The organism is Mesorhizobium sp. M1307 (assembly GCF_040318155.1).
GTDB lineage: Bacteria > Pseudomonadota > Alphaproteobacteria > Rhizobiales > Rhizobiaceae > Mesorhizobium.
The window spans coordinates 1-47,973 of record NZ_JAMYLR010000045.1 but is presented as its reverse complement, the minus strand read 5'-3'; the positions used below and the strand labels follow the sequence as shown (position 1 = coordinate 47,973).

The window sequence follows — 47,973 nt, the reverse complement described above, 5'->3', positions numbered from 1 at the left end:
ATGTCCTCGCACACCTGTTCGCGATGTCTCCGGTCCAAACACCCCCTTGAGGGGGAGATGGCCGGCAGGCCAGAGGGGGGCGCTGCCCCGTCGGCTTCGCCTACTTCGTCTCGCCCAGCCTCTCCGCCTTGTCGAGATTGTCCTTGCCGATGACGATCGGTGTCAAAAGCACCAGCTTTTCCTTCGGCTCGGTCTTGTCCCTGGCGTAGGCGACCGCGATCTGCACCGCAGTGCGCGATTGTTCGCCGGGGAATTGCTCGACCGTTCCGGCCAGCTTGCCGTCGCGCACGGCGACCAGCGCTTCGGGAAGCGCGTCGAAGCCGTAGATCTTGACGTCGGTGAAGTTGCGCGCCGCGCAGGCTTCAACCGCGCCAAGCGCCATATCGTCATTGGCGCAGATGATCGCGTCGGGCTTGCCGTTGGCGGCAAGGCCGGCCTCGGTGACGGACAGCGCCTCGGCGCGGGCGAAGTTGGCGGTCTGCTCGAAGATGATCTGATACTTGTCCTTCATCGGATCGAGGACGTTGTGCACACCCTTGTTGCGGTCGATCGCCGGGCCGGCACCGGGCTGGCCCTGCAGATGGAAGATCTTGGCGCCGTTCGGGAACGCCGCCACCATGGCCTTCGCTTCGGCCTCGCCGCCCTTGACGTTGTCGGCGCCGACATGGGCAAGGATGCCCTCGACGCCTTCCACACGGCGGTCGATGGTGACGACGGGAACGCCGGCCTTGACCGCTTCCTCGATGGCTGGGGCCAGCGCGTTGACGTCGAGCGGCGAGATGACGATGGCGTTGACCTTCTGCACGAGCGCCGCTTCGATATCGGCGGTCTGCTTGGGCGCCGAGTTCTGGCCGTCGCTTTCGACCAGGTTGACGCCCTGCGCCTGGGCTTCCGCCTTGATCTGGTTCAGCATGTGCACGAAGAACGGAAAGCCGAGGCTCGGCACCGAACCCAGGATGGTCAGCTTGTCCTGGGCAAAAGCCAGTTGCGGAGCGGCCAGCGCCAAAGCGGCCATCGCCGCCGACGACAGCAGGAATTCACGTCTGTTGATCAATTTAGTCTCCTCCCAGATGAGCGCACGACCCCGAAACCGGAATGGGTTTTCCGGAAGGTTCCTTGCGTCGATTCAAAAATGGAGTGTCCTTCGAGCGCCCAACTCGTGTTTGAAGGGACGCAACGGCGCTCCAGCCGGTCCACCGCGACGTTCTCCTCCGCTCGGTGCCTGCAGGCGGATGCTAGCCAAGGCCGGAGCTTTGCGCAAGAACGGGATCAGGCAAGACCTACCGATCGATCATCACCATGGTGCGCTGGCCGTAGCGCGGCCCGGCGACCTTTCCCGGCGCCAGCGCGTCGTCCAGCACTCGCATCTCGGCTGGGTCCAGCCTGATCGAAGCCGCGGCGACGTTCTCCTCGAGGTACTTGCGCCGCTTGGTGCCGGGGATCGGCACGATGTCGATGCCGAAGTCGCTCCCCTTGTGGAGCAGCCAGGCCAGCGCGATCTGACCTGGCTTGACGGGCTTCGCCGCGGCGATGTCGAGTACCGTGGCCGCCGCCTGCATATTGGCGTCATAGTTGGCGCCCTGGTAGCGCGGGTCGCCGCGCCGGTAATCGCCCTCCGGATAATCTTCGGCGCGCCTGACGTCGCCGGTGAGAAAGCCGCGGCCGAGCGGCGAGAACGGCACCAGGCCGATGCCGAGCTCCTTCAGCAGCGGAATGATTTCCGGTTCCAGATTGCGCTCCCACAGCGAATATTCGCTCTGCACGGCCGACACCGGATGCACGGCATGCGCCCGGCGGATATTGGCGGCGCCGGCTTCAGAGAGGCCGAAGAAGCGGACCTTGCCCTGAGCGATCAGCTCGCCGACAGCGCCCGCCACATCCTCGATCGGCACCGCCGGATCGACGCGGTGCTGATAGAGGAGGTCGACGTGGTCGGTGGCGAGCCTCCTCAGCGAACCTTCCAAAGCCTCGCGGATATGTTCGGGCCGGCTGTCGCGCTCGGTGCCGACTTGCTTGCCGTTTTCGATGCGGAAGCCGAATTTCGTCGCGATCGTCACCTCATCGCGCCGGCCCTTCAGCGCGCGGCCGAGCAGTTCCTCGTTGGTGAACGGCCCATACACTTCCGCGGTGTCGAGGAAGGTGCAGCCGAGTTCGATGGCGCGGTGCAGCGTGGCGGTCGATTCCGCCTCGTCGGCCGGGCCATAGGACTGGCTCATGCCCATGCAGCCGAGACCGATTGCCGAGACTTGCAGCCCCTGGCTGCCGAGTTTGTGCATCGTCAATGTCATGTGAAGCTCTCCGGATCAGCATCGCGTTCCAAGCCGCCCGGGCAATATAGCGCACCGGCTCGGTTTCCACAGAGCGGGAGGCGCCACCGCGCGCGGCTCGCAGCGACCGCCAAATTGACAGCCGAGCCGCTCTCGGCCATCCTTAAGTCACGCCGCCTTGCGGCTTGTGCGTGAGTAACCAGCATGGCCAGTTCCGTCGCCAGTCAGAAATCCAAGCGCGCCGCGGTGCGGAACGCGCTCGACCGCCACAAGGTGTACATCACTGCGCAGCGTTTTTCGGCCGGCAGCTACAGCGCGCGGGTGCTGGTCGACGGCGAGGCCTATTGGGTCGACGAATTCCGGCTCAGCCAGCTGCAGCAGGGCCTGTCGCCGGCCGAGCTCGAATTGACGCCGGCCACCGACGATTGAGCGGCGTGACGCCGACCTGCCCGATGCTGACAAAATGATTCAAGACATGCGCATCAAGCCGTTGTTTTTGCGCAAGAGCATGTGGCCGTGACCGCCCCGCCAAAGCTCAAGGCCTATCGCGCCAAGCGCGAGTTCACGAGGACGCCGGAACCAGCCGGCGGTCTGGTTGCCGGTGAGGGCAATCGTTTCGTCGTTCACAAGCATCACGCCACCGCCGATCACTACGATCTGCGCCTGCAGGTTGGCGACGTGCTGAAGAGCTGGGCGGTGCCGCGCGGCCCGTCGCTCAACCCCGCCGACAAACGGCTGGCGGTCGAGACCGAGGACCATCCGCTTGAGTATATCGACTTCGAAGGTGTCATTCCCGAAGGCGAATATGGCGGCGGGCCGATGATCGTCTGGGACACCGGCGTCTGGGCGCCGATGGACGATGTCGAGAAGAGCCTGCGCAGCGGTTCCTTCAAGTTCCGGCTGGCCGGCGAAAAGCTCAATGGCGGCTGGATGCTGACGCGGCTGAAACCGAAGCCCGGCGAGGATGAGGGCAAGAAGAACTGGCTGCTGTTCAAGGAGCGCGATCTCGCCGCCGACGCCAAGCTCGACATACTGGAAGCCCGGCCGGAAAGCGTCAAATCCGGACGCCGCATCGAGGAGCTGGTGGCAACGCCGAAGCCGGCCGCCAAACCTGCCAGGCCGGTGGTGCTGAAACCCGGCGCTTTGCCGGGCGTCGTCAAGGCGCCGCCGCCTTCCCGGATCGAGCCGCAGCTGACTACGCAGGTTCCGAAGCCGCCGGGCGGCGATGACCCAGCGGCCCGAACGGGCGAAGTCTGGCTGCACGAGATCAAATTCGATGGCTACCGCACCATGGCGCATCTCGCTAACGGCGCAGTCAGGCTGATCACCCGCGCCGGCCTCGACTGGACGAAGCGCTATGGCGACCTGCCGCTTGCATTCGCCAGGCTGCCGTGCCGCGAGGCGATCATCGACGGCGAGGTCGTCGCGCTGGACGCCAAGGGCATCAGCCGCTTTGCCCTTTTGCAAGACGCGCTGGCCGAAGGCGCCGGCAACAAGCTCCACTTCTACGCTTTCGATCTTCTGTATCTCGACGGCTGGGACCTGAGACAAGCGCCGCTCCGCCGGCGCAAGGCGCTGCTTTCGCAATTGCTGTCCGGTCTCGGCGCCAATTCGGCCATCCAGCTCAGCGATCATGTCGAAGGAGACGGCCAAGCACTTTATGACCAGGCATCCGAGATGGGGCTCGAGGGTGTCGTCTCCAAGCGCGCCACGGCAATCTACCAGAGCGGCCGTACCAAGACCTGGACCAAGACCAAGGCGCTTCAGACCGGCGACTTCGTCATCGCCGGCTACACAGTCTCCGATGCGGCAGAGGGGTTGGCTGCACTTGGCCTCGGCGAATTCGAAGACGGCGAGCTGCACTATCGCGGCAAGGTCGGCACCGGCTTCGATGCGGGGACCGCCGGCGAATTGCTGGCCAGGCTGGAGCCGCTAAAGGCGGGTGCGTCCGCGCCGGAAGGCGTTCCGCGCGAGATCATGCGCGAGATGAAGTGGGTGCGGCCGCTGCTTTCGGCGCACATCCACTACGCCAACCGGACCACCGACAATGCGCTGCGCCATGCGGTGTTCCGCGGCCTGCGCGACGTCGGCCTGTCGACGCCGGTTTCGGCCAAGCGCAAGCGGCTGATCGCCGAGGCCGACCTCGCCACCATCTGGGTGACCAACCCGACGCGACGGCTGTTCGGCAAGACCGGCCCGACCAAGCTCGACATTGCCGTCTATTATGCGCTGGTCGGCGATTTCATGCTGCCGCACATTCTCGGCCGGCCGGTGTCGCTGGTGCGCTGCCCGACCGGCAGGCCGCAGGACTGTTTCTTCCAGCGCCACGCCTTCACCGGCATGCCGTCCTCTGTGGCGACTTTCGAAGCGACCAATTCGGAGGGCGAGACCAAATCCTATCTCTCGGTGGAAGACGCCAAGGGCTATCTGGCGCTGGCGCAGTTCGGTGTCGTCGAGTTCCACACCTGGGGCACCCATCGCACGCGGCTCGACAAGCCGGACCTGGTCGTTTTCGACCTCGACCCGGGCGAGGGGATCGCCTGGCGCGAGGTTGTTGAGGCGGCGGTGCACATTAAGGGCGAGCTGGAAGCGCTAGGGCTGGTGCCGTTCGCCAAGACGTCCGGCGGCCACGGCATCCACATATCAGTGCCGGTGACGCAAAAGCAGAACTGGAAGAAATTGCACCAGGCGACCAGCGCCATCTCGACGCATCTTGCCGCCACCGCGCCCGACACTTTCACCACCACCATGGGCAAGGATAACCGCAAGCGGCGTATCTTCATCGATTATCACCGCAATGCGCGCGGCCACACTTCTGCGGCTCCCTATTCGCTGCGCGCCCGCACCAATTTGCCGGCCTCGACGCCGGTGAGCTGGAGCGATCTGGAATCCATCGACGCTCCGCAGGATCTGAATTATTCGTCGCTGCCGGGCCTGCTGGCGACGTCAGGCGATCCCTGGGCCAACATGGAAGATTTCGCCAGGGATTTGCCGGTGGTTGGACCTGAGGCTGGCTGACTGTTGATTCATGTTTCGGGAAACAGCCTCGGGAACAGCGTGTCCAAGGCCTTGGCGGGAAAGCGCAGGGATACCGGCCCTTTGGGCGTTTCGGATTCCAGCAGCCCAAGCGAAATGACATCATTGAAAACCCGCCGCGCGGTCCGCTCGGGCAGTCCGGTAATGCGCGAGATTTCGCCTCGCTCGAATTCGCCGCGTATCAGCGCCTCTTCCAGCAGACGGCTGGCTTCCGGCTTCAACTCGCTGCTTGTAGCGTAGGCGCGAAGACGCTTTGCCAACGTGGCGAGATCAAAAAGGCCGGACATGAAGGTCACTTGGTCAACACAGACGCGCAGGAACCACAGGGTGAAATCTGCTAGCGCGCGCTGTGAGAGATTGCCTCTGCCGTCGAGATCGCCCTGGCGCGGCATGTCGGCATGATCCATCATGGTCTTGTAGTCTTTGCGACTCTTCAGCCCTCGCGCCAGTCCACGTGAAATCGACCACAATCCATGAGCGGCGATACCTGCCTCATGTGCCATCGCATGGCTCATCAAGCGGCTGACGCGCCCGTTGCCGTCGGGAAATGGATGGATGAAATTGAAGCGATGATGCGCAGCAGGAATGGCGAGTATCCGGCCTGCCTTGCCGAGCTTTGCGAAGCGGTAGCGCGTTTCGAAATAGCACATGAAATCGTCGACGCGGACGCTGGATGGCGGTTGATGCCTGCCGACCGCAACATCGTGCTCAAGTTTCGATCGCCATTCCCCGGGCACCATGAGAAATTCGCGCCCTGCACCCTTGACACGCAGCATGAGTTCCTCGGCATCCCGATAGAATTCCTGATGCAGCCACAGGATGAAGTCGCGGGAAGCCGGATCAGGTAATCGGCCCCGCGCAGCCATCCGGTCGATCTCGGCCTGGAGCCTGACGTGAGTGGCGGCTTCAAGTTGCAGGTTCCGCCGTTCCTCATCCTTGTCGAAATTTCCTGCCAGCGCGCGCTCGATGTCGCGCGGACGCGTGTCATGGCCCTCTATGAGGTTGCTGTAATAGGTATTCATAATGCGCACGAGATCGGCGAGGTTGGCAGCAGTACGGGGATGAAGGCTGCCGCCCAACGTAGCGGACGCCGCCGACAATTCCGCCAGGGCATCCGAGATTTCCTCGGATACCTCCTCCAGACGGGCCGGTTCGATCCGCTGTACGCTTTCTTCCATGGTACGGCTGCCTCCAATTTTTGGCCGATCTTCATAATTAATAAGTACATAATCATAAATGGTTTTTTCTAGATTAATAGAAAAATTGGCCGATCTTTTGGCCGATTGTCTGCCAGCCGGCCGGCGATCGGTCATGGCCGATCGCAAACGGCGTTATCAGATTGAAACTCCAGCATCAAAGCGGGTCGAGGCACAGGTTTGGCCGATCTTTTGGCCGCTGCACAGAGCCGTCCGGTAGAATGGTGACGGCGGTGCGCCGGTCCGATCTGGAATCCATCGACGCTCCGGAAAATTTGAATTATTCTTCCCGTCAGGTCCCACCGCCGATCCTTCAGCCAAGATGGAAGATTTCGCTAGGGATTTGCCGGTATTGTAAGGGGTCGATGTAGGATTTCGGCAGCCCCGTTCGTCCTCCGGACGAATGAACGCTGCGAACAGTTCGACAGCACAAGGCCGCGTAGGAGTATTTCATGGCGCCCAGGGCAAGTTGGAAAGGTTACCTCAAGCTCAGTCTGGTCAGCTGTCCGGTCCGGCTCTATCCGGCGACGAGCGCCAGCGAGCGCATCAGCTTCAACCAGCTGCACAAGAAGACGCACAACCGCATCAACATGAAGCCGGTCGACCCCGAGCTCGGGCTGGTCGAGCGTTCGGACCTGGTCAAGGGCTACGAATACGAGGACAAGCAGTACATCATCATCGAGGACTCCGATCTCGATGCGGTGCGCATCGAATCCAACCATACGATGAACATCGAGGCTTTTGTCGACGAGCATTCGGTCGACGTCATCTATCAGGACGCGCCCTATTACCTGGCGCCGGACGGCGCAATGGCCGAGGAGACCTTCGCCGTGCTGCGCGAAGCCATGCGCAAATCCGGCAAGCTGGCGATCGCCCGCCTGGTGCTGTCCAGCCGCGAGCGCGTGGTGACGATCGGCGCGCGCGAGAACGGCATGTTCGTCTGCACCTTGAGGAATCCGAACGAAGTGCGTGGCACGGCTGAGTATTTCGGCAATATCCCGGCCGGAAACCCCGATCCCGAAATGCTGCAATTGGCCGAGGCGCTGATCAAGCAGAAGGAAACCACCTTCGATCCGAAGAATTACGAGGACCGCTACGAGATCGCGCTGATGACAATGATCCGCGAGAAGCTCAAGGGCCACAAGCCGATCATCGCGGCGGCCCCCGAGCGCGGCAATGTCATCAATTTGATGGATGCGCTGAAGGCCAGCCTGTCCCAATCGGCCAAGCCGCCAGCCAAGTCGAAGAGCAAGGCCGATGAAACGGCCAAGCCCGCGGCGAAATCCGCCAAGGCCAGCGCCGCCGCGGCCAAGGAAAACCCGCTCAAGGCGAACCTTCTCAAAGCCGTCGGCAAGAGCAAGGCGTGACGGCTCTCGCCGGCACGGTCTTCGGCATCGTCGGCGCGCTGGCCGCCTTTCCGCTCAGGTTGGCGGCGCGCGAGGTCGAGCGCCAGCACGGCGAGTTGCGGCGCGGCGTCACTCGGCGCACCACACATGTCGTGTTGGGCCGCATGTTGCTCGCCAGGGCCGGCGATACCGAGATTGAGCGCCGCGTCGTCACCGAGCGCGCGGCCGGGCGCAAGCTGGTCAGCGAGAACGGCTTCCTGCGCCTGCTCAGGCTGATGAAGGCGCCGGAGGCTTCGGCGCTGTCGCGGCAGTCGCTGATCGACCAGTCGCGGCTGACCGGCGCGGATCTCGACCTTTTGTCGCTGTTCGATGCCTTCGAGCATGATTGCGAACCGTATTCCTTTCGCGACCTAATCCTCGCCCGCAAATATGCCGGGCTGGTTGCCGGCGGCGCCTCATGGGGGGCGATTGCGCGCTCGGTGCACCGGTCGGGCCCGGTCGCCTCGCTCACCGCCAAGTCGCTTGCCGTCGGCTCACAGCATGGGCGGGCCGATGCGATCTATCTCGAGGGCGGCCAGAGCGAACTCGACGGCCAGTTGCTGTTCGATCTGGGAACGCAGGATGACGACACGCTGGAAGAGCTGTTCGCCGATGCCGAGGCGGCGGAAGGGGCTGAAGACCACGAGCAGGCGGCGGCCCTCTACCAGCGCTGCCTGGCCATCGACCCGAGCGATGCCATCGCCGCCTTCAACCGCGCCAACTGCCTGCGCGCCGCCGGCCAAGCGGCCGAGGCGGCGCACGACTATGCCCGCGCCATCAAGTGCGACCCCGGCTTCGTCGAGGCCTGGTTCAATCTTGCCGGGCTGATGAGCGAAGAGCGGCGGGTAGCCTCGGCGCGCCGCCATTTGTTGAAGGCGATCGCATTGGACGCTGATTATGCCGATGCGGTATTCAACCTTGCGAGGCTGGAGTTCGACGCCGGCAATCTCGCCGAGGCGCGGCGTCGCTGGGTGCGCTATCTCGAGCTCGACGCCAATTCCGAATGGGCGCGCATGGCGGCCAAGGGGATACAGTTCGTTGATTTGCAGCTGGCGCAAAAGTCGGCGTCCTACTGACATGCTTGATTCAAAAACCATTCGAAAAACAGTTTCAGAAGAACTTCATGCGCGCCTGGGGGCGAAATGGTTCAAGCCGGACACCGCCAAGCTTCTGGTAGCATCCGCAGACAATTTGACCGACTTCAGCATCGAGTTCGACTGCTATGCTGACCGCCGGTACGGAGACTATGACTGCTCACTCTCGGCCGTCTTCAAATGGAAGAAATTCGCCAAGTCATACAGGGACTTTAGCGCTTGGTATGCGATTAAGGATCCAAGTTCGGCACAATTCAAAACTAAAAGCTCCGAGCAATTGAACGCACAATTCCTCGGAGTTGCTTTCGATGGGATTGACAGCGACTTTGTTAGAAGCCGAGGGCCGTTTTGGGTCGCGAATGAACAGAACCTGGACGGGTTCATAGCCCAGTGCGTCGATGATTTGGATGGCAAGGTCGGCGAGTGGATCAAGAGGTGGTTCACTTGGTCTTCGGCGCAGGATGTCATGAACGGTAACGAGCAGTTGTGCGGAACGTGGCGAGATCATGCTTACTTTTGCCTGCTGGAACAGGTTCATGGGCGTGAAGCAGCTTGCTCCTGGGTTGGCGGTCTCGATCGGGCAAACTGGCCCGAATATCAGACAGCCCAGATCGAGTATCTGCGGTCACAAGTTTGTAACGCGAGTGCAGCGCGGCCATAGTCGTTGCGGGCCTACCTGGAGTTCGAAGCCCGATGCCAACCGCCTTCCTATTCGACGGCCCCGAAACCGCCGCCATCACCATCCTACTCGCCCACGGCGCCGGGGCGCCGATGGACTCGGCCTCGATGACCGCCACGGCAAAAGCGCTAGCCGCAGCCGGCTTCCGCGTCGCGCGCTTCGAATTCCACTACATGGCGGCTCGCCGCTACGGCCACCGCAAGCCGCCGCCGCGCGCCGAGACGGTTAACCCGGAATACGTCAAGGCGATCGCCGACCTCCGGGCGAAGGGCGTGAAGGGTCCGCTGATCGTCGGCGGCAAGTCGATGGGCGGACGCGTCGCTTCGATGATCGCCGACGAGATGTTTTCGAAGGGCGAGATTTCAGGGCTGCTGTGTCTCGGCTATCCCTTCCATCCGCCTGACAAACCGACGCAGCTTCGGACAAAACACCTGGCCGATCTCAAGACGCCGACAGTGATCTTCCAGGGCACGCGCGACGAGTTCGGGACCAAAGACGAGGTCGCGACCTATGCTCTGTCCGACGCAATCGAGATCTTCTGGCTGGAAGACGGCGACCATGATCTGAAGCCGCGCAAAAACATCTCCGGCTTCTCCACCGCCGATCATCTGAAGACGCTCGCTGATGCGGTGAAGGCGTGGACCGAACGCATCGTGCGCTGAAGCAGGCCGATGAAGATCGCCACCTTCAACGTCAACAACATCAACAGCCGGCTGCCGAACCTGCTCGCATGGCTGGCTGCCGCCAAACCCGACATCGCCTGCCTGCAGGAGCTCAAGGCGAGACAGACGCAGTTTCCGCGCACTGCGCTGGCGGCCGCCGGCTACGGCGCGGTTTGCGTCGGGCAGCCGACCTGGAACGGCGTCGCCATCCTTTCGCGTGGCGCAGAACCCGTTCTGACCCGTAAGGCGCTGCCCGGCGACGACAGCGACCAGCAGGCGCGCTACATCGAAGCGGCGGTCAACGGCATCGTCGTCGCCTGCCTCTACGCGCCGAACGGCAATCCGCAGCCCGGGCCGAAATTCCAGTACAAGCTCAACTGGCACGAGAGGCTGGAGGCGCATGCGGCACAGTTGCTCGACACCGGCCTGCCGGTGGTGCTGGCCGGCGACTACAACATCGTGCCCGAGCCGCGCGACATCTACCCGACCCGCTCCTATGACGACAACGCGCTGGTGCAGCCGGAAAGCCGCGCATCGTTCCAGCGGCTGCTCGACCAGGGCTGGCTTGACGCGCTGCGCAAGAAGCACCCGAACGAGACGCTCTACACATTCTGGGACTATCGCCGCAACCGCTGGCCGCGCGATGCCGGCCTGCGCCTCGACCATATCTTGCTCAGCAAGAAGCTGTCGCGCCGGCTGGTAGCGGCGGGCATCGACCGCGACATGCGCGGCGAGACCGGCGCCAGCGATCACGCGCCGGTCTGGGTGGAGTTGAAGTGAGGCACGGAGGCTGGCGCCGCCTTTCCGGGCGGCAACCAGTCAGGTTGGCCGCGCCGCTTCGCGGGCGAACGCCTCGGCATGCCGGCAACCCTCGACGATCTCGAAGGCCATCTGATGGTCGGCTTCCGCTCGTCGCGGACCGGCGAGGTCATGCCGCTCGAATTCACCGTCGGCGGCGCGTTGCGCTATGTCAGCCTGCCCAACCAGGTGACGGTCAACGGCTCCGACACGATGGCGGAGCTGGCGCGTCTCGGCTTCGGCCTGGTGCAGGCGCCGCACTACCGCTTCGCCGGGGATTTCGCACGCGGCACGCTTGTCGAAGTGCTGCCGGATTACCCGCTGTCGCCGACACCGCTGTCGGCGCTCTACCCACAGAACCGCCAGCTCGCGCCACGGGTACGCGTGTTCATCGACTGGGTGACCGGGATTTTTGGCGAGGATGGGACATCGGGCCGGGTGTGATCGTCCGGGCCGCCGGCTACTTTGCGAAGGGCGATCGGACGAGATAAACATCGCACTTGGGTTTAGTGACAAGCGCACCGCCGGCGCCTATGCCGTGACGGGCGGATTGGGTGAGGACAAAAGCTGCGCTCTCGCTGCGTTCGCGTCGTAGGGCCGGCAAACTGTAAGAGATCTGCGACATTGTTGCGCTGATCGAAGCGAGGGAAACCGAAAAGCCGATGGTTGCGGAAGGTACAAAAACGGACCGCTTCACCTTCACGATGGAAAATTCGGACAGTTAGCCGACAACTCGGCCCATGCTCGATCCAATTCGAGTTTCGATTGGGTCTTTTCAATGCTTTTCGCGGTAGAGTTGTCGATGAAGTTGCTTTCGACCCGCATGACTCGAAAATTTCCACCTGATGGCCGCTGATAGAGGACAATATAGCCGCAGTAACGATCGATGTTTTCAAACTTCGCCGCTATGTCGACTGCGGCATAGACGCCAGGAAAGGCAGCGTTCTCTGGGTCCTTCAACCACGTGAATTTGAGTAGCCGGCGCTCGCGCACAGCGCCGGCCTGAGAATGAAAATGTTTACTTTGCTCCATGAAGGCGTTCGATGGGATCGAAGCTTTGGCGGTATCAGTTTTCATTTCGTATGCCCGCCCATACTCTTGGTTATCGAGCGAAAGGAAATAGCGACCAACCGTTTCCGTTGCATCTCGAACCGCGTCCTCCGAGGGCGTCCACTCTTGCGATTGTGCGGGTAGGATCGCGACCAACACCGAAGTCACGATCGCTAGGAAAGCTACGGCTGCATGTGTCATGGTAATTTCTTCGCAGGAGCTTGCCACGAATGCAATCCGGTCACGGCCGATAGCCAGAATTTCGAACTGACCCACATCCCAATGGCGCGCTATGTTAGCGCTGCTGCAAGCGGATTGTCACATATCTCGAACTCCAGCCACTTGCGGTTGCCCGTGCGCGCCATCGCGGCCCTGATCCTTGATCAGCTCCGCCCTCGTGCTATAAAAAACCATGTCAGGGACCAGCCCCGCGGCCACTGCGCCGCTCATCGTGATTGACCTTCAGACCGGCATGTTCGACGGCGTCGCCGAGCCGCCGATCCATGATGCCGACGGCATGGTCGCCCGCAGCCGCGCGCTGATCGAGTGGGCGCGGCGCAGCGGGCGCAAGGTCGCCTTCGTCCGGCATGACGGGCCGCAGGGCGATCCTCTGGCGCCGGGTGAGCCGGGCTGGCCGGTGTGGCCGGCGCTCGGCCAGGCCGAGGACGAGCCGACTTTCGCCAAGCGTGTCGGCGATGCGTTCAGCAATGCCGCCCTTGCAGCATGGGTGGCCGGGCAGGGCGCCGGCGAGGTCGTTCTGATCGGCGCGCAGACCGATTTTTGCGTGGCGGCCACGGTGAAGGGCGCCTTTGCGGCGAGCCTGGGCGTCACCGTGGTTTCCGACGCCCACAGCACGCTCGACACCACCAGCGAGACCGCCGCGGAGATCATCGCCCGGCACAATGCGGCATTTGCCGCCGCCGGGGTCAAAATGGCGACGACGAAGGCGCTTACCGATAGCTGATCCGCCGGCTCATCCCTACGCCGTCAAAGCCTGATCCAGCCGGGAAGCAACTGGCGGGTTCAGACAATTTGGCGCGGGGCGCCTCGCCACTGCGGGCTTCCTCTGACGCGGCCTATCGCGTATTGGCGCGGGAACGCTCCTTTGGCCTTCCCCGGAAACCCATGATACGTCTCGAAAGCATCAGCAAGCAGAACGGCCGTCAGATCGTCTTCATCGAAGCCTCCGCCGCCTTGCAGAAGGGCGAGAAGGTCGGGCTGGTCGGGCCTAATGGCGCCGGCAAGACGACGCTGTTTCGCATGATCAACGGCGAGGAGCAGCCCGACGAAGGCCAGGTCTCCGTCGATCGCGGCGTCACCATCGGCTATTTCAGTCAGGATGTCGGGGACATGTCCGGCCGCAGCGCCGTTGCCGAAGTGATGGACGGCGCCGGCCGGTGAGCGAAGTGGCGGCCGAGATGCGCGAGCTCGAGCACGCCATGGGCGACCCCGATCGCGCCGGTGAAATGGATGAGATCATCGCCCGTTACGGCGAGGCACAGCACCGCTTCGAGGAGCTCGACGGTTACGCGCTGGATGGGCGTGCTCGCGAGGTGCTGGACGGCCTTGGCTTCAGCCAGGAGATGATGGACGGCGACGTCGGCAAGCTGTCCGGCGGCTGGAAAATGCGCGTAGCACTTGCCAGGATCCTTTTGATGCGGCCCGACGCCATGCTGCTCGACGAACCGAGCAACCATCTCGACCTCGAAAGCCTGATCTGGCTGGAGCAGTTCCTGAAGAACTATGACGGCGCGCTGCTGATGACTTCGCACGACCGCGAGTTCATGAACCGCATCGTCAACAAGGTGGTCGAGATCGACGGCGGTTCGCTGACCGCCTACTCCGGCAACTACGAATTCTACCAGCAGCAGCGGGCGATTGCCGACCGGCAGCAGCAGGCGCAGTTCGAGCGCCAGCAGGCGATGCTGGCCAAGGAGATCGCCTTCATCGAGCGCTTCAAGGCACGTGCCTCGCATGCCGCCCAGGTGCAGAGCCGGGTGAAGAAGCTGGACAAGATCGACCGGGTCGAGCCGCCCAAGCGCCGCCAGAAGGTATCGTTCGACTTCCAGCCGGCGCCGCGCTGCGGCGAGGACGTGGTGACGCTGAAGAACGTGCACAAGGGCTATGGCAGCCGCTCGATCTACGAGGGATTGGATTTTCAGGTGCGCCGCCGCGAGCGCTGGTGCATCATGGGCGTCAACGGCGCCGGCAAGTCGACGCTGCTGAAGCTGGTCGCTGGCGCTTCCGAGCCGGACAATGGCACGGTGGCGCGCGGGCCCAGCGTCAAGATGGGCTATTTCGCCCAGCACGCCATGGAAGTGCTGGAGGGCGAGCGCACCGTGTTCCAGACGCTGGAAGATGCATTTCCGCAGGCCGGCCAGGCGCCGCTCAGGGCGCTGGCCGGCTGCTTCGGCTTTTCCGGCGACGAGATCGAGAAGAAATGCCGCGTGCTGTCGGGCGGCGAGAAGGCGCGGCTGGTGATGGCGCTGATGCTGTTCGATCCGCCCAATTTGCTGGTGCTGGACGAGCCGACCAACCACCTCGACATCGCCACCAAGGAGATGCTGATCACGGCACTGTCGCAGTACGAGGGAACCATGCTGTTCGTCTCGCATGACCGCCATTTCCTGGCGGCGCTGTCGAACCGGGTGCTGGAACTGACGCCCGAGGGCATCCACACCTATGGCGGCGGCTATACCGAATATGTCGAGCGCACCGGGCAGGAGGCGCCGGGGTTGCGGAGCTGAGGCCGGCTCTGCCGCTCACGGTCACGTAGACGCTCGATTCCGGAGGCCAAGCACGAGGTGCTCAGCCATGTATCGCAATTTCGCGCAGCGGATCGCCGCCGTCGATGAACAGCCGGCCTTGCGCGGTCAACGCCGCCTTGAGCCGTCGCAGGGCAATTTTTCCTGCTTCGGGATGACGCCCGTCCAGCGCGCCGACGCGCACCGCAACGGCAATGTCGAAGTGCTTCTCATCGGCCTCCAACTCGAAATCCTCGATGGCGACCTGGCGAAGGCTCAGCCGGCCTGCCGCAATCTCGGCGCGCGAGGCGGCCCCGGCCTGCGCGATGGCCTTGGCCGAGCGGTCGATCGCCAGCACGTGCCCACCGCCGATCCGGCGCGCGATCTCGCGCGCTGCAGCACCCGGTCCGCAGCCGATCTCCAGCACTCGCATGCCCTGCCGCAAGGGCAGCGCATTGACGATCTCCAAAAGCCTTGGCGACAAGTCGTTCGCCATACGCTCTTCTCCAGCTTTTTCGCAATCCGAGATTAGCGACCGCGGCCGGCGACGGGAAGGCCGAGAGACGCGGGCATCGCCGATGTGTTCAGCTGGTATGTTCAGTTGGGTGCTGCTTGAGCAGGGGGCATGATCGACATCGAAGAGGTCGACGATCCGGTCTCGACCGCGGGCGACCGTGCGGACCCCGAGCGGCCCGGCGTCGTTGACCTGAGGGGTAGGGAGGGAACTGGCGCCGAGCCTAACCGGTTGGGGGGTAGATCACCGGCCGTTTATGTGTATACGCTCAAGCTAATATAAGAGCAAGCTAATGTTGTGCGTCAGCGATATTGGACGATTGTTCTGATCAGTGGCCGGTTGTGGCTTCCTGCCGCGCCCTCCAACCCGGCCAAACACCGCTTATTGCCTTCAAGTCCTGGCTCCAATGCTGTACCCCGGCCCGAAATTCAAGGAGCCTGCGATGACCTCACATCCCGACATCCCCGACGCCAGCATGGCGCTCGATGCGGCCGGCGTGGCAGCCGATGACCGGCGCGCTCGCGAGGCGGATGCCGCATGGCGGGACGATGTTCGCGAGGGCGTGCGGTATGTAGGCGATCTGGATTCGCTGCCGCTGTCGCCAGCCGAGCGGGCGGCGGCCGAAGCCGCGGCCACGCGCCACAAGGTTCGCATTCCCAAGGCCTATCTAGACCTGATCGACTGGAACGACCCCGCCGATCCGATACGGCTTCAGGTCATCCCGTCGCCCGACGAACTGGCAGAGCAGGAGGGCGAACTCGACGATCCGATCGCCGACCACGCCTTCAGTCCCGTGCCTAGATTGACGCATCGACATGCCGACCGGGTTCTGTTGTTCCCGACCTATCAATGCGCGGTCTATTGCCGGTTCTGCTTTCGCAAGGAGCAGCTGACGTCGATCGGCCGCGGCTATACGCGCGAAGCTCTCGACGAAGCCTTCGCCTATATCGCGGTCCATCCGGAAATCCGCGAGGTGATCCTGACCGGCGGCGACCCGCTGTCGCTGCCGGATAGGGCGCTGGCGGAAATCCACGCCCGTGTCGAGGCGATCCAGCATGTGCGGCTGTTGCGCATCCACACTCGCGTACCCGTCGCGCTGCCGTCGCGCGTCACTGGCGGGTTGATTCAAGCCTTGCAGGGCCGGCTGATGGTCACTGTCGTCACCCATTTCAACCATCCACGCGAAATCACGGAGGCGACCGAGCGGGCCTGCCGCGCGTTGCGGCAGGGCGGCTTCGTGCTGCTGAACCAGAGCGTTCTGCTGAAAGGCGTGAACGATACGGTCGAGGTGCTGGAAGAGCTGTGCCGCGAGCTGATGTATCGCCTTGGCGTCAAACCCTATTATCTGCACCACGGCGATCTCGTGCGCGGCATGGCGCACCGGCGCACCACGATCGCCGAGGGCCAGGCGCTGGTCAGCGCCTTGCGTGCGCGCCTGTCGGGCATCTGCAATCCCGTCTACGTGCTGGACCTGCCGGACGGCGGAGGGAAAGTCCCGCTCGGCCCGTCCTATCTCGAGGCGCGCGAAGCGGAGACGTGGCGAATACGTGCGCTTGATGGGGCGGTGAGGGCGTATAGGGAGGTTGCTGGGGAGTAGGGGACGCGCAGCCGCTGTCCAAGCCAGCCCACCTTGGTGACCTGACATGCAGCCCTTGATCACGGAAGCATGCGTTAACTGCTGTTCTATTTGGTGCTTGCGCAATTGCTAAAATGGTGGAAATGTTGGTGCGGGGTAATGGGTTAGGGGAGTTCGTCCCGTCTGTAGCGAGTTCCGGGGCGGCGCAGAAAAATCATGAACTTTCCACAGTTCCTGGTGGGGCTGACCACCACATCGTCCATCGTGGCGATCTCGACTTACTTTGCGACGGGTTCAATCTGGAAGACGCTGGCCTGGACGATCTTGACCTTGATCGTCATGCAGGTTGGATATTTCCTGTTCGTCGTCCGGTTGATCTACGGATCCGGGGCGAAAAGCGCGGAGGCAAAGCCGCGGCGTCTGAGGGCTGTGCCGCCGAACCGTCGAGGTCGCGTTCAGCTTATGTAGTAATGTCCCATATAGATATCATGGTCTAGACAGGACATGTTCGGTTCTGGGAATGTGCATTGGACGTTCCGCTAGTTTAGTCAACTAATATATATCGCCCAACTCATATCGTCGTTTTTGGGCTAGCGGGAAAACCTGCCTGCTGTTTGTACGACGGTGCCTAAGGCCACATTTTACAACCGGCTGGCAAGCTCCCTTTTGTTGATGCCAGCTTAAATCCGGCTGGTGTTTTCGATGGGCCGTTGAGGCTATAAAGCCGTTCAACCGGGCGGCATCGAGATGCATTTCGGCCGGTCGAGAGGGTTGTGGTGATCGACGGAACGCCGAACGTGATCTTGCTGATCGGTAGCGCCCCCGATGTCGTGCGCTGCGCCGCCTGGCCCAAGCAGGCCTTCGGCAAGATCGTCGCCATCAACAACGCCTGGCGCGTGCGCCCCGACTGGGATTTCCTCGTCCATGCCGGCGATTTCCCGGCGGAGCGGATGCCGCAAGGCGGTCCCCTGCAGCAGGCGCAGATCTTCAGCGCCTCGCATTACGTGCCGGCGCAAAACAGCTTTGGTGGCTTCGTCTATGCCGGCGGCACCATGTCGATGACGGCGGCCTACTGGACGATCCACAGTCAGAAGCCGGACGTGCTGGCATTCCTTGGCTGCGACATGATCTACGACCAGCCCGGCAACACGCATTTTTACGGCGTCGGCCGCGCCGATCCGCTGCGCAACGACGTCACCCTGCGCAACCTCGAGGCGAAGTCGGCCCGCCTGCTCATCCATGCGCTTCGGCGCGGCTGCCTGTGCGTCAACCTATCCGACCTGCCGCGCAGCCGGCTGGTCTTCCCGCGGCTGACGCTCAATGAACTCGGCGCGCTTTCTTCCTCGCAGCTTTCGGAAATGAAGGCCGAGATGCTTGCCGGCCTGCGGCTCGATCAGGCGGAGGAGGCCGACAGGATCGAGAAGGAACTCGGCTATTTCTTCGAAGACGGCATGTACTGGAAGCACCTCGACAAACTCGACGAGAAATTCCTGGCCAACATCGACCGGCTGTGGATGGCGGCGGTGAAGGCGAGCTTGAGCAGTCGGCCGAAGCTGCCAATCTCCCCTACAAGGCGGGAGATCGGCGCGTCGTCCGCTTAGCTTTTGGCCGCCGCGAGCTTGTCTTGCGTCTTGGTCTCGAAATCGCTGGCGTCATGGCGCTCGTGCAGCTGCATCGAAGGCTCGCCGAAGGTGCGGTTGACCATGCGGCCGCGCTTGACCGCCGGCCGCGCGTCGATGGCGTCGGCCCAGCACTGCACGTTCTTGTACTGCTCCACCTGCAGGAACTCGCCGGAATCGTCATACATACGGCCCTTGGCCAGCCCGCCATACCAGGGCCACACCGCAATGTCGGCAATCGTATAGTCGCTGCCGCCTAAATACTCGCTTTCGGCGAGGCGTCGGTCGAGCACGTCCATCTGCCGCTTGGTTTCCATGGCGAAGCGGTCGATAGCATATTCGATCTTCGTCGGCGCATAGGTGTAGAAATGGCCGAAGCCGCCACCGAGATAGGGCGCCGAGCCCATCTGCCAGAACAGCCATGACAGGGTCTCGGCGCGAGCCGGCCGCTCCGTCGGCAGGAATTCGCCGAATTTTTCGGCAAGGTAGAGCAGGATCGAGCCGGATTCGAAGATGCGGACCGGCTTTTTCCCACTGCGATCCATCATGGCCGGGATCTTCGAGTTGGGGTTGACCTCGACGAAGCCGCTGCCGAACTGGTCGCCGTCGTTGATCCTGATAAGCCAGGCGTCGTATTCGGCGCCGCTGTGGCCGAGCGCCAGAAGTTCCTCCAGCATGATCGTCACCTTGACGCCGTTCGGTGTCGCCAGCGAATAAAGCTGCAGCGGATGCTTGCCGACCGGCAGTTTCTTGTCATGCGTCGGGCCGGCGGTCGGCCGGTTGATGCTGGCGAAAGCGCCGCCATTTGCCTTGTTCCAGGTCCAGACTTTTGGCGGCGTGTATTGGTCCGTTGCGTAGTCGTTCATTTGGGAGGCCTTTGGAAGGGTTGGGTTGGGAGGATATCAGATATCAACGTGGGTAATGGCGGAGGAACTTTGCATAGGGCAGCTTGGGATAGCCGTAGGTACAGATAGGGCTGCCGGCGCTGTTGCAAAACCCCGGCGCGAACGGCGCGGCGCCGGTCCACGCCAAAGCCGGCGCCACCTCTTGCGCCTGATCACCTGCGCCATACCTATAGCCCATATCAGCCTGCGAACATTGCCAGGAACCAAAGCATGAATATCGAACCCCTTTTGCGATCCATCGTGGCCGTCCGCGCCACCGTGCCAGAGGACGCCTTCACGGCAAATACACTTGGCACCCGCCGCGAGGGCAGTGGCGTGGTCATCCGCGGCGACGGGCTGGTACTCACCATCGGCTATCTCATCACCGAGGCCGAGGAGGTCTGGCTGGCCGACCAGGACGGGCGCGTGGTTCCCGCCCATGCGCTCGCCTACGACCAGGAGTCGGGCTTCGGCCTGGTGCAGGCGCTTGCGCCGCTCGGGCTGCCCGCCATTGCGCTCGGCGATGCGTCCAGGGCCAAGATCGGCGATCCCGTCGTGCTCGCCGACGGCGTCGGCCGCTCCGTGCGGGCGCGGATCGTCACCAAGCAGGAATTCGCCGGCTATTGGGAATATCTGCTCGACGAGGCGATCTTCACGGCGCCGGCTCACCCCTCATGGGGTGGCGCCGGCCTCATCGGCGCGGATGGCAGGCTGCTCGGCATCGGTTCGCTGCGCCTGCAGATGAGCCGCAACGGCGAGGTCGCCGACATCAACATGGTGGTGCCGATCGATCTTCTGCCGCCCATCCTCGACGATCTCCTGACGCGCGGGCAGGTCGCCAGGCCGCCGCGGCCGTGGCTCGGCGCCTTCTCGGCCGAGAGCGACGGCAAGGTCGTGGTGATGAGCGTCGCCGAGGGCGGTCCAGCCGCCCAGGCGGGCCTTCGCCAAGGCGATGTCATCTCGGATGTTCGCGACACGGCGGTCGATGGGCTTGCCGATTTTTATCGCAAGCTTTGGAAGAGCGGCCCGGCGGGTGCCGAGATCCCGCTCCGGGTGCTGCGCGATGGCCGCGAAACCTGGCTGCGCGTCAAGTCCGCCGATCGCAACAGCCTGCTGTGGAAGCCGCCGCTGCAGTGAGGCAACCGAAACCTCTCACTCTCCGCAAGCGCTGAAGCCAGTGCCCGGGGTCCATTCCGCGAACGGGATGACCTTGCCTTCGACCGATACGGTCGCTTGCCTGGTGGTGCCGTCCGCCAGCTTCTTGCTGCTTTTGCCCTTGCCGGTCAGCACATTATAGTCGCAGTCGCCGGCAACATTGTCGTCCATGTAGTCCCAATACTCGTAGGCGAAACCGGCGACGACGAACGTGCCGTTGCGCCAGGCGAGCGTCAGCGTCTTGTTGGTCCGCTCGCTGCCGATCTCCATCGCCGGAATATAGAGCTTGATCGAACCGTTGGGGAGCGTAGTGAGTTCGGGCTCGGTGTCGGATGTGGCGGGGCCCGGCCGGTCGTAATCCTTCCATTCCCCGTCAATCTGATCATGCACGATCCCGGCAGGTTTTAGAAAATCGCCATCGCGATCTTTGAGGAAAAAATACAGGTCCATGGGATGGCCGGGCTCGGTCTCGACGATCATCGCCAGATCGGCGGCGCCGTCGCCGTTCCAGTCGCCGGTCGCCGCCGTGATGATCTTCTGCGTCTCGATCGGTTCTGCCAGTGCGGCGGCCGGCAGCAGCAGGACCAGACCGAATATTGTCGATCGCATGTAAAATCCTCTTAGCCTGGGCAGGCCTGAGACGCACGCGCTTCTCAGGAGGCCCGGCTCTGCCGCGTCTCGGAACGGCTCGTCTCGTTGAGCAGCCGGCAGAGCGAAACCGCTTCACGACGGCTCAGGCCGATCAGCGCGATTTCCGAAAATTGCGCCGGCAGATCGTGAACGATGTCCCACACCATCCAACGGCCGTTCGGCTCCATGACACATTCGTAGCGCAATAATTGTTCCTGCATCCGACCCCCGGCTTTGCTCACCGGACTGGTACAGCGTCGAGGTAAATGAGTTGTTGCGCTGCGCGAGTATTCCGCGGCCGTCAAAACCAGGCGTTGAATCCCCACAGGGGCGAACCCGACAGGTCACGGCTGACGGTGCCGATACTCTCGACAAGGCGGCAGGGCAGGGACGCTTCCGGCGTGAACGGCGGCCGCCGCCAGAATTGGATCAGGCGTTGCGGCTCGCCATATGCGCGTCGAGCTTCCTCCTCGAGGGGCCGTAACGCTTGATGATGGTCGCGGCCTCGCTTTGGGGTATGCCGTATTTGCGGGCAAAGGCAGCGACCTCGTAAGGCTCTTCGCCTGAGACCAGTTTGCGATCCTGCTTGGTCTTGGATTTGTCGTCGGCCATGGCGTCCTCCATCACATCTGGTCGTTATAGGGCTCCTTGGTCCGGCCGACCATCCTGGCCAGTTCGGCAAAGGACGGCACGCCGGTTTCACCCTGGGCATTGTTGGCCGCCTGCAGCAGCCTGAGCGGAAAGCAGACGGCGTCGCGGTTGGATGGCGACATGTCTTCATAGAGACGCTCGTCGCTGGTCATCGCCGCCTCGGCCCGGCGCAACGCCATGTCGACCTCGTCGACCGACAGTAGGCCCTTGTGGACCAGCGCGTTGTTGACGGCCGCGATCGCCATCATCAATCCTTCGAGCTGGAGATTGGCGACGTTCATCGTCTTGCGTCCTTGCCAGGCTTCTTGGCGGTGGCCTTGCCGTCTGGCCGGATCGCTGCGCGCGGCGGGTTCTGGCCCTCCGAATGCAGGGTCCTGTCGTCGAAATCGTCAGCCGGCCTGGTCAATCCCATGCCGCCGGGAGGTGGCTTGTTGCCGGCCGCATCCTGCGAAAATTCGTCGGCCGCGTCGGGGCTCGTCTTTGCCGGATATTTCCTCGCTCCGGTCTCGTAGCGGTTCGGGTCGTCGGCCATGTCCTGTGCTCCCGTTGCAATGAGCAGATAACTTTCATGCGGCGGCAGCGGTTCCGTGGCGAAATCGACCTTCGCAATCTGTCGGGTTTCGTGCATTCTTGTGCATGCCAACGATGCTTCGCTCCGACGCGCCAGCAAAATGCTGCTCCTACTGCGGCGGGCGCGACCACGACTACGAGGATTGCCCGAAGCGCAAAACCGATGCCGAACGGCAGAAGGAGACGCCAGGCAACGCGTCCCAGCCCGCTGCCGCGGCTGGAGGGGAAATCCGCCAGCCGGCCTGAACCACCCCGCCGGTCCGGCCGGCTGGCGCGAAGGTCCTTCCATATCCAGAGGATTGCAATGCCGCCACTATTGTGGGCAAAGCAGCACGGGCAATCAGGTTGGGGTGGGGTGATGACCGAAACGCAAGGCAATTCAAGCCGTCCGCAGGGCAAGCCGGGGATGGCATCGGGGTCGATCGGTTCCGGCCTGATCGCACTCGTCATCGTGGCGCTCGGCGTCTTTGCGCTGTTTGGATCCTGGTACACGATCGATCAGGGCGACCGCGGCGTGCTCTTGACCAACGGAGCGCTGAGTTCGGTCGTTGATCCCGGACTGCATTTCAAGCTGCCGTGGCTGCAGCGCGTCGAGAAGATCAGCCTGCGCCAGCAGGTGCTCAAATGGGGCTGCGAGAACCAGAACGATTGCAGCGGCCTGCCGGCCATGCAGGCCTATTCGCGCGACCAGCAGCCGGCCGACATGCGCGTCACCGTCAATTTCCACGTGCCGGCCGCCGAGGTCAGCAACGTCTACACCAATTACGGGTCGATCGAAGCGCTGGCCGACCGTGTCATTGCCAGGAAAGCACCGCAGGAGATCAAGACGGTGTTCGGCCAGTACGACGCGGTGTCGGTTATCCAGAACCGGGCGAAGTTCAACAAGGACGTCGCCGAGGCCATCGCGGCGGTAACCGACGGGCCGGTGATGATCGACAGCGTGCAGGTCGAGAACATCGACTTCTCCGATGCCTACGAGCAGGCGGTCGAAGCCAGGATGACGGCGCAGGTCGAGGTGCAGAAGCAGGAACAGAACCTGCAGCAGGAAAAGATCAAGGCCGATATCGCCGTCACCCAGGCCAAGGGCCGCGCTGACAGCGTCAAGGCCGAAGCCGAGGCCAGCGCCTACAAGACCAGGGTCGAAGGCGATGCGACCGCGGGCGCCATCAAGGCTCGCGCCGCCGCAATCGCCAACAATCCGCTGCTGGTCGAACTGACCAAGGCGGAGAGATGGAACGGCGAATTGCCGAAGTCGATGATCCCGGGCTCGACGGTACCGTTCCTCGAACTCAGCACGCCTGCCGCGACATCGAACTGAGGCGCGGCGCAAACCAGATCAGGGCGGCGGCGCGATAACCGTCCTGGTGCGGTTACGGCTGAAGCACGGCGCCTCGGGCGATTGCCTGCGTTTGACTTAGAAAAGCTGTCAGCAGCTCCATTCCCGCCGGCCAGTCGCCGAGCCCGCTGTCGCCATTGATGTGGCCAAGCGGTCCGGCGATATGGAGATCGCTGCCCCATCGCTCGGATTTCGCCCTGGCATAGTCCAGCGAGCCGTAGGGATCGTTGGTGCTCGCGACAATCAGCGACGGAAAGCGAAGCCGTTGTTGCGGTGCGTCGGCGAAGGCCCGGGCGGAGGAGGGGAAGGCCGGCGACGCAGGGTCCGGAACCGCGACCAGCAACGCGCCGGCGATAGAGCGGGGGGAGATCCGCTGCCAGTGTACGACGAGCAGACAGCCGAGGCTATGGGCGACGAGCACCGGCGGTGTCCTTGCCTGGCATACAGCGGTTTCCAGCGCAGCCACCCAGTCGTCGAGGTCCGGCGCGTCCCAACTCGCCGGGTTGAACCGCCGCATCGCCGGGTTTGCCTGCTGCCAACGTGTCTGCCAGTGGGCTTTGCCCGATCCGCCGATGCCCGGCACAATGATGAAGTCGGTCATGCGAAGCCCTTCTTTCCTGATGCAGCGCGTGCAATTCTAGGTCTTCTCCCAGGTGGCGGAATGAGAGATCATCGGAAAGCAGCGACGAAATCCGATGGATTAAAGGGCGATCATGCGGAACGGCGATTATCGGCCAAGGCTCGACCCCACCGATCTGGCGATCATTGAGATCATGCAGGAGGATGGTCGCATCGGCATCTCCGAGCTTGGCCGCCGCGTCGGACTGTCCCAGCCCGCCACCTCGGAACGGGTGAAGCGGCTGGAGGAGCGCGGCGTCATCACCGGTTACAAGGCGGTGATCAATTCGGCAGCGCTCGGGCTCGGCACCATGGCGGTCATCCGCCTGCGCACCACGCATGAGCATATCCAGGCCTGCCTGAAGAAGTTCGCCCAATTGCCGGAGGTGGTCGAGGTGCTGCGGGTGACCGGCGAGGATTGTTTTCTGGTCAAGGTCGTGGTCCCGTCACCGCCCGATCTTGAAAGCATCGTCGACAGCATCGGCCACTACGGCACGGTGACGACAAATGTGGTTCTGCGCGCCGAGCAACCGAAGCGGCTGGGACGCGAATTGATGACCAGGGCCTGACCGGTCTATCGCTTGGTCGGCGTATGCCCGACGGCATTGGCGAACGAGATGCCGCCCTTGATCTCGCGCATCGCCATCGAGGTGATCGTGCGCCGCACGCCGGGCAGCCGGCTGAGCTCCTCGCGCAGCATCCTGTCGAGCGCCATCATGTCGACGGTGACGATCTGCAGGAGATAGTCGGCCTCGCCAGTCGTGGCGTGGCAGCGGCGGATCAGCGGATGCTTTTTGACCGCCGCCTCGAAGGCGTCCGACAGTTCGAAATCGATCGACACCTGGATGAAGGCTTCGATGCCGAAGCCGAGCTTGGCCGGGTCGATCCGGGTCGAGTAGCCGCGGATGACGCCGGCGTCCTCAAGCGCCTTGACCCGCTTCCAGCACGGTGTCTTGCTCAAGCCGACCTCATCGGCGAGCGCGGCAAAGGAGATGCGGGCCTCGCGTTCGAGCGCAGCTATGATCTTCCGGTCGACCGCATCCAGCATCATTCGTTCTTCCAATCTGCTTCAGCGGCAATTTTCGTCCTTCGTTTCCCGCCACTCGAATAACAGAAAGGGACAATGTTCGGCAAGAAAGCGATTAGACTCGGGCTGGGATCCAACAAACGCCTGCGGCCCAACGGCCGCGGCAAGGAGCATGGCCATGGACAAGCAGGACTATTATGCCCGCATCGAAACGCCTGAGATGCGCGACTATGGCGTCTACCTCAAATGCGACAGGCTGCTTGCCTGCCAGAAGCCGCTGGCCGAGATGGTGAATGCCGACGAGCTGCAGTTCCAGATCGTTCATCAGGTCGAGGAGCTGTGGATGAAGCTCATCGCCTATACGCTGGTCGATGTCGTTGATTTCCTGGAAAAGCAGGACACGCATCGCATCGTCACGCTGATGGGGCGCGTGCACCGGCTGATGCGGCTGATGACGGCGCAGCTCGACCTGCTCGAAACCATGTCGCCCAAGGAGTACCAGCAGATCCGGCTGCAGCTCGGCAATGGCAGCGGCCAGGAATCGCCGGGTTTCAAGCAGCTGCTGCGCCTGCCGCCCGATCTGTGGCGGGCCTTCAAGGCGTCGTACCTCGACGACCGCGGCCTTTCGGTCGAGGATGTCTACGATACCGGCTACGATCACGGCGACAGCTATGTCGTTGCCGAAGCGCTGATCGAGTTCGACGAGCTGTTCCAGAAATTCCGTGCCAACCACCTCTATCTCATCCACCGCACGATCGGCCTCGGCGCGAAATCGCTGAAGGGCCGGCCGGTCGAATTGCTGGAAGCCGGCGCCCGCCACCGCTTCTTCCCGGAGCTCTGGGACATACGCTGGGCGATGACCGACCGCTGGGGCAGCCAGTATGGAACGGTACGGGAGCCGATCAGCCGGGCGAAGGCTGCGGAATAGAGCCAGGCTTGGGTTCCTCGCCCCGCGCGAAGCTGGGGGAGAGGTGGCCGCCCACGGGTCTTGCCTTCGGCAAGCCCGGGGACAGGCTCCGCGGCCGGAGAGGGGCCTTTTCTTTGCCGGCGCCTCTCCGTCGCGGCTTCGCCGCCCCACCTCTCCCCCATGAATGGGGGCGAGGAACCCTGGTCTTGCGAGGCCTTCTCGCTACGCGCTTGTATCTCTCAGGTTTTTCGGGGGATGATGTCGGGCTTGCGGCTGGTGGTGCGTCCTTGGGGCACAACCATCGTAACTCTTGGGAGGACGTCATGACCTTGGAAACCGCTCAATCAACCGTTCAATCGCCGTGGCAGACCGCGGCAATCCTCGTCGCCCGCCTGATCTTCGCCGCCGTCTTCCTGATGGCCGTGATCTTCAAATTCGTCGATATCGGCGCCACCGCCGGCTATATCGCGGCGGCCGGGCTTCCATTCCCGCTCTTCCTGGCCTGGTGCGCAGCCCTGCTCGAGGTCGTCCTCGTTCTATGCTTCCTGACCGGCGCCTTCTTCTCATGGGCAGCACTCGTCGCCGGCGCCTATGTGCTGTTCCTCGGCTTTGCCTTCCACGGGCCGTCGCACTGGGCCGGCAACCAGGCGGAGTTCGGCTTCTTCGTCGATCACTTCACCTTCCTGGCCGGGCTGCTGTTCGCCGCCGTGCACGGGCCGGGCAGGGTCCTGGCGCTGAGGCTTGGCAGGGGATGATCCCCAACCTCGGATCCGGCGTTCTCATAAAGGCGCTTAGAAGGGTGGCTGCGACAATGGCGGTCGGGTCTATGACCGCGACCAGGGCCAGATCGGCAGCACGATCCGCACCAGCATCGTCGTGACGATCGAGAACGGCCGGATACCGTCATTCAGGCCATCGCAGGTCGCGCGCAATAAAAGCGACAGCTAAAGTACGAGCGTTCGAGGTTTATGCTTTTTGTAGATGCGCCTGCATTCCCTCTGTACTTCCAACATTCGGCGGGCTAAGCAAGACGCGGGTCTTGAGGGGGAATTCATGAACATCGCCACGCGTTTTGCTGCCGCCATGATCGGCACGTCTCTGCTTGCCGGCTGCACTACCTTGACCGAAGGCGAATTCAACACGATGCATACCACGCTTGAAGGCAGCCCTGTCACCAAGCGCGTGGCGATCAACGAATGCATTGCACGCGAGAGGTCCACGCCGCTCAACGAAAGAAAGACTTACGCAGCAATCATGAATGTCAGTGTCGCAAAATACGATAGCGCCTTTTGTAACCGGCTCTTTAATGCCGTTGCTAATGGCAGGCTGACTTACGCCGACTACCGCAGGCTTTCCTCGCCGGGGGCCGACAGCAGCAAGTTGATCAAGATCCTGCAGGGCCGCTAGCAGGCGCCGCCAGCAGTCTTGCCACCCCGCCGCGGCAAGCCGTTGTCGCGGCGTCAGTTATGATCGCCGCGTCACATCTGGTCGTTGTAAGGTTCCTTGATCTGACCGACCATGCGCGCCAGTTTCGAGAAGGACGGCATGTCCGTCTCCGGCTGACATTGATTGGCCAACTCCAGCAACCGGATCGGGAAGTTGACGGCATCGCGGCTCGACGCCGACATGCCTTCGGACCTTTCCTCGTTGGTCTCGCTGGCTTCGGCCTTGCGCAAGGCGATGTCTATCTCTTCGACGGAGACCACGCCCTTGCGGACCAGGACCTGATTGATCGATGCGATGGCCATCAGCAGGCCTTCGAGTTGCAGATTGGCGACGTTCATGGCTTTTGCTCCCATTGGCTGGGGTTCAAACGCGCGAATGCCTGTTCTGATCCGCGGCTGCGGCTGCTCGTCGGCCGGTGAGATGCCTCGGCAAATGGAGGAAGCGCCAATTGCCGACGCTGCGTTCGCGCCCACAAAGTGGCTGGCGGGCAACGCGAGGCGCCGAAGAGAATTCGGTTCTTTTGTCGCAACGCCACATTTTGTTCTTGCTTTGTGCCGGCAGCTATGCTACTAATTTGGGTATGGTGCTAATTGGCTCCAACGACCCGCCCACAGAGGCGGGTTTTTGTTTTCAGGCTTCTTTTTGATCGAACGTCGCTTGTGTTGCCGGCTTTAAGTCGGCGGGACAGCGCCCGGGACAGTACCCCCCTCTGGCCTGCCGGCCATCTCCCCCTCAAGTGGGGAGATTGGCGGTTTCGGCGTTGCGCTCTTCCTGCAACGTTGGAGATTGGCGAAAGCCGGCGCGAAAGCCGATCTCCCCCCAAGTGGGGAGATGTCCGGCAGGACAGAGAGGGGCGCGAAGGAATGCAGCCTAGCGGTCTTCTTGGAAGGTCAATCGGGAGGCGGACAAGGCGAGGCGCTGAACGGAATTCGCATTTTTCTGCCGCCGTGCCACATTTTGTTCTTGCTTTGTGCCGGCAGCTATGCTACTAATTTGGGTATGGTGCCAATTTGGCTCCAACGACCCGCCCGCCGAGGCGGTTTTTTTGTTTCAGGCCGGTTTGGAGACGATCACGGCGAGCGAGGCGAGTTTTCCGTCACTCAGGCTTCGGATGTAGTTGCGGCGGCGCTGCAGGAATTCCGCGCCCATGACGACTTCATTTGCCTGCTGCTGCGCCGGCGAGGGCACGATGCCGGAATTGGCCCTCTTCAGCGCCAGCTCAACATGTTCGCCGGTTTCGTCGACGATTTCGTCGATGCGAAATCCGGCATCGACAAACAGGGTTTTCAATTTTTCCCGATCGGCGAGGTGGCTGGTCGCCGCAGAAACCGCCCAGGGCATGGGATAGTAGGGCTCGCCGCCGGCGAGCACGGCTTCGGTCCAGATCAGCCTGCCTCGCGGTTTCAGCACGCGCCAGGCCTCGTCGATGACCGCGGCCTTGTTCTCGATGTTCATGCCGACATAGAAGCAGATCGCCGCATCGAAGGTGCTGTCGCCAAAAGGCAGTTTCGTTGCGTCGGCCTGATGGAAGCGAACCTTGTCAGACAATCCGCTGAGTGCGGTCAGTCGGCTCGACGCGGCGACAAAGGCTGGTGTCAGGTCGATGCCGTCGACCTGGCAGCCATAGGTCGAGGCCAGAAACCTTGCCGGCCCGCCAATGCCGCTGCCGATATCCAGGATCCTATCTGTCGGCGAAGGAGCAAGACGGGCCACATGCTCCCGCGTGGCGATCAGTTCGCGGCCATGGAGCTGATCGAACGGATAGAGTTGCGCGGCCGCGAGTTTTCCGGCCGGGTCGGCGTCCGGGATCGCGGCCAATATGCGATCGACGATGCCGTCGCTGCCGTAGTGACTGGTGACATTGCCCATGACGCGTTCCCCTCAAGCGCAACCACCATCCCATCAACACAAGTCTCACGCAATGCCCGCCCTTTTCGCCCCTCCTTCCAGCCGTTCACCGACGAGGGTGCGAGGTCGTCAGTGGATTTTCTTCCACTACGCCACATTTTGTTCTTGCTTTGTGCCGGCAGCTATGCTACTAATCTGGGTATGGTGCCAATTGGCTCCAACGACCCGCCCGCCGAGGCGGGTTTTTCATTTCGGGCTCCTGTTCGACCGAATGTTGCGTGTGCTGCCGAGGTATGTCGGCGCGAATGAACGCGACCGACTATCCCGGTCCGCAACCACCTATCGTCCATAGATTTCCCAACGCGCCCGTGCGCCCACCCCAGAGAACACCCCATGTCCAACCGTTATGCCACCATCATCACCGACGATGACGGCCGCGAGGTCGTCAGCGCCATTGGCGAGTTTGCCGGCGCCGCACCCTATGCCCGCCATGGCCGCTTCGAGCAGGTGGCCGCAGGCGTGCGGATCGGCATGGTGCGCGGCGGTACCGGCGATGCGGTCGGCGGCTTTGGCTTCCCGTCGGGAGCACTCGACGGCAAGGCGGTGGCAATTCTCAGGGCAAGGCTGAACGCCTTGCCCGACGCCGCTGCGATGAAGCCCGGCACGACGACTGATGCGAAACCCGCAAGCCAGCCGCGGAAGCCGAAGTCGGCACTCGCCGGCAAGAAGGCCAGGCCGCGCAAGCGCATCGTGCGGCCAGGCAACAAGAAGCCGATGTCCGCCGGGACGGCGGAGTAGGGCATGGCCAAGGCTCCTTCCGCCGGCGATCCCCAGCCGCACGATCAAGCACCCGGCAGCCGAACCAGGCGGCCGAAGAAGACGCTGGCCGATGGTTTCCTCGAAGCGATCCGCGCCGATTTCCGCGCCCATGGCGCTGGCGTCATCGCCGAGGTGCGCGCCGAAAAGCCCGATCAGTATCTGAAGCTCGTGCTGTCGGTGCTGCCCAAGGATCTTAATGTCAACATCAACAATCTGGATGCATTGAGCGATGACGAAATCAGGCAGCGCATCCGCGGCCTCGAAGCCGTCCTTAGGCCGTTCCTCGAGAAGCCGGGCTTCGCAAAAGGCCTCGCACAGCCGGGCGGCAAGGACGGAATATCTCAGCCTGCTGGCGGAGCTGGACCGCAGGCGCCGCACTAACCAGCTTGCCGCCTATCGGCCCTATCCCCGGCAGGCCGAGTTCCATGCAGCCGGCGCGACCAATCGCGAGCGCCTGTTCATGGCCGGCAACCAGCTCGGCAAGACCAGGGCCGGCGGCGCCGAATGGGCGATGCATCTCACCGGCCGCTATCCCGACTGGTGGCAAGGCAAGGTTTTCGATTGTCCGGTTCGGATGTGGGCGGCCGGTGTCACCGGCGAAAGCACGCGCGACAACCCGCAGCGCATCCTGATCGGCCCGCCGCAGCAGCAGGCGGCCTGGGGCACCGGCATGATCCCGGCCGACGCCCTCGTCAGCACGATGGCGGGACGGGCGCCGGGCGCGCTCGACAGCGTCGTGGTGCGCTGGGGCGGCGGCGGCGACGTCCAGGCCGGTGAATCGGTGCTGTCGTTCAAGAGCTACGAGAAGGGTCGCGAGAAATGGCAGGGCGAAACGCTGCACGGCGTCTGGTTCGACGAGGAACCGCCGCTCGACATCTATTCCGAAGGGCTGACCCGCACCAACGCCACCGGCGGCATCACCATCGTCACCTTCACGCCGCTGCTCGGCATGAGCGATGTGGTGCTGTTGTTCTTGTCGGCGGAGGAGGTGGGAGGGATGGGCAAGGGCTAGCATTGCAGAACTTGGGTTCCTCGCCCCACAAAGTGGGGAGAGGTGGCCGCGCAGCGGCCGGAGAGGGGACTTTGGCAAGCACCAGACGCTGGCTCTCTCGATTGTTGTCTGCACAGGTCGGCGCAATTCCCCTCTCCGTCTCGGCTTCGCCGAGCCACCTCTCCCCACTCCGTGGGGCGAGGAACCCAGGCTTTTGACCGACCGCGTCATATTCTTTGTCAAACAACATCATCCGTCCAGCGCCTGCCACCACGATTCAATGCCGCGAGGGCGCACAATGACCCGCCACGTCACCTTCATGACCACCGACGATGCCGGACACTACACGCTGCGCCGAGATCATCGCGGTTGCCAAGTCACGATCCGAAACTAGACTGACTGCGTTGGGCGGGAGATCACGACTATGAATAGGCGGATGGTGTTCATCGGCGGCCTGTCTTCAATTGCAGTATCATCAGCGGGCAGAGCAGAGATGTCAGCGACCTTTCCTCCTGTCCCGAAATGGCGGCCATCGTTTTCGCAGCCCATCGATCGCATCGAAGAGCGCTTTGGCTACTACTTCAACCAGGAGCGTGACTTTGCCATCCTTGAAAACGGCACCTGTGTGCTGACGGAGGCTGGTCTTTCCGATGGCGCTGCATCCTTGGCAGCCATCCAGACGCTTGCCGAGATCTACAACTACCACCCGGACATGAAACCGTCTGATATGGACGATGGCAATTTGTTGGTCAGTTACAATCATCCTGCCTTCAACGTCGTGCTGACCGACATTGCCAAGGCGCATTGGCCAGAGATCGAGGCTCGCCACCAGGACGGACTGACGACCGACGAGGTGTTGTTCACGCCGCTCGGGCAGAACGTATTCGATGATTTTGGCAAAAAGGCGCTGCTAGGCCGGTGCTACATGTTCATGGATGCACAGGCGCCGAAAGTCGTGCGCATCAAACGTCGGGCGATCTGATCCCGACTTTTCGACCGGCTCCGTGGCAGGTGTTCCGAGCGATGCAAACGGAGCCGCGAGGCGGGGCATTGAAGCGCGCACCCGCCCACCACGATTCAATGCCGCGAGGGTGAAAAACAATGACCCGTCACGTCACCTTCATGACCATCGACGATGCCGAGCACTATACGCCGCAGCAGCGCGCCGAGATCATTGCCGCCTATCCGGCGCATGAGCGTGAGGCGCGGGCCAAGGGCATTCCGGTGCTCGGCTCCGGCCGCATCTTTCCGGTGGCCGAGGAGCTGATCGCCTGCGAGCCGTTCCGGCTGCCGCGCTATTGGCCGCGGCTCGGCGCGCTCGATTTCGGCTGGGACCATCCCTCGGCCGCGGTCGAGCTTGCCTGGGATACCGAGGCCGACGTCGTCTATGTCACGAAGGCCTGCCGCGCCTCGCAGCAGACTCCCGCCATGCAGGCGCTGACGCTGAAGCCGTGGGGCGAATGGCTGCCCTTTGCCTGGCCGCGCGACGGTCGTCGCGAGACGCTGGAAGGGGCGGGCACCGCACTTGCCAGGCAGTATTCAGCACATGGGCTCAACATGCTCGCCAGCCATGCGCAGTTCGCCGACGGTTCCGTCTCTGTCGAGGCTGGGCTGATGGAGATGCTGGACCGCATGCAGAGCGGCCGCTTCAAGGTGTTTTCGACGCTTTTGCCCTGGTTCGAGGAGTTCCGGCTCTATCACCGCAGGGATGGCCAGGTGGTGAAATTGCGCGACGATCTGATGGCGGCCACCCGCTACGGCGTGATGATGCTGAGGGAGGCGCAGGTCGACCCGGCGGTGTTCAAGGCCGCGCGGCGCAAGGCCGGGCAGGCCGATCCGCTGGGGGCGTTTCGGTGAGGAAAATCGGGAGGGAGGCAATGCGCTCCGGCTCCGATTGGAAAACTGTAGTGAACGTCCGTGGACGTGGTGTAGCATCGAATGATCCCGCTCAAGGGACGCATCGGCGTGGCCTCACGGGGGCGTTCGCCGATAGGGGAGGCTCAGATGCAAGACGGAATTTCTCCAGACCACATACTGCAAATTGGCTTTGGGTTCTGGCCAGCCAAGACATTGTTGAGCGCCGTGGAACTGGGACTCTTCTCGCTGCTTGCGGACGGCCCCAAAACGGGCCTCGAACTGCAAGGCGCGATGGGGCTGCATCCGCGCGCAACGTATGATTTTCTCGACACCCTCGTCGCGCTCGGATTGCTGCAGAGGGACGGCGCCGGTGAAACCGGCAAATACGGCAATACGCCATCGACCGCGCTGTTCCTGGTCAAGCGGAGCCCCCAATACATCGGTGGAATCCTTGAGATGGCGAACGCACGACTGTATCGGTTCTGGGGCGATCTCACACCGGCATTGCAAACCGGAAAGCCTCAAAACGAGATCAAGGAGACAGGCAAGTCGATGTTCGGCGAGCTCTATGCGGACCCGGCGCGCCTGGAGCAGTTCATGGACGCGATGAGCGGCATCTCCATGGGCAATTTCACGGCGTTTGCCGAGAAATTCGACTTTTCCAAATATAAGACGCTGGCCGATATAGGCGGCGCAACCGGGCAGCTTTCGGCCATCGTCGCGGCGCGGCATCCGCATATGCAATGCCGGACGTGCGATCTCGCCGATGTGCAGCCGATCGCCGAACGGCGCTTGACGGAGCGCAATCTCGGCGGCCGGGTCATCGCCGAGACGATCGACTTCTTCGCGGACGAATTCCCCAAGGCGGACATCATCACGATGGGAATGATCCTTCACGACTGGAATCTCGAGAACAAGAAGATGCTGATCGCCAAGGCCTATCGTGCATTGCCGACCGGCGGCGCGCTGGTCGCCATCGAGAACATCATCGACGATGAACGCAGGCAAAACGGCTTCGGTCTCATGATGTCGCTGAACATGCTGATCGAATTTGGCGAGGCGTTTGACTTCACCGGCGCCCAGTTCACCGAGTGGTGCAAAGAGGCAGGGTTTAGTCGCTGCGAGATTATTCCGTTGGCGGGACCTGCAAGCGCAGCAGTGGCTTACAAATAGAGGCTTGGCACCCGCGCGCAGTTCGCCGACGGTTCGGTCTCCGTCGAAGCCGGGCTGATGGAGATGCTCGACCGCATGCAATCAGGCCGCTTCAAGGTGTTCTCGACGCTTTTGCCATGGTTCGAGGAGTTCCGGCTTTATCACCGCAGGGACGGCCAGGTAGTGAAGCTGCGCGACGATTTGATGGCGGCGACCCGCTACGGCGTGATGATGCTGAGGGAAGCGGTGGTCGACCCGGCTCTGTTCAAGGCCGCGCGGCGGAAGGCGGGGCAGAGCGATCCGCTGGGGGCGTTTCGGTGACGATGCTTGCGTTTATGCACGCCCGGCGGCAAAACGACGATGTAGCGGCAACATCATATTAGGGGGGCAATATGGAATCGGAAAACTCGCTGCTCGGGATATTCATCTCCTGGATGCCGATGCTGATTTATCTCGCAGCAAGCCTTTGGGTAACGATCTGGCTCACCTTCAAGCTGATCCGCGTTCAACAGGCGATGGTGCAGGCGCAGGAAGGCATTCTCGCCAAGCTGACCGAGATCGACAGCCGGATGTCCGCGAAGATACGCCAGGACTGAGATTCGCGGCGGACGCATAGGACGAAGCGCCGAAAAGCTTAGCCGGGCTCCTTAGCCCATTCGCCGCCGCTGCCATGATAGGTCTCTGCGGAGAGCAAGAAAACCTGTGCGCAGGTCGTGCAGCGAAAGCGGTAACGAAGCAGATCGTCCCATGGTCCATCCGGGTTGAGATCCGAAAGCGGGATGACACTCGACATAGGACCACCCGGTACTTCCTGCAGAATACCGTCGCGTATGGCCTCTTTGGCCATCGTGATCGCCGCCGCGAGACGACCGGTGCTAAAGATCGTACGGGTCTCCTCGATCGGCGCGCAGTTACTACAAGTCATGCGCTTGTTCCCATAGGTACATCCACAAGTCACAGGCCAAGGAAATCCAGACGGCAAAGAGAGTCAATCTAGCTTGGCGCCTCGTTTCCCTAGGGCTCTCCGCTTCGCAGCGTGCCGGAAAGTGACCCAACATGATCCTCCGCATCATTCCCGCCACTTTGCGCGACCTCTCCTACATCGCTGCCAACCTCCGGCTCGAGGACCGGGCCGAGATCGATTGCCAGTTCGACCACTGGTCGCCGGCGCTGCTGGCGTTGACGGCGCTGCAGGGGTTTGCCTATGTCGCCGAGCTCGACGGCAATCCGGAGGCCGGCTTCGGCGCTGCCGAGCAGCGCAGCGGGCTGTGGATCGCCTGGAGCTGGGGCACGCGCCGCATGAGGCGCTGCGTGCCTGGGATTACGGAATTCTTTCATGCCGTGCTCGGGCCTGAAGTTGCCGCGCGCGGCGCATGGCGGGTCGAGGCGCGAGCGCTGGCGGCCAATCAACTGGGGCTGCGCTGGCTTGCCCGGCTGGGCGCCACGCAACGCTGCCGCCTGCCGGGCTATGGCAGGAACGGCGAGGATTTTCTGCTCTACGACTGGATAAGAAGCTCTCATTTCGGAGAAAACCATGTGTCTTTTTCAAAAGCCGCCGGCGCTGAAGCCGTTGCCAAAGACACCGACCATTGCCGACAAGGACGTACAGGCGCGCGAAGCCGCCTTGCGGGCCCAGCTTGCGGCCAATGACGGCACTGCCGGCACGGTGAAGACCGATCTGTCGCCCAGTGAGCTCACCGGCCAGCGCCGCGTGCTGCTGGGGGTGTGACATGGGCGCCATGAGAAGAGTGTTCCGCAACCGCGTGCTCGCTTGGTGGTACTGGCGCCGGCATGCAAGGTTGAAGAAGAGATAGACGGGAGCTTGCCTGCCGGGATCGCGTAAGCCGCGATCCTTCGCGCCCCGGGTGTTCAAGTGCATGCCTCTACAATTGCCCTCCGGTGTTCCGCGTTTTCCGTAACAGCACAGCGCAAATCGTGTTCCTTCCGCACGGTTGACATTCCTCCCTCAGCCGCCATGCTGCATTGCAACATGGCCATCGAGGAGTTCGGCATGACGGAGGTCCGGTCATCGCGCATCGAGTGCCTGGACGGGCTTCGGGCGCTTGCCGCGATCTGGGTGCTCATCGGGCACTGCTTGTTGTTGACCGGCTGGCAGATTCCTATTCTCGGCGAACCGGACCTCGGCGTCGATCTGTTCATCATGCTGTCCGGCTTCCTGATGGTGTTCCACTACCAGCTGCGCCAGGACAAGGAGCCCTGGCAAAGGCCGGAAACCTGGCTGAAATTCTGGACCCGCCGCTATTTCAGGATAGCGCCGCTGTTCTACGTCATGCTGTTCGCTGCCCTGGCGCTTGGCCCCTATCTCTACGGGTCGAGAATGGTCATCGACGAGTTCCTGCTGCGGTCGCCGCAGGCGCCCGAGCGTTATCTCGACAGCGGCCTGAAGAATATCGGCGCCCATCTGCTGTTCCTGTTCGGCCTGGTGCCGAATTTCGCCTATCGCACGCCGCTGCCCGATTGGAGCCTAGGCTTGGAGATGCAGTTCTATGCGCTGTTCCCGGCCATTATGCTGCTGGTGCGCAGGCTTGACTGGCTATGGGCGGCCATGCTGGTCGCGGCGATCGGCAGCGCGATCGTGTTCTTGATGGGACAGTTGTCGGTGCACTTTCCGATGCCGTCGTTCCTGCCGTTGAAGATGCAGATTTTCCTGTGCGGGATGCTGCTGGCGGGCGTCGTCCATCAAAGGCAGAAGCGGCCTTTCGTGCATCTGGCACTGGCCATGCTGCTGGCGGCGCTGCCGTTCGGCGGCGGCTATGGGCTGAGCAAGCTGTTGATGCGGGAAGCGCTCGTCCTGGGGTTCTTTGCCCTGGTTCTCTACCGGATGCTGCCGGGAACGATGGGCATCGTGGCCAGAAAGATCGCCATGACGCTCGCCAACAGGTTCTTTCATTTGATGGGTGAGCTTTCCTTCAGCATCTATTTGATCCATCTGCTGGTTCTCCAGCCGGTGGCGGCTCTGGTCATCACCCAGTTCGGCCACGAGCTGTCGGCGCCGTTGCGCTTCGCGGTCGTTGTTGTCGTCGTCTTGCCGGTGGTGTGCCTGCTGTCCTGGATCACCTATACGCTGATCGAAGTACCCGGCCAGAAGATGGGGCGTTTCGTGGTGCAGCGCTTTGGGCGCAAAGCCGCGCTGGAGACGACGCCGGCGGAATAAGGCGCTGCCGATCTCCCCCCTTGAGGGGGAGATGTCGCCGAAGGCGACAGAGGGGGTCGCCGGTCCACGCGAGACGACCCCCTCTGTCCTGCCGGACGTCTCCCCCTCAAGTGGGGAGATCGGCCGCTTCGGCGTGCCCGCCATTTCTTTCTTTTTCCCATTGAGTTTATCAAGCGAGGCTGACCATGAGCGATTCCCGTGCTCGCGATATCCTGTCGCGACAGGCAGAACTGGAGAGCGAGCGCAGCCAGTACGAGCATGTCTGGGAGGCGGTGTCGGAATTCTGCGATCCCGATGCGCCCGACATGTGGAGCGGCAGCCGAAAGGCCGGCTTCGATTCGCAGGCCGAGCGGCAGGAGCGGCGCGGTGCGCGGGTCTACGCCAACACCATAAACTCGGCCGCCAACCGGCTGGCCGCGGGGCTGGAAAGCCTGATCATCCCGCAGTCGGAGAAATGGCATGGGTTGTCGACCGCGGCCATCAACGACGAGGAGACCGACGAGGAGAAGGAATGGGCGGAAGCGCTGCGCGATTTCCTTTTCTCGCTGCGCTACTCCGCCAATTCGAACTTCGTGCCGGCAACGCAGGCTTGCCTGCGCAATGTCGTGCGCTACGGCCCGGCCTATCTCTATGCCGAGGAAGGTTTTGGCGGCACGCTGATCCGCTATGCCTCGATCCCGGTGGTCGAGGGCTATCTCTCCCGCAACCGCTGGGGCCAGGTCGATATTTTCCACCGCCGCTACGAGCGCACGGCAAGACAGGCGGCGCAACTGCTCGGCTACGACAGACTGCCGGCGCGGATCAAAGTTCTGGTCGACGACCCCGCCAAATGCGAGACCAAAATCTCGCTGATCCAGTGCATCCAACCGCGCGACGAGCGCAAGATGTACAGCCTCTCCGGTTCCTACCAGTATCTGGATACGGCGTTCGCTTCCTATCACGTGATCGAGGACGAGGAGGTGATAGTCAGGGAAAGCGGTTTTCGCTCGTTCCCGGTGTCGTGCTTCAACTGGCGCCGCTACGAGGGCGATCCCTACGGCATCTCGCCGACCATCGAGGCGCTGACGACGGTGCGCGAGGAGAACGCGGTGCGGCGCTCCGGCCTTCGCGCGCTGCAGCAGATCACCGATCCGGCGACCGCCTCCAAGGCTCGCCTCGACTATGTGCCGGTGCTCAATCCCGGCGAGAACTATCCCGGGCTGATCGACGATGCCGGCCGGCCGCTGATCGCGCCGATCGCCACCGGCCAGAACCCGACCTATGCCTTCAATTACGCCGACAGCCGGGCCGAGGAGATCCGCGACATGATGTTCGTCAACCTGTTCCAGACGCTGGTACAGAACCCGCAGATGACGGCGACCGAAGCCTTGATCCGGCAGGAGGAGAAGGGCGCGCTGCTCGGCCCCTCCGGCTCGATCATCCAGGCCGGCTTTGCCAGCAATCTCGACCGCGAGCTGGGTATTCTGGAAGACAAGGGACTTTACGAGGAAGACAGCCGCTTCCTGCCGCCGGCGAGCCTTGCCGGCAAAGCGTTGCGGCCGACCTTCACCGGTCCGCTCGACGTGCTGCGCCGTTCCGCCGAGGCGCGCGACACCATCCAGGTTGTCACCACCGCCATGCAGATGGCGCAGTTCGATCCCGGCGTGATGGACAATATCGACGGCGACGCGGCGCTGAAGATCGTGCAGGGCGCCGGCCGCAGTCCGCAGCGCATTTTTCGCCGCCAGGACGAAGTGGCGGGAATACGCGATGCCAGAGCCAAGGCTCAAGCTGAACAGGCCGGCATGGCGGCGATGGCTGCCGCGGGCAAGGTCGCCAGGGATGCCGTGCCGGCGGCAGTGCAGGCGCGCGACAGCGGCCTGCTCGACGGGCTCGGCGGGCTGATGCCGCAGGCTGCGCAAGATGCTTCGGGCGGGCAGGGCGTATGAGCCAAAAACGCTTCGCCCATTCCAGCCAGGCCGGCGGCCCGGCCAAGGCGCAGGATGCCCTGGCCAAGGCCTATCTCAGGGTGTTCTCGGGCCAGGACGGCGAAATGGTGCTGGCCGACCTGGCGGCCGCAACCGGCTATTACCGCCGCCCGTCCTATGGCGAATGGTTGGCCAAGACCAAGACGCCGAACGGCTTCGAGCTGCACAGCGCGCTGAGCAATGCCCGCGCCGAAGTGGTGCAGCATATTATGGGGTTTTTGACGCTGGACGAGGCGCAGTTGGCTGCGCTGGAGAAGGCGGCGAGGCTGGAGGGGAGGTAGGATAAGGTCCGAAAGGCGCGAGGCGCCCCCCTCTGGCCTGCCGGCCATCTCCCCCTCCAGGGGGGAGATCAGCAGCTTCGCCCTAGCCGCCAATCCTGCAACGTTGGTGATTGGCGGAAGCAGACAAGATACCCCATCTCCCCCCTTGAGGGGGAGATGGCCGGCAGGCCAGAGGGGGGTGCTGTCCCGCCGGCCTTGTCGTGATTTGCAACCCGCGCCGGCTCAATAATCGCCGTTGTAATAGCGGTCGTCGCAGGGGGCGGTGTAGATGCGGCCGCTGGTGCGATCCTGATAGCGGCAAAGCTGTTCGCTGCGCGGCTGCGGCGTGGTGGCGTTGCCGACGACGGCGCCCAGCAAGGCGCCGGCTCCGGCACCGATGACCGTGCTCTTGGTGTTGCCGCCGATCGCCTGGCCGGCAAGCGCGCCGGCGCCGGCGCCGAGCAGCGCACCGGTGCTGGTTCTCTGCTGTGCTTCGGTCTGCGCGCAGCCTGCCAGCGCGGCGGTTACGAACATGGCGGCAATGGCTCTGGACATGGTCATCGTCTGATACTCCCTTGAAGTCTATGAACTAATTCGCAGGCTGATTTTGCCAAGTACGGTCGCATTTGCGGCGGAACATAGGCACCGTGCCTCACGAAATAAGACATGGTTGTTTTTGTCTGACGGCCTGATCCGCAAAGAAAGTAACCGAACAAGACCCAAAGAGCTTCATCTCCAGTCGCGCCTTCGAGAGCGCTACGCTGCCTCGATCTGCATTACCTTTTTCGCCGCAGCGGCCAGAAATCCGGATCGGCTGTAGCCGTGGCGCTCCGCATATCGGTCAATCTGATCGAGGACATCTTCCGGAATGGTGACGTTGACACGCACGACCTTCGCAGCTTCAGCTTTCAAGGGAACCAGGATGGCGACACCGCTCAGATTGTCCTTGTCCGACATCACTTCCTCCAGGGATGACGGCTCGGGAATGGCCTCGCCATCCTCGACCAGCCCCTCGACATGAAAGGCCAGTGCTTCCCCGGCCATGGCACGGGCATCATCCAGGTTGACGCCGGCTGTCACCAGGCCCGGAAAATCGGGAAAGGAGACGCCGAAGTCGCTGTCCGCTTGCTTGTGGATCAATCCGATATAGTTCCGCATTTCTCTACCTCAGCTTCACGCCGGATTGTTTTTCAATACTCTTGAGAGTGCCGATCGGGATGTCGCGCTTGGGATGCGGAACTGTCAGCTGGCCCGGCTTGGATTTGTGCTTGAACTGGGCGTGACTTCCTTTTCGAGCCACTTCGTACCAGCCATCCGCCGACAGCCTGTGGATGACATCGGCGCCCTTCATGTTGTGTATAAATACACATAAATCCAAATGTCCATGAGCTTTTGCCGCTGTTGCGTGCGGCGGCCCAGCCGACCCCGTTTTCAATCCCGCAAGAATGGAGAAATCAAATGACCCGAGGTCTTCCCCGGACGCTTTCGCGTGCCGCCGCCAGAGAAGCCGGCCTTGCCCCGCCCAGGGCGGGGCTTACCGCCAGGACGACTGGGCAGGGCGGCGCCTACCGCACCGTCTTCTCCTTCAATGCCATGCCGGTGCCGGTCACCGATGCGCAGGGCTTTGCCAGCCAGAAGCTCTTCGACTTTCTCGATGGCAAGGTCCGCATCAAGGGCGGCACGGCAAGACTGCAGTTCGCCGTGCTGACGCCGCGCGCCTCGACCATCAACGACAATGCCGCGCTGACTTGGTCGCTCGGCTCGACGGCAGCATCGAGCGCGGTGCTTGCCGGCACCATGGTCAATGTGCTGGGCGCGACCGGCCGCACGCTGGATGGCGCGGGTGCCGCGCCGTCGAGCGCGTCGATTGCCGATGTTGCCGCAGCCTTGACGCTCGACGGCACCGTGACGCCGGTCGACCTCTATCTCAACCTGGCGTTTGCGACCGGCACCGATATCGACGCCGACGGCACGCTGGCGGTGTCGGGCACCATCACCCTGCTCTGGGAGAACTGGGGCGATAATGCGTAGGCGCTAATCTTCCCCCTTGAGGGGGAGATGTCGCCGAAGGCGACAGAGGGGGTCGGTTCGACCGGGCGCGACGCCCGGCGACAGATGAGGTCGGCGCTCCACGCGCGGCTACCCCCTCTGGCCTGCCGGCCATCTCCCCCTCGAGGGGGGAGATACCAAGCGTCGCCATCGGCTCTCCTCTGAAACGTCAACAAAAGGAATCTTCTCATGACAGATCTGGCAGACGCCGGGTCCGTGGTGGCGGCGCCACCGGCGGGCAACCTTGCACGGCCACCGGGCAACGGGGACAACGGGTCCGCCCCGCCTGCGGCCAAAAGCTGGTTTGACGGTCTTTCCGAAGGCAACCGCAAGCTTGCTGAAACCAAGGGCTGGACCAAGCCTGAAAGCCTCGATCGGGTCTTCGCCTCCTATGCGGAGCTGGAGCGGCAGCAGGGCGAGAGCCTGCGCGTTCCGGCAGCCGATGCAGCCGCGGAAGACTGGGACAGGTTCCATGCCCGGCTGCCCGAGGCGATGCGTCCGCTGACCTCACCCGAGAAGGTCGAGTACCGGCGCCCCGACGGGCTCCCCGAAAACTTCGCCTATTCGGACGAGCTCGCCAATGCGTCCAAGGCCTGGGCGGTCGAGGCAGGTGCTACCCCGAAGGTCGCACAGGCCTATCACGACCGCTTCGTCGGCTACATGGCCGAGCAGGCTAAGGCACAGCAGATCGCCCTTGCCCGCTCGGTCGAGACGACGCATGACGACCTCGTCAGGGATTGGGGACCGACCGGCAGCGATGGCTTTCGCCAGAAGCTCGAGGTCGCCAACCGGGCGATGAAAAAGCTCGGCCTGGTCAATGCCTACAAGGCGAAGGGCATCCTTCTGCCGGACGGTGCCTTGACCGACCCGCAGATCGCCAAGGCGTTCCACGCCATCGGCGAGGCGATGTTCCGCGAAGACACGATCGACGGCGGCACGGCCTTGAGCGGAGGCAATCCCTTCAAGCGCAATGCCGCCGGCGAGCGCAACCTGACTGGCATCTCAGCCCTGGTCAAAAGCGACCCCGCCCGCGCCCGGCGGCTGGCACGCGAGGCCGGCGAAAATCCCGACCTGTGGATGCCCAACAATCCTCTTTAACCCAAACCTGAAGGAAGACAAAAATGGCAGACGCCTATACCCGTATCGCGGACGCGATCGTTCCGTCCGTCTATGCGCAATACTCGTTCGAGGAGCACGTCCAGTCGCTGGAGATTTACCAGGCCGGGATCCTGTTTTCCGACCCGTCGATCGCCTCGAAGCTCAGCCTGGGCGGACGTTCCGTCGACATGCCCGGCTGGAAGGACCTCGGCAACGATCCGTCCGAGCCGGTCAACGACGACCCGGCCGACTCGATCGAGATGAAGAAGATCGGCGCGCGCCGCGAAGTCGCGGCCCGCAATGTGCGTGCGCAGGCCTGGGGCATCCCGGACCTGACCTCGATCCTTGCCGGCGACGATCCGCAGAAGCTTGTCGTGCGCCGCCAGACCGACTACTGGCAGCGCGCCAACAAGCTGACGCTGCTGGGCATACTGAAAGGCGTGCTGGCCGACAACATCGCCAATGACGGCAGTGACCTGGTGCGCGTCACCGGCGCCTCCATCGTCGACACCGACATCATCGAGGCCGCCTACCTGATGGGCGACCGCGCCGACAAGTTCAAGACGATCTGGATGCATTCGAAACAGATGAAGGCGCTGAAGCTCGCCGACCTCATCGACTATGTGCCGTCGTCCGAGCAGGGCGGGCCGCTGATCCCCTATTACATGGGGCTCAGGGCTGTCGTCGACGACGACATTCCGGTTGCCGGCGGCGTCTACACGGCGTTCATGTTCAAGGACAAGGCAATCCTGTGGAACGAGCTGCCAGTCAATACCGAAGGCGGCCCGCTCGAGTTCGACCGCAAGCCGCGGCAGGGCCATGGCGGCGGCGTCACCGAAATGGTCGGCCGCCGGCATTTCGTGCCGCATGTGCCGGGCACCCGCTTCCTCGATGCGTCCTCGGCCGGCGAATTCGCCACCGATGCCGAGCTGGCACTGGCGGCAAACTGGGACCGCACGGCGTCGAGCGTCAAGCACATGACGTTCATCGCGCTGAAGACGACCGAGGCCTGATCGGGCGAAGGGGCGGGCGTCAGACGTCCCGCCCCTTCGGGACACCAGGTCGGCGAATCCCAAGTTCACCCGCTGCGCTGCGTCGGAGTGATGTGAATTTTGGCGTTCGCTACAACATTCATGTTGCCCTTTGGCCAATCGACGGCACCAAACAGTTACAAGAAAGGGCGATGCTGCCTTGTCTTGGTAAGGGAGGTCACCATGAACATGAAGTACAAAACAGTTCAGGAAGTGCTCCGAAAAGCGGGCATTGTCATGAGCAAGAAAGGGGAAGTTCATCGCATAAACTTCTTCAGCGGCCTGGAAGACACCGCCTACTACACGCCAAGTCTTCAGGACGCCCTGGACAGGGGCTTGGCTTTGGCGGGAGGTGCCGGAAGGGTGAAAGCAAGCGTCTTTGCCAAGTCAGCTGAAACAGGGATCTCGACCGGCGCACACGTCGGCTGACACAATTCAGGCAAGACATCGCCGCGTTGCGCGGCGGTGTCGTGAAACTGCAATAGCCGAAGCATTGCCGTCTTCCTTGCTCGAATGGGAAAAAGACGGCTGACGAAGCGTCTGCCACGCCGTTTCATGACGGGCGGGTGGCGTCGTGACGGCCCCCGTGCACGAGACGTGCAACGTTCTGCCCAAGCCACAAATCACAAAAAATCCCCAGCCGCTTCGAAGCGGCTTTTTGCCGTGGAGGCACCATGCCCCGTTTTCTCCGACCAACCATACAGACAGAGGCCTGAGCCATGGCCATCACCCCGCTCGACATCGCCAACATGGCGCTCGCCGTGCTCGACGAGGCGCCGATCGAAAGCCTCGACCAGGACGCCAAGGCGGCGCGCCTGCTCAATCTGCATTTCGACCTGACCCGCGAGGCCGAATTGACCAAGCATGCCTTTGTCTTCGCCATCCTGGCGGCCTCGGTCGCCGGCTTCGACACCGGCGGCGGCGCTGGCACGCTGAACTTCGCCTATGAGCTTCCCGCCGATTGCCTGCGGCCCTTGCCGCTGACAGGGAATGGCGAGCCGGATGGCGTGCCGCTCTCATGGCGGCAGGAGGCCGGGCTGATCTATTCGGATCAGGCCGGGCCGCGCATCATCCGCTATGTCGCCAACCTGACAGACCCCAACGACTGGGACGCGCTGTTCACCGAGGTGCTGGTGGCGGCGCTCGCCATCAAGATCGCGCATCCGTTGACCCACAAGTCCGGCATGATCGACGTCGCACGCAGCGCCTATGACAGGGCGCTGGACGCCGCCTACTCGGCCAATGCCATCCAGCGCGGCGGCAGATTTTCGACGACGTCCTGGGCTTTCCAGCGCGGCGACAGCCGGGGCGTCGGCCGATGACCACGCTCTATCCGATCCAGGATGCTTTCATCCGCGGCGAGATTTCTCCCCGCTTGCATGCTCGCGCCTCGCTCGAGCTCTACCGGGCGGCGCTGTCGAAATGCACGAACTTCGTCACGCTGCCGCATGGCGGCATCAGGAAGCGCGGCGGCACGTATTTTTGCGCCCAGGTGAAGGCTCCGTCAAAGGCGACACGGCTGATCCCGTTCATCTTCTCGGCCGACCAGGCCTATGCGCTCGAATTCGGCGATCTCTACATCCGCGTTTATGCCTATGGCGCGCGTGTCGGCACGGTCGAAGTCGTTTCGCCTTATCCCGAGGCCGATCTGTTCGACCTGCAATTCGTCCAGTCGGCAGACCAGATGTGGATCACCCACAAGGGTCATCCGGTCAAAGTGCTGACGCGCACCGCGCACACGACCTGGACGCTCGCCGATTTCGTCTTTCTCGACGGCCCTTACGACAAGATCAACACCACCGCCACGACGTTGACGCCGGCCGCAACCGGCAACGCCATGCCGGTCATGGTCGCGAATACGCTGCCAAGCGGCACGGTCAGCAACAGCAACGGCTCATCCGACGTGTGGCAGGTGTTCGATGGCGACAAGCAGAAGGGGGAGAACATAGCGGGCTTTCCGAGCGGGTATCTGCGCTACCAGTTCGGCGGCGGGGCCAAGACGGTCGACGCCTACTGGATTACCGCCACGAATGATCACTCAGACACTGCATCGCCGACCCAGTGGCAATTCCAGGCCTCGCACAACGGCACCGACTGGACGACGCTCGACAGCCGGGACGGAGAGACCGGCTGGTCCAAGTCGGAAACCCGCTTCTTCGACGGCTTCAACAACACGGTTGCCTACGAATATTATCAGCTGCTGTTTTCAGGTGGCGGCAGCGACGGAACCGCTATCGCCGAACTGGCCCTGCACGAATACGCGCCGTCGCAAACGCCGTTCGATCTTTCGGCCTCCTCGATCGTCGGCATCAACGACGGCATCGGCTTCCAGACCAGCGATATCGGCCGTGCCATTCGTCTGCTTGCCGCGGATGGCTTCTGGCGCTGGGCCAAGATCGTTGCCCGGACCAGCACGACGGTGGTCACGGTCCAGTTGTACGGGCATGCTCTGCCCGATCTCAGCCCGATCATTCGCTGGCGTCTCGGCACGTTCGTGCCCGGCAAGTATGTGCAGAGCGGTTCGCTTTACGAGGAGCGCCTGGCGTTCAGCCGAAAATTCTCGGTCTATGCCTCGCAAACCGGCGATTTCGACAACTTCGCCACCGGTGAGAAAGACACCGACGCGCTGGAATTCGTGCAGGCAGGTGGCGGCCAGGCCAACGACATTACGTGGGTGGCGGAATCGGACGGCGCGCTGATCATCGGAACGCTTGGCGGGGTGAGGGCGCTGTCGGGTTCCGGCATCGACGAGGCGCTGACGGCGTCCTCGTTCAAGAACCGCCGGTCGCGGACTTTCGGTTGTGCCCCGCTGCGTCCCGTCGATGCGGGGCAGTCGTTCCTCTATGTCACCCGCTCCCGCAAATCGATCGCCGAGCTGACGCAAAACGCCACCGGCCGCTTCACCTCCGACGATGTCGGTCAAATATCGGAGCACATTCCAAAGAAAGGCGTCGTCGAACTCGCCTTCCAGACCGACCCCGACCCGCTGCTGTGGTTCCCGCTCGGGGATGGCGAACTCGGCGGCTACACGCACCAGCCGTCGCAGGACGTTCGCGGCATGCACATCCACCAGATCGCCGGAAGCTTCGCAGGATCGAACTGGGCCGTTGTCGAAAGCGCCGTGGTGACGCCCGGCCAGGACGGCAACGACGATCTCTGGCTGATCGTCAAACGCACGATCGGCGGCGTGACCAGGCGCTATATCGAAATAAAGACCGCGCCGTTCGAGTATGGCGGGATCGGCGATGCATTCGAAGTCGACTGCGGCCTGACCTATTCGGGCGCCGCTGTGGGCACGGTCTCAGGGCTTGATCATCTCAACGGCGAAACAGCCGACGTCCTGGCCGATGGCAAGGTCTACAAGGGCCTTGCTGTGGCCGCTGGCGCGGTCTCGCTGCCCGGTGGGGCTACGGCAGCCAAATGGCAGGTCGGGCTCGGCTACCAGTCCGAAGCCAACACGCTGGAGCTCGATGTCGGCGGCCGCGACGGATCGATCGTCGGGCGGCGCAAGAAGGTGGCCAAGCTCATTCTTTCGCTGCTGGAAACCGACACAACCGGGCTTCAGGTCCAGTCGTTCATCCGCGGCCGCTGGGAGCAGGTTCGCATCCCGTCCGTGGTCGCACCCGACGGCATGGCGAAATTGTTCACCGGCAATGTCGAGGTGCCGATCGACGATAGCTGGGAAGGGCAGGGCCGGGTGAAGATCCGCCACGTCAATCCAACGCCCTGCACGATCAGGGCGATGACGCCGGTGTTCGACGCCGAGCCTTAGGAACTGCTGATCTCCCCCCCCCTCGACTAGGGCGTATACACATCTTGCTGCGACGGATTGACTCGGTTGTGACGTGTCGGATTCCGCCGGCGTGTGCTGTATGATTCTTC

Annotated in this window: 53 protein-coding genes and 4 pseudogenes; 38 read left to right on the top strand and 19 right to left on the bottom strand. The window is 63.0% G+C overall.

Going from position 1 to position 47,973, the window contains the following annotated elements:
- Positions 1–100 precede the first annotated feature (100 nt).
- Together NKH16_RS29640 and NKH16_RS29635 are read right to left on the bottom strand one after the other, a co-directional pair.
- Positions 101–1,051 (bottom strand): substrate-binding domain-containing protein, encoded by a 951-nt coding sequence (locus tag NKH16_RS29640; RefSeq protein ID WP_352748727.1) that lies wholly within the window; start codon positions 1,049–1,051, stop codon positions 101–103.
- A 229-nt stretch (positions 1,052–1,280) separates the two neighbouring features.
- Positions 1,281–2,288 carry an aldo/keto reductase gene (locus NKH16_RS29635; RefSeq protein ID WP_352748674.1) on the bottom strand — a complete coding sequence of 336 codons (1,008 nt, stop codon included), beginning with the start codon at positions 2,286–2,288 and terminating at the stop codon, positions 1,281–1,283.
- Positions 2,289–2,471: 183 nt separating this feature from the next.
- Here NKH16_RS29635 and NKH16_RS29630 point away from each other — a divergent pair, with 183 nt between their 5' ends.
- Positions 2,472–2,696 (top strand): hypothetical protein, encoded by a 225-nt coding sequence (locus NKH16_RS29630; protein WP_023675682.1) that lies wholly within the window; start codon positions 2,472–2,474, stop codon positions 2,694–2,696.
- An 87-nt stretch (positions 2,697–2,783) separates the two neighbouring features.
- A complete protein-coding gene (gene ligD / locus NKH16_RS29625) occupies positions 2,784–5,285 on the top strand; it encodes a DNA ligase D (protein WP_352903179.1) in 2,502 nt (833 codons plus the stop codon).
- Between the two features lie 8 nt (positions 5,286–5,293).
- On the opposite strand, the gene NKH16_RS29620 is transcribed toward ligD, so the two are convergent.
- Positions 5,294–6,616, bottom strand: a complete 1,323-nt coding sequence (locus NKH16_RS29620) for a Fic family protein (RefSeq protein ID WP_352748677.1) — start codon at positions 6,614–6,616, stop codon at positions 5,294–5,296.
- A 335-nt stretch (positions 6,617–6,951) separates the two neighbouring features.
- Between NKH16_RS29620 and ku the strand changes: the two genes are divergently transcribed.
- The 6 genes and pseudogenes from ku to NKH16_RS29590 form a co-directional block, all read left to right on the top strand.
- The gene (gene ku / locus NKH16_RS29615; protein WP_352708693.1) at positions 6,952–7,866 is read left to right on the top strand and encodes a non-homologous end joining protein Ku; all 915 of its coding nucleotides are present in this window, start codon (positions 6,952–6,954) and stop codon (positions 7,864–7,866) included.
- On the top strand, positions 7,863–8,960 hold the full coding sequence (locus NKH16_RS29610; RefSeq protein ID WP_352708695.1) for a tetratricopeptide repeat protein: 1,098 nt from the start codon (positions 7,863–7,865) through the stop codon (positions 8,958–8,960). The genes ku and NKH16_RS29610 overlap by 4 nt, the downstream gene beginning before the upstream one ends.
- Before the next feature lies 1 nt (position 8,961).
- Positions 8,962–9,639 carry a hypothetical protein gene (locus NKH16_RS29605; RefSeq protein WP_352748683.1) on the top strand — a complete coding sequence of 226 codons (678 nt, stop codon included), beginning with the start codon at positions 8,962–8,964 and terminating at the stop codon, positions 9,637–9,639.
- 32 nt (positions 9,640–9,671) lie between these two features.
- Positions 9,672–10,319: an alpha/beta hydrolase family protein gene (locus NKH16_RS29600; RefSeq protein ID WP_352708698.1), complete on the top strand. Its 648-nt coding sequence runs from the start codon at positions 9,672–9,674 to the stop codon at positions 10,317–10,319.
- A gap of 9 nt (positions 10,320–10,328) precedes the next feature.
- Positions 10,329–11,099 carry an exodeoxyribonuclease III gene (locus NKH16_RS29595; RefSeq protein WP_352708700.1) on the top strand — a complete coding sequence of 257 codons (771 nt, stop codon included), beginning with the start codon at positions 10,329–10,331 and terminating at the stop codon, positions 11,097–11,099.
- Positions 11,100–11,165: 66 nt separating this feature from the next.
- A pseudogene (locus NKH16_RS29590) lies at positions 11,166–11,561 on the top strand (LysR substrate-binding domain-containing protein); the annotation flags it as partial.
- 255 nt (positions 11,562–11,816) lie between these two features.
- Here NKH16_RS29590 and NKH16_RS29585 read toward each other — a convergent pair.
- Positions 11,817–12,368: a DUF4019 domain-containing protein gene (locus tag NKH16_RS29585; protein WP_352748685.1), complete on the bottom strand. Its 552-nt coding sequence runs from the start codon at positions 12,366–12,368 to the stop codon at positions 11,817–11,819.
- Between the two features lie 211 nt (positions 12,369–12,579).
- Here NKH16_RS29585 and NKH16_RS29580 point away from each other — a divergent pair, with 211 nt between their 5' ends.
- Complete coding sequence (locus NKH16_RS29580) at positions 12,580–13,131, top strand: isochorismatase family protein (protein WP_352708702.1); 552 nt, start codon at positions 12,580–12,582, stop codon at positions 13,129–13,131.
- Positions 13,132–13,292: 161 nt separating this feature from the next.
- Positions 13,293–14,914 (top strand): annotated as a pseudogene (locus tag NKH16_RS29575) (ABC-F family ATP-binding cassette domain-containing protein).
- Positions 14,915–14,975: 61 nt separating this feature from the next.
- Here the strand turns inward: NKH16_RS29575 and NKH16_RS29570 are convergent.
- Positions 14,976–15,407, bottom strand: a complete 432-nt coding sequence (locus NKH16_RS29570) for an SAM-dependent methyltransferase (RefSeq protein WP_352453694.1) — start codon at positions 15,405–15,407, stop codon at positions 14,976–14,978.
- A 129-nt stretch (positions 15,408–15,536) separates the two neighbouring features.
- Between NKH16_RS29570 and NKH16_RS29565 the strand changes: the two genes are divergently transcribed.
- The 4 genes from NKH16_RS29565 (at position 15,537) to NKH16_RS29550 (ending at position 18,602) form a co-directional block, all read left to right on the top strand.
- A complete protein-coding gene (locus NKH16_RS29565) occupies positions 15,537–15,707 on the top strand; it encodes a hypothetical protein (protein ID WP_023675693.1) in 171 nt (56 codons plus the stop codon).
- Between the two features lie 193 nt (positions 15,708–15,900).
- The gene (locus tag NKH16_RS29560; protein WP_502894977.1) at positions 15,901–17,022 is read left to right on the top strand and encodes a KamA family radical SAM protein; all 1,122 of its coding nucleotides are present in this window, start codon (positions 15,901–15,903) and stop codon (positions 17,020–17,022) included.
- Between the two features lie 195 nt (positions 17,023–17,217).
- Positions 17,218–17,469, top strand: coding sequence for an exopolysaccharide production repressor protein (locus NKH16_RS29555; RefSeq protein ID WP_352748693.1), 252 nt, complete (start codon positions 17,218–17,220; stop codon positions 17,467–17,469).
- Between the two features lie 308 nt (positions 17,470–17,777).
- Positions 17,778–18,602 carry a hypothetical protein gene (locus NKH16_RS29550; protein WP_352748695.1) on the top strand — a complete coding sequence of 275 codons (825 nt, stop codon included), beginning with the start codon at positions 17,778–17,780 and terminating at the stop codon, positions 18,600–18,602.
- On the opposite strand, the gene yghU is transcribed toward NKH16_RS29550, so the two are convergent.
- Positions 18,599–19,486: a glutathione-dependent disulfide-bond oxidoreductase gene (gene yghU / locus NKH16_RS29545; protein WP_352903170.1), complete on the bottom strand. Its 888-nt coding sequence runs from the start codon at positions 19,484–19,486 to the stop codon at positions 18,599–18,601. The two genes, NKH16_RS29550 and yghU, sit on opposite strands and share 4 nt — an antisense overlap.
- Positions 19,487–19,735: 249 nt before the next feature.
- On the opposite strand from yghU, the gene NKH16_RS29540 reads away from it, so the two are divergent.
- A complete protein-coding gene (locus NKH16_RS29540) occupies positions 19,736–20,641 on the top strand; it encodes a S1C family serine protease (protein ID WP_023675699.1) in 906 nt (301 codons plus the stop codon).
- Positions 20,642–20,656: 15 nt separating this feature from the next.
- Here the strand turns inward: NKH16_RS29540 and NKH16_RS29535 are convergent, their stop codons facing one another.
- The 5 genes from NKH16_RS29535 to NKH16_RS29515 all read right to left on the bottom strand — a co-directional run bounded on the left by NKH16_RS29535 (position 20,657) and on the right by NKH16_RS29515 (position 22,568).
- Positions 20,657–21,268, bottom strand: a complete 612-nt coding sequence (locus tag NKH16_RS29535; protein ID WP_352748700.1) for a hypothetical protein — start codon at positions 21,266–21,268, stop codon at positions 20,657–20,659.
- Between the two features lie 44 nt (positions 21,269–21,312).
- Positions 21,313–21,495, bottom strand: coding sequence for a hypothetical protein (locus tag NKH16_RS29530; RefSeq protein ID WP_245274654.1), 183 nt, complete (start codon positions 21,493–21,495; stop codon positions 21,313–21,315).
- A gap of 223 nt (positions 21,496–21,718) precedes the next feature.
- A complete protein-coding gene (locus NKH16_RS29525) occupies positions 21,719–21,901 on the bottom strand; it encodes a DUF3606 domain-containing protein (RefSeq protein ID WP_023675702.1) in 183 nt (60 codons plus the stop codon).
- A gap of 11 nt (positions 21,902–21,912) precedes the next feature.
- A complete protein-coding gene (locus NKH16_RS29520; protein ID WP_023675703.1) occupies positions 21,913–22,221 on the bottom strand; it encodes a hypothetical protein in 309 nt (102 codons plus the stop codon).
- Entirely contained in the window at positions 22,218–22,568 is a 351-nt protein-coding gene (locus NKH16_RS29515; protein ID WP_352748702.1) for a hypothetical protein, read from the bottom strand. The genes NKH16_RS29520 and NKH16_RS29515 overlap by 4 nt, the downstream gene beginning before the upstream one ends.
- A gap of 300 nt (positions 22,569–22,868) precedes the next feature.
- Here NKH16_RS29515 and NKH16_RS29510 point away from each other — a divergent pair, with 300 nt between their 5' ends.
- A complete protein-coding gene (locus tag NKH16_RS29510) occupies positions 22,869–23,828 on the top strand; it encodes a prohibitin family protein (RefSeq protein ID WP_352453702.1) in 960 nt (319 codons plus the stop codon).
- A 52-nt stretch (positions 23,829–23,880) separates the two neighbouring features.
- Here NKH16_RS29510 and NKH16_RS29505 read toward each other — a convergent pair whose 3' ends face one another.
- Positions 23,881–24,447 carry an RBBP9/YdeN family alpha/beta hydrolase gene (locus NKH16_RS29505; RefSeq protein WP_352453703.1) on the bottom strand — a complete coding sequence of 189 codons (567 nt, stop codon included), beginning with the start codon at positions 24,445–24,447 and terminating at the stop codon, positions 23,881–23,883.
- 112 nt (positions 24,448–24,559) lie between these two features.
- On the opposite strand from NKH16_RS29505, the gene NKH16_RS29500 reads away from it, so the two are divergent.
- Positions 24,560–25,033: an Lrp/AsnC family transcriptional regulator gene (locus NKH16_RS29500; protein ID WP_352453704.1), complete on the top strand. Its 474-nt coding sequence runs from the start codon at positions 24,560–24,562 to the stop codon at positions 25,031–25,033.
- Positions 25,034–25,038: 5 nt separating this feature from the next.
- Here the strand turns inward: NKH16_RS29500 and NKH16_RS29495 are convergent, their stop codons facing one another.
- Complete coding sequence (locus tag NKH16_RS29495) at positions 25,039–25,515, bottom strand: Lrp/AsnC family transcriptional regulator (protein WP_352708716.1); 477 nt, start codon at positions 25,513–25,515, stop codon at positions 25,039–25,041.
- Positions 25,516–25,669: 154 nt separating this feature from the next.
- On the opposite strand from NKH16_RS29495, the gene NKH16_RS29490 reads away from it, so the two are divergent.
- The 3 genes from NKH16_RS29490 (at position 25,670) to NKH16_RS29480 (ending at position 27,805) form a co-directional block, all read left to right on the top strand.
- A complete protein-coding gene (locus tag NKH16_RS29490) occupies positions 25,670–26,419 on the top strand; it encodes a tryptophan 2,3-dioxygenase family protein (RefSeq protein WP_352748705.1) in 750 nt (249 codons plus the stop codon).
- 302 nt (positions 26,420–26,721) lie between these two features.
- A complete protein-coding gene (locus NKH16_RS29485; protein ID WP_352748706.1) occupies positions 26,722–27,153 on the top strand; it encodes a DoxX family protein in 432 nt (143 codons plus the stop codon).
- A 298-nt stretch (positions 27,154–27,451) separates the two neighbouring features.
- Positions 27,452–27,805 carry a hypothetical protein gene (locus tag NKH16_RS29480; RefSeq protein ID WP_352465355.1) on the top strand — a complete coding sequence of 118 codons (354 nt, stop codon included), beginning with the start codon at positions 27,452–27,454 and terminating at the stop codon, positions 27,803–27,805.
- A 71-nt stretch (positions 27,806–27,876) separates the two neighbouring features.
- Here NKH16_RS29480 and NKH16_RS29475 read toward each other — a convergent pair whose 3' ends face one another.
- On the bottom strand, positions 27,877–28,182 hold the full coding sequence (locus tag NKH16_RS29475) for a hypothetical protein (protein ID WP_352472199.1): 306 nt from the start codon (positions 28,180–28,182) through the stop codon (positions 27,877–27,879).
- Positions 28,183–28,894: 712 nt separating this feature from the next.
- On the bottom strand, positions 28,895–29,713 hold the full coding sequence (locus NKH16_RS29470; protein ID WP_352748710.1) for a class I SAM-dependent methyltransferase: 819 nt from the start codon (positions 29,711–29,713) through the stop codon (positions 28,895–28,897).
- A 372-nt stretch (positions 29,714–30,085) separates the two neighbouring features.
- Here NKH16_RS29470 and NKH16_RS29465 point away from each other — a divergent pair, with 372 nt between their 5' ends.
- The 8 genes and pseudogenes from NKH16_RS29465 to NKH16_RS29430 all read left to right on the top strand — a co-directional run bounded on the left by NKH16_RS29465 (position 30,086) and on the right by NKH16_RS29430 (position 35,107).
- Positions 30,086–30,490, top strand: coding sequence for a hypothetical protein (locus NKH16_RS29465; protein ID WP_352748712.1), 405 nt, complete (start codon positions 30,086–30,088; stop codon positions 30,488–30,490).
- Between the two features lie 3 nt (positions 30,491–30,493).
- Positions 30,494–30,892: a hypothetical protein gene (locus tag NKH16_RS29460; RefSeq protein ID WP_352748715.1), complete on the top strand. Its 399-nt coding sequence runs from the start codon at positions 30,494–30,496 to the stop codon at positions 30,890–30,892.
- Positions 30,858–31,487 (top strand): annotated as a pseudogene (locus tag NKH16_RS29455) (terminase large subunit domain-containing protein); the annotation flags it as partial. The gene NKH16_RS29460 and the pseudogene NKH16_RS29455, both read left to right, overlap by 35 nt.
- A gap of 451 nt (positions 31,488–31,938) precedes the next feature.
- Positions 31,939–32,484: a hypothetical protein gene (locus tag NKH16_RS29450; protein ID WP_352876632.1), complete on the top strand. Its 546-nt coding sequence runs from the start codon at positions 31,939–31,941 to the stop codon at positions 32,482–32,484.
- Positions 32,485–32,603: 119 nt separating this feature from the next.
- A complete protein-coding gene (locus tag NKH16_RS29445) occupies positions 32,604–33,359 on the top strand; it encodes a phage terminase large subunit family protein (RefSeq protein WP_352748718.1) in 756 nt (251 codons plus the stop codon).
- A 147-nt stretch (positions 33,360–33,506) separates the two neighbouring features.
- Entirely contained in the window at positions 33,507–34,532 is a 1,026-nt protein-coding gene (locus NKH16_RS29440; RefSeq protein ID WP_352903160.1) for a methyltransferase, read from the top strand.
- Between the two features lie 3 nt (positions 34,533–34,535).
- Positions 34,536–34,832 (top strand): annotated as a pseudogene (locus tag NKH16_RS29435) (phage terminase large subunit family protein); the annotation flags it as partial.
- A 71-nt stretch (positions 34,833–34,903) separates the two neighbouring features.
- Positions 34,904–35,107: a hypothetical protein gene (locus NKH16_RS29430; RefSeq protein ID WP_023675723.1), complete on the top strand. Its 204-nt coding sequence runs from the start codon at positions 34,904–34,906 to the stop codon at positions 35,105–35,107.
- A gap of 38 nt (positions 35,108–35,145) precedes the next feature.
- On the opposite strand, the gene NKH16_RS29425 is transcribed toward NKH16_RS29430, so the two are convergent.
- A complete protein-coding gene (locus tag NKH16_RS29425) occupies positions 35,146–35,436 on the bottom strand; it encodes a hypothetical protein (RefSeq protein ID WP_352501187.1) in 291 nt (96 codons plus the stop codon).
- Between the two features lie 131 nt (positions 35,437–35,567).
- On the opposite strand from NKH16_RS29425, the gene NKH16_RS29420 reads away from it, so the two are divergent.
- From NKH16_RS29420 to NKH16_RS29405, 4 genes are all read left to right on the top strand, one after another.
- Complete coding sequence (locus tag NKH16_RS29420) at positions 35,568–36,161, top strand: hypothetical protein (protein ID WP_352748723.1); 594 nt, start codon at positions 35,568–35,570, stop codon at positions 36,159–36,161.
- Positions 36,162–36,522: 361 nt separating this feature from the next.
- Positions 36,523–37,686 carry an acyltransferase family protein gene (locus tag NKH16_RS29415; protein ID WP_352748725.1) on the top strand — a complete coding sequence of 388 codons (1,164 nt, stop codon included), beginning with the start codon at positions 36,523–36,525 and terminating at the stop codon, positions 37,684–37,686.
- A 185-nt stretch (positions 37,687–37,871) separates the two neighbouring features.
- On the top strand, positions 37,872–39,614 hold the full coding sequence (locus NKH16_RS29410) for a portal protein (protein ID WP_352749418.1): 1,743 nt from the start codon (positions 37,872–37,874) through the stop codon (positions 39,612–39,614).
- Entirely contained in the window at positions 39,611–39,934 is a 324-nt protein-coding gene (locus tag NKH16_RS29405; protein WP_352749421.1) for a Bbp19 family protein, read from the top strand. The genes NKH16_RS29410 and NKH16_RS29405 overlap by 4 nt, the downstream gene beginning before the upstream one ends.
- 222 nt (positions 39,935–40,156) lie before the next feature.
- Here the strand turns inward: NKH16_RS29405 and NKH16_RS29400 are convergent, their stop codons facing one another.
- The 3 genes from NKH16_RS29400 to NKH16_RS29390 form a co-directional block, all read right to left on the bottom strand.
- Positions 40,157–40,474, bottom strand: coding sequence for a YMGG-like glycine zipper-containing protein (locus NKH16_RS29400; RefSeq protein ID WP_292654509.1), 318 nt, complete (start codon positions 40,472–40,474; stop codon positions 40,157–40,159).
- 195 nt (positions 40,475–40,669) lie between these two features.
- Positions 40,670–41,071 (bottom strand): type II toxin-antitoxin system HicB family antitoxin, encoded by a 402-nt coding sequence (locus NKH16_RS29395; RefSeq protein ID WP_352541138.1) that lies wholly within the window; start codon positions 41,069–41,071, stop codon positions 40,670–40,672.
- A gap of 4 nt (positions 41,072–41,075) precedes the next feature.
- On the bottom strand, positions 41,076–41,264 hold the full coding sequence (locus tag NKH16_RS29390) for a type II toxin-antitoxin system HicA family toxin (RefSeq protein WP_352749424.1): 189 nt from the start codon (positions 41,262–41,264) through the stop codon (positions 41,076–41,078).
- Between the two features lie 107 nt (positions 41,265–41,371).
- Here NKH16_RS29390 and NKH16_RS29385 point away from each other — a divergent pair, with 107 nt between their 5' ends.
- The 6 genes from NKH16_RS29385 (at position 41,372) to NKH16_RS29360 (ending at position 47,863) form a co-directional block, all read left to right on the top strand.
- A complete protein-coding gene (locus NKH16_RS29385; protein WP_352749426.1) occupies positions 41,372–41,944 on the top strand; it encodes a hypothetical protein in 573 nt (190 codons plus the stop codon).
- 207 nt (positions 41,945–42,151) lie between these two features.
- Positions 42,152–43,060 carry a hypothetical protein gene (locus tag NKH16_RS29380; RefSeq protein ID WP_352749429.1) on the top strand — a complete coding sequence of 303 codons (909 nt, stop codon included), beginning with the start codon at positions 42,152–42,154 and terminating at the stop codon, positions 43,058–43,060.
- 23 nt (positions 43,061–43,083) lie between these two features.
- The gene (locus NKH16_RS29375; protein WP_352749432.1) at positions 43,084–44,073 is read left to right on the top strand and encodes a Coat protein; all 990 of its coding nucleotides are present in this window, start codon (positions 43,084–43,086) and stop codon (positions 44,071–44,073) included.
- A gap of 201 nt (positions 44,074–44,274) precedes the next feature.
- Complete coding sequence (locus tag NKH16_RS29370; protein ID WP_031211513.1) at positions 44,275–44,520, top strand: hypothetical protein; 246 nt, start codon at positions 44,275–44,277, stop codon at positions 44,518–44,520.
- Positions 44,521–44,810: 290 nt separating this feature from the next.
- Positions 44,811–45,413 carry a phage connector family protein gene (locus tag NKH16_RS29365; protein ID WP_352638328.1) on the top strand — a complete coding sequence of 201 codons (603 nt, stop codon included), beginning with the start codon at positions 44,811–44,813 and terminating at the stop codon, positions 45,411–45,413.
- Positions 45,410–47,863 (top strand): phage tail protein, encoded by a 2,454-nt coding sequence (locus NKH16_RS29360; protein WP_352749435.1) that lies wholly within the window; start codon positions 45,410–45,412, stop codon positions 47,861–47,863. The genes NKH16_RS29365 and NKH16_RS29360 overlap by 4 nt, the downstream gene beginning before the upstream one ends.
- The last annotated feature ends 110 nt before the right edge of the window (positions 47,864–47,973 follow it).

Coding starts and splice junctions, on each gene's coding strand:
- NKH16_RS29390 (WP_352749424.1), bottom strand. CDS start 41,264: ATGAAGGGCGCCGATGTCATCCACAGGCTGTCGGCGGATGGCTGGTAC.
- NKH16_RS29480 (WP_352465355.1), top strand. CDS start 27,452: ATGAACATCGCCACGCGTTTTGCTGCCGCCATGATCGGCACGTCTCTG.
- NKH16_RS29410 (WP_352749418.1), top strand. CDS start 37,872: ATGAGCGATTCCCGTGCTCGCGATATCCTGTCGCGACAGGCAGAACTG.
- NKH16_RS29360 (WP_352749435.1), top strand. CDS start 45,410: ATGACCACGCTCTATCCGATCCAGGATGCTTTCATCCGCGGCGAGATT.
- NKH16_RS29620 (WP_352748677.1), bottom strand. CDS start 6,616: ATGACCGATCGCCGGCCGGCTGGCAGACAATCGGCCAAAAGATCGGCC.
- NKH16_RS29515 (WP_352748702.1), bottom strand. CDS start 22,568: ATGCACGAAACCCGACAGATTGCGAAGGTCGATTTCGCCACGGAACCG.
- NKH16_RS29605 (WP_352748683.1), top strand. CDS start 8,962: ATGCTTGATTCAAAAACCATTCGAAAAACAGTTTCAGAAGAACTTCAT.
- NKH16_RS29380 (WP_352749429.1), top strand. CDS start 42,152: ATGACAGATCTGGCAGACGCCGGGTCCGTGGTGGCGGCGCCACCGGCG.
- NKH16_RS29560 (WP_502894977.1), top strand. CDS start 15,901: ATGGCGCTCGATGCGGCCGGCGTGGCAGCCGATGACCGGCGCGCTCGC.
- NKH16_RS29470 (WP_352748710.1), bottom strand. CDS start 29,713: ATGGGCAATGTCACCAGTCACTACGGCAGCGACGGCATCGTCGATCGC.
- NKH16_RS29400 (WP_292654509.1), bottom strand. CDS start 40,474: ATGACCATGTCCAGAGCCATTGCCGCCATGTTCGTAACCGCCGCGCTG.
- NKH16_RS29450 (WP_352876632.1), top strand. CDS start 31,939: ATGGTGTTCATCGGCGGCCTGTCTTCAATTGCAGTATCATCAGCGGGC.
- NKH16_RS29565 (WP_023675693.1), top strand. CDS start 15,537: ATGATCGACATCGAAGAGGTCGACGATCCGGTCTCGACCGCGGGCGAC.
- NKH16_RS29540 (WP_023675699.1), top strand. CDS start 19,736: ATGAATATCGAACCCCTTTTGCGATCCATCGTGGCCGTCCGCGCCACC.
- NKH16_RS29520 (WP_023675703.1), bottom strand. CDS start 22,221: ATGAACGTCGCCAATCTCCAGCTCGAAGGATTGATGATGGCGATCGCG.
- NKH16_RS29535 (WP_352748700.1), bottom strand. CDS start 21,268: ATGCGATCGACAATATTCGGTCTGGTCCTGCTGCTGCCGGCCGCCGCA.
- NKH16_RS29570 (WP_352453694.1), bottom strand. CDS start 15,407: ATGGCGAACGACTTGTCGCCAAGGCTTTTGGAGATCGTCAATGCGCTG.
- NKH16_RS29490 (WP_352748705.1), top strand. CDS start 25,670: ATGGACAAGCAGGACTATTATGCCCGCATCGAAACGCCTGAGATGCGC.
- NKH16_RS29475 (WP_352472199.1), bottom strand. CDS start 28,182: ATGAACGTCGCCAATCTGCAACTCGAAGGCCTGCTGATGGCCATCGCA.
- NKH16_RS29460 (WP_352748715.1), top strand. CDS start 30,494: ATGGCCAAGGCTCCTTCCGCCGGCGATCCCCAGCCGCACGATCAAGCA.
- NKH16_RS29505 (WP_352453703.1), bottom strand. CDS start 24,447: ATGACCGACTTCATCATTGTGCCGGGCATCGGCGGATCGGGCAAAGCC.
- NKH16_RS29500 (WP_352453704.1), top strand. CDS start 24,560: ATGCGGAACGGCGATTATCGGCCAAGGCTCGACCCCACCGATCTGGCG.
- NKH16_RS29585 (WP_352748685.1), bottom strand. CDS start 12,368: ATGACACATGCAGCCGTAGCTTTCCTAGCGATCGTGACTTCGGTGTTG.
- NKH16_RS29430 (WP_023675723.1), top strand. CDS start 34,904: ATGGAATCGGAAAACTCGCTGCTCGGGATATTCATCTCCTGGATGCCG.
- NKH16_RS29425 (WP_352501187.1), bottom strand. CDS start 35,436: ATGACTTGTAGTAACTGCGCGCCGATCGAGGAGACCCGTACGATCTTT.
- NKH16_RS29370 (WP_031211513.1), top strand. CDS start 44,275: ATGAACATGAAGTACAAAACAGTTCAGGAAGTGCTCCGAAAAGCGGGC.
- NKH16_RS29405 (WP_352749421.1), top strand. CDS start 39,611: ATGAGCCAAAAACGCTTCGCCCATTCCAGCCAGGCCGGCGGCCCGGCC.
- NKH16_RS29510 (WP_352453702.1), top strand. CDS start 22,869: ATGACCGAAACGCAAGGCAATTCAAGCCGTCCGCAGGGCAAGCCGGGG.
- NKH16_RS29415 (WP_352748725.1), top strand. CDS start 36,523: ATGACGGAGGTCCGGTCATCGCGCATCGAGTGCCTGGACGGGCTTCGG.
- NKH16_RS29395 (WP_352541138.1), bottom strand. CDS start 41,071: ATGCGGAACTATATCGGATTGATCCACAAGCAAGCGGACAGCGACTTC.
- NKH16_RS29365 (WP_352638328.1), top strand. CDS start 44,811: ATGGCCATCACCCCGCTCGACATCGCCAACATGGCGCTCGCCGTGCTC.
- NKH16_RS29555 (WP_352748693.1), top strand. CDS start 17,218: ATGAACTTTCCACAGTTCCTGGTGGGGCTGACCACCACATCGTCCATC.
- NKH16_RS29440 (WP_352903160.1), top strand. CDS start 33,507: ATGCAAGACGGAATTTCTCCAGACCACATACTGCAAATTGGCTTTGGG.
- NKH16_RS29375 (WP_352749432.1), top strand. CDS start 43,084: ATGGCAGACGCCTATACCCGTATCGCGGACGCGATCGTTCCGTCCGTC.
- ku (WP_352708693.1), top strand. CDS start 6,952: ATGGCGCCCAGGGCAAGTTGGAAAGGTTACCTCAAGCTCAGTCTGGTC.
- NKH16_RS29600 (WP_352708698.1), top strand. CDS start 9,672: ATGCCAACCGCCTTCCTATTCGACGGCCCCGAAACCGCCGCCATCACC.
- NKH16_RS29465 (WP_352748712.1), top strand. CDS start 30,086: ATGTCCAACCGTTATGCCACCATCATCACCGACGATGACGGCCGCGAG.
- yghU (WP_352903170.1), bottom strand. CDS start 19,486: ATGAACGACTACGCAACGGACCAATACACGCCGCCAAAAGTCTGGACC.
- NKH16_RS29595 (WP_352708700.1), top strand. CDS start 10,329: ATGAAGATCGCCACCTTCAACGTCAACAACATCAACAGCCGGCTGCCG.
- NKH16_RS29385 (WP_352749426.1), top strand. CDS start 41,372: ATGACCCGAGGTCTTCCCCGGACGCTTTCGCGTGCCGCCGCCAGAGAA.
- NKH16_RS29485 (WP_352748706.1), top strand. CDS start 26,722: ATGACCTTGGAAACCGCTCAATCAACCGTTCAATCGCCGTGGCAGACC.
- NKH16_RS29420 (WP_352748723.1), top strand. CDS start 35,568: ATGATCCTCCGCATCATTCCCGCCACTTTGCGCGACCTCTCCTACATC.
- NKH16_RS29635 (WP_352748674.1), bottom strand. CDS start 2,288: ATGACATTGACGATGCACAAACTCGGCAGCCAGGGGCTGCAAGTCTCG.
- NKH16_RS29580 (WP_352708702.1), top strand. CDS start 12,580: ATGTCAGGGACCAGCCCCGCGGCCACTGCGCCGCTCATCGTGATTGAC.
- NKH16_RS29495 (WP_352708716.1), bottom strand. CDS start 25,515: ATGATGCTGGATGCGGTCGACCGGAAGATCATAGCTGCGCTCGAACGC.
- NKH16_RS29525 (WP_023675702.1), bottom strand. CDS start 21,901: ATGGCCGACGACAAATCCAAGACCAAGCAGGATCGCAAACTGGTCTCA.
- NKH16_RS29630 (WP_023675682.1), top strand. CDS start 2,472: ATGGCCAGTTCCGTCGCCAGTCAGAAATCCAAGCGCGCCGCGGTGCGG.
- NKH16_RS29445 (WP_352748718.1), top strand. CDS start 32,604: ATGACCCGTCACGTCACCTTCATGACCATCGACGATGCCGAGCACTAT.